This is a genomic window from Shinella sp. WSC3-e, assembly GCF_945994535.1.
GTDB lineage: Bacteria > Pseudomonadota > Alphaproteobacteria > Rhizobiales > Rhizobiaceae > Shinella > Shinella yambaruensis.
Map to the genome: position 1 here is coordinate 57,672 of NZ_OZ000532.1, position 57,061 is coordinate 114,732.

Below are 57,061 nucleotides of genomic sequence, written 5' to 3' on the forward strand. Positions count from 1 at the left end.
CGGATTCCTCAAGCTCCGGTGCGACCTGGATGAGCGTGCCCTGCAGGAGGCGCAGACCATAGGACAGGCCGACGACGACATAGGCGATGAAGAGGCTGACCAGCGTCGGGCGCAAGGGCGTCAGCAGCGGCACGAACAGGAAGACCCAGAAGAAGGCAAGGCCGATGACAAGTCCGGGCAGGGCGCGCGGCAGGAGCACGATGTAGTCGAGCACCGTGTTCGACAGGCCCCAGTTGCGATGCCCCGCAAGACCGACCATCAGGTAGATGCCGACCGCGACGGCGCCGCCGACCACGGAGAGGAGCACGGTATTGACGATGCCGCGCACCAGGCTCGGAACTTCCAGCATGCGGTCGAAATTCGCGAACGTGAGATGGTCGAGCAGATTGACGCCTTCGCCCCAGGCATCGACGAAGGCGCGCACGGCGATACCCCCGATCGGCAGGGCGACGGAGACGAAGAGCCAGAAGCCGATGATCGAAAGCGCGATGGCCTGACCGCTCCCGCCGAGTTTCAGCGTGGCGACGCGAGCGCCCTTGCCGCCCATCGCGGCATATTTGCGGGCATTGCGCAAAAGCGTGCGCTGCATCCAGACGAGCGGCAGCGTGATGAGGATGAGCACCACGGCGACGACGGCCATCAGCTGATAGGTCGGCGTGCCGAACAGCGTGGTGAGCTTGTAGATGTAGGTGGTGAGCACCATGATGCCGTTCGGATCGCCGAGGACCAGCGGGATGCCGAAGGTCTCGAAGCCGAGCAGGATGTTGAGCGCGGCGGCGAAGATCAGCGCCGGCAGCACCATGGGCAGCGTGACGTCGCGCGAGACCTGCCAGATGGACGCGCCGGTGGTGCGGGCGGCCTCCTCCAGGTCCGACGGCAGGTTGCGCATGGCCGAGGAGACATAGAGATAGACATGCGGCACATGGCTGAGGCCGGCAATCAGGATCATGCCCGGCAGGCTGTAGATGTTCCACGGCACGAAGCCGAGGATGCCGCGGACGAAGAGCGAGACGAAGCCCGTCGGGCCGACGGACACCGTATAGCCGAAGGCCAGCACGATGGACGAGATGAACATCGGCACGAGCACGAGGATTTCGAGCAGGCGCCTGCCCCTGATGTCCGTCCGCGTGATCAGGAAGGCCAGCAGGCCGCCGAGCGGCACGGCAATCGCGACCATGCCGAAGGAGAAGATGGCGGTGGTGCCGAGCGCCTTGTAGAAATTCCTGTCGGTGAAGACGTATTTGTAGGCGTCGAGACCGAATTGAGCGCGCGGGCTGAAGAAGGCCGCCGTCAGGAAGCTCTGGTAGACGATCAGGCCGACAGGCGCCAAAACGGCGATTGCCAGAAGGCCGATGACGACGCGCCGGTAAAGGCTGGCATTGCCGTGCCGCGGCATCCTGGCCGGATACTTCTTCTCGGCCGCGGCTTTCGCCAGGGCGAGCGCAGCCGGTGCTTGTGTATGGGTGGACATTCTATGCCTCTCGCAAACGGTGGCGGAGCCGCGGCGCTATCTGAGCGCCGCGGCCGGCTGAGCATCAGCGGCCGAGGGCGGCCTTCCAGTCGTTGAGGAACTGGACGCGCTTCGTCGGCTCCATGTATTCGAGCACGCCTTCATCGACCGCGATCGGCTTCAGGCCGCCGCCGACGCGCTCGTTCAGCGTCTGGATGTTGAGGCCGGCGGTCACGTCGTCACGCACGGACGGCAGGCCGCCTTCGGCGAGAAGCGACTGCCCCTCGGCCGAGAGCATGAAGTCGACGAAGAGCTTGGCGGCGTTCGGATGCGGGGCATCCTTGGTGATCAGGGCGAGGCGCGAAAAGGCCGGCGTGTAGTCGCTTGCGAAATGCACGCCGAGATTCGGGCTTTCCTTCACCCAGTCGAGCGCATAGGAGCCGATGATGTTGATGGCGATGACGTTTTCGCCCGATACCACCGTTTCCTTCATGCCACCGGAGCTGGAATAGATCTTCGCGCCGTCCTCGCCCATGGCCTTGGCGAGATCCCAGAAGTCCGATCGGTTGCGGGCATCGTTCGAGTGGTGCAGGAAGCCCGAACCGCTCTTTTCCGGGTCGAAGGTCGCGACCTTGCCCTGAAGCTCGGCCTTGTTGTCCTTGAGGAAGGCGATCATGTCGGCATAGGTCTTCGGAAGCTTGTCTTCCGACAGTGCCTTGGTGTTGTAGATCACGCCGACCGGCTCGACGGTCGTGCCGAACAGCATGTTCTTGTAATTGGCCCATGCCGGCAGGTGGCCGGTTTCCGGCGAGGCATATTCGGCCGCATAACCTTCCTGGACAAGCGTCATCTGCAGGTCCATGGCGGAACTCCAGACCACGTCGGCCGTCGTCTGGCCGGCGGCGGCTTCCGAGATCACCTGGTTGTAGGCACCGTTCGTTCCGAGGTCGTTATAGGCGATCTTGATGCCGTATTTCTTGGTGAAGGCATCCTGCAGCTTCTGCGACTGGGCGGCATCGGTCGAGGTGTAGACCGAGACGGTGCCTTCCTCCTTTGCCGCGGCGATGACGTCGGCATAGCCGGCCGGATAACCGGCGGGAACGTCCTGTGCGAATGCGGCGGCGGCGAAGGCGGTCATGAGCGCCGTGCCGACGGCGAAGACGGCCGAGCGGGCGGATATTGTGTAATTCATCTCTCATCTCCCAAAAGATTGGCCCGCGCTTCGGAGCGGCCGGGCACGTCATGCGAGGGCCACTCCCTGCCCCCGCCTCCTCATGCTTTGCATTTTGGATTTTAAAAAATCAAAATGCAAATGCTCTTCTCAGGCACTGGCACGTTTCCGCTCGCCGCCGCCCGCCCGAACCGCGCCCGCGACAAGCGAACCGAAGGTATCGGTGTTGGTGGTCCCGCCGAGATCGCGGGTGCGGGACGCCGGATCGGCGAGAACCTCGTCGACGGCCCGTTCGATTTCCGCGCCGGCCGCCTCGAAATGCGCCAGGCCGCGCTGCTCGCCGAGCCAGCTCAGCATCATCGCCGCGGAAAGGATGAGCGAGGTGGGGTTGGCGATGTTGCGGTTCTGGATGTCGGGTGCGGAGCCATGCTGGGCCTGGGCGCAGACGAGGCCGGTCTCGGCATTGGCATTGATCGAGCCGGCAAGGCCGAGGCTGCCCGAAAGCTCGCTGGCGAGATCCGACAGGATGTCGGAATAGAAGTTCGTCGCGACGATCACGTCGAAGCGCGAGGGGTCGCGCACCAGATGGGCGGCCATCGCGTCGATGATGAAATCGTCGAGCGTCACGTCGGGGAACTCGGCGGCGACCTTTCGCACCTGCTGCAGGAACAGGCCGTCCGTCAGGATGAAGTTGTTGGCCTTGTGGACCGCGGTTACCTTCCTGTTGCGCTTCATGGCGAGCAGGAAGGCCTGGCGGGCAATGCGTTCGCAGGCGGACGCCGTGATCTTGCGCACCGAGAGCGCCACATCCGGCGTCGGCATGAATTCACCCGTGCCGGCATACATGTTGCGGTCGGGATAGAACCCTTCCGTCGCCTCGCGCATGATCACGAGGTCCATCTTCTTGGCATCGTTGAGGAACGGGCGCGAACGCGCCGGGCGGACATTGGCATAGAGGTCGAGCTTGACACGGAAGCCGGCCGAAACGTTCACGCCGCCCTTGTCGCGGGCGGGATAATCCATGTGCGACTGCGGTCCCAGGATGATGCCGTCGAAGGTGCGCGCGCGCTCGATCGTCTCGTCGCGCAGCGTCGTGCCGAACTTTTCCAGGCTCGTGAAGCCGGTGTCCTCGAAGTGGTATTCGAGGCCCAGACCGAACGCCGCATCGGCGACCTTCAGGACCTCCATGGTTGCCGCTGTGATCTCCGGACCGATCCCATCACACGGCGTCACGAATATTTTCATCAGATATCTCCCATGAGGCGACGAGCGAAATCGCCGCTCTGCGTCACGGGGAGATTATTGGCTTTTTAAATCTAAAAATGCAATCACTATTTTTCGAGATTGTCTTTTTCATGCGCCTGGTGCGACCAGGACCAGGTAATGGGCGACTTCTTGGAGAGTGCACCGCCGAGGTGCCGGCGCATCGCGTAGGAAGCCTCCACGACCTCACCGCGCTCCAGAAGATCAAGGATTTCGAGGTGTTCCCGGCACTGGCGCACGGTGCGGCTGCGGTCGACGCGCGAGCGGTATTCCAGCAGGCGCCGCATGCGGTTCACGCGCACGAGCGAGATGTGGAAGAAGGGATTGTTGGCCATCTTGATCAACTCCTCATGGAAGAGCGCGCCATTGTGCAGGAGGCGCTCGGCCGGCAGCCGCTCGATGTCCGTGTCCAGCATGCGGCTCTGGATCCGGCGCTGCTCGTCGATGATCTTGCGGTCGAGCCGGAATTCGGGTTCCAGCATCGCGGCCGGTTCGATCAGCATGCGGAAGCGGTAGATCTGCTCGAAGGCCTCCGGCGTCTTGGCGACCGGCAGGAAGCGCCAGCCGTAGCCCTGCTTGCGCTCGGCCCAGCCCTCGCGGGTCGCACGCATCAGGATGTCGTTGAGTTGCGACTTGGTGAGCTCATAGCGCTCGCGCAGCATCTGTTCGGTGACTTCGGCGGGAATGCGGTCCGTCAGCCAATCCTCCGCCAGCCGCTGGTAGTCGTTGGCGACCTCGAAGGGTCCGGTATCGTCACGCACCTGCTCGACGACACCGCTCGCCGCCTCGCGGACGAAGAAGCCGCGGTTTTCCTTCTGCTCCAGCAGCCCCTGGCTTGCCAGCATGTCCATGGCCTCGCGCACCGGCGAGCGGGACACGCCGAAACGGTCCGCCAGCTGCTGCGTCTTCAGGTGATCGCCCACCGAAAGCTCGCCGGATGTGACGAGAAGCGTGATTTCGTTCGCGATGGTCTGGGCGAGCTGGCTGGAGCGCATGGATACCGTCCGGTCTTCTGAAGCAATCGGCTGGAGGTTATTCCATGCTGCGGGCAAAGGAAACAAGAGGCGGGATTCTTTGCATATATACCGCATTAAAAGCCAATGAATCGTCGGAAACTCGTTGACATTCTCTAATTATTGGCTTTTTACGTATTAAAAATCACTTTGGAGATGCGAAATGGCTCTATGGATCGAAACCGAGACGGGTCCGGTCGAAGCCATTGACCTGCGCGCGGCCTTCGACGAAGTCCGGCGCCTGCCCTTCGTCCTGCGCATCCTGCTTGAAAACGTCGCCCGCCGCGACCCCGCGCGCCTTGCCTCGTTCACCGACGCCCTGCGCGATTGGCTCGGCGAGGGCACGAGCGAGGCGGAGGTGGATTTCCACCCCTCCCGCGTCCTCATGCACGACACGACCTGCGTTCCCGCCCTGGTGGACATCGCCGCCATGCGTGACGCCATCGCGGAGGCAGGCGGCGATCCGTCGCGCCTGACACCCGTGCTGCCCGTCGACGTATCGGTCGATCACAGCGTCGCCGTCGACCGGTATGGCCGCGGCGACGCGCGGGAACACAACATGCGGCGCGAGATGGACCGCAACAGCGAGCGCTACCGCCTGATGAAATGGGCGACCACGGCACTGCCGGGCGTGCGGGTGCATCCGCCCGGCACCGGCATCATGCACACGCTGAACCTCGAACAGCTCGCCACGGTCATGGAGGTCGTCGAGCGGGACGGCACGCGCCGGGCCGCCCCGGATACGCTGATCGGCACGGACAGCCATACGCCGATGATCAACGGCATCGGCGTGCTCGCCTGGGGCGTCGGGGGCCTGGAGGCCGAGAGCGTCTTCTTCGGCCTGCCGGTGACGATCCGCCTGCCCGACGTCGTCGGGGTCCGTCTCACCGGCCGGCTCGGCCCGGGCGTGCTGTCCACGGACCTTGCACTCGAGGTCACCCATCTGCTCCGAAAGCACGGCATATCGGGAGAGTTCATCGAGTTTTTCGGCGAAGGCGTTCCGGCGCTGACCTGCGGCGACCGCGCCGTCGTCGCCAATATGGCGCCCGAATACGGCGCTTCCACCGGCTTTTTCCCGATTGACGGACAAACCGTCGCCTATCTGCGCCAGACCGGCCGCAGCGCGGACCATTGCGCCTTCGTCGAAAGGGCGGCAAAGGCCCTCCACCTCTGGTTCGACCCGGCGGCGGAGCCGCGCTACAGCCGCATAATCGATCTCGACCTATCGGCAATCGAACCGATCCTCGCCGGCCCCCGACGCCCGCAGGACAGGCTGCCCGTCGCAACGGCCGCCGAGGCACTGGAGGCAGCAAGCGGCAAGCCCTTCGAAACCGGAAAAACCATACCGGACGGCGCGATTGCCATTGCCGCCATCACGAGCTGCACCAACACCTCCGATCAGCGTCTCCTCGCCGCCGCCGGCCTCGTTGCCCGGAAAGCACGGCGCCTCGGCCTTCGCCCGCCCGCCTGGGTGAAGACATCGCTGGCGCCCGGCTCCCCCGCGGCCGAGCGTTTCCTGGCGCGCAGCGGCCTGCTTGCGGACCTGGAAGCGCTCGGCTTCGGCATCGTCGGCCACGGCTGCACGACCTGCATCGGCAATTCCGGCCCCCTGCAAGCGGACATGGCCGCGGCAATCACGGACGGAACCGTCGCCGCCGCGCTCCTCTCCGGCAACCGGAATTTCCCCGGGCGCGTCCATCCAAGCCTCCAGTTCGGCTTCCTCGCGTCCCCACCGCTCGTCGTCGCCCTCTCGCTCATCGGCAAATTCGTCTCCGATCCGATGAACCGCGACATCGGCCGCGGCCCGCACGGGGAAACCATCCGCCTTGGCGATCTCCTCCCCGCAAACGGGGAGATCGATGCCATTGTGCGAGGGGCCTCCGAGCCCGCCGATTTCGGACAGGCCTTCGCGCAGGCCGCAGCCAACGCGGCATGGCAGGCGCTCGATGCCCCCGCCTCCGCGCGGTTTCCTTGGGATCCCGCATCGACCTATATCCGCCGCCCGCCCTTCGCCTCCGCACGGACGGCAAGCCGGCTCGGCGCCTACGAAGCCCATCCGCTGCTCGTTCTCGGCGACGACATGACCACCGACCATATCTCGCCGGCCGGCCAGATCGGCGCGGCCAGCCATGCGGGACGGCATCTCGTCGCGCATGGCGACCCGCCGGACGACCTGAATGTCTACGCCGCCCGCCGCGGAAACTGGCAGGTTATGGTCCGCGGCCTCTTCGACAACCGCACCGCCGGCAACCTGCTGATCGACGGCCGGCCCGCCGCCCGCACCATCCATGCCCCGACGATGGAGGAAGGCCCCCTCTGGGCCATCGCCGAACGCTACCGGCAGGAAAACCGGCCGGTCGTCATCGTCGCGGGCGAACGATACGGCACCGGTTCCTCGCGCGACTGGGCGGCCAAAGGCGTCGCCCTCCTCGGCATACGCGCCGTCATCGCCCGCAGCTTCGAGCGCATCCACCGCAGCAACCTCATCGGCATGGGCGTGCTTCCCGTGGTGATCGATCGCGCCGTGCCGCTTTCGATAGGACCGCAGGACAGGATCACGATCGATGCCACGGCGGTGGAGCCGAGAAGCGAGCTGAAACTGCTCATCCGCCGCGCCGACGGCCAAAACCAGGCTTTGGTGGGAAGGGCGGCCGTGGAAACGGAACGGGAAATCCGGATCCTCAACGCCGGAGGAATGATCTCCACGATCTTGTCCGACACGCGAACGCGTTGAAGTATCGCGCCATACGCCAACAGGCCTGGTGGGACGCGCCGCCACGGTATCCCCCCATGGGATGGACGCTGCGCGGCCAGCAGGCATATCTCGCGCGCCATGGGCGTGATAATCACGGGAAGCCGCCGCACGGATAGAACCAGCCCTCGCGGACATCGAACAAGATATCGAGTAGGAGGAAAAAACATGATCGTCGTCACATCTGAGGAGATTGCAGGTACGCCGCGGGATGCGTCGGGTCCCGGCTGGCAGAGCCGCCGGATGATCGTGCGGGAACATGGAATGGGACATTCGGTTCACGAGACGCGGGTGGCAAAAGGTGCCGAACTGCACCTGCACTACAAGAACCATTTCGAAACGAACTATTGCATCTCCGGCGAGGGCGAAGTGGAGAATGTTTCCACGGGAGAGGTCTTTCCCATCGTCCCGGGAACGATCTATGCCTTGAACGAGCACGATCCCCATATCCTGCGCGCGAAGGAAGCGCTCCTGCTGGTTTGCGTGTTCACGCCGCCGCTCTCGGGCAGCGAGGTTCATCGCGAGGACGGCAGCTATGCCGAGGGCTGAGCACCCGTCTCCATTTCCACGGGATGCAAAACCAAAGGCACAAGCCGCGGGTGACACTTGGATCCTCGGCTCAAGGCCGAGGATGACGTCGATGGGTGGGGCGGCGCTCTTCACCAGGCTGGGGCCGGCGTTTCGCCGGCCTTTCGTCGTCTTCGGCTCAACCCATGCGCTCGGAGGCATAGGAACCGGGGCTGGGCGGGAAGACGATGGTCTTGTTGCCGTTCATGAAGACGCGGTGGTGGATATGGGCATGGACCGCGCGGGCCAGAACCTGGCTCTCCACGTCCCGGCCGATCGACACATAGTCGTCCGCCGACTGCGCATGCGTGATGCGCGCCACGTCCTGCTCGATGATCGGACCCTCGTCGAGGTCCTCCGTCACATAGTGCGCCGTCGCGCCGATCAGCTTCACGCCACGCTCGAAGGCCTGCTTGTACGGGTTCGCCCCCTTGAACGACGGCAGGAACGAGTGGTGGATGTTGATGATCCGGCCCGACATCTTCTTGCACACCGCATCCGACAGCACCTGCATGTAGCGGGCGAGAACGATCAGCTCGGCGCCGGACTGCTCGACGATCTCCACCAGCCGCGCCTCGGCCTGCGGCTTGTTCTCCTTCGTCACCTTGACGTGGTGGAAGGGGATGTCGTGGTTGACGATGACCTTCTGGTAATCGAAATGGTTCGAGACGACGCCGACGATGTCGATCGGCAGCGCGCCGATCTTCCAGCGGTAGAGCAGGTCGTTCAGGCAATGGCCGAAGCGCGAGACCATCAGCAGCACCTTCATGCGCTCGTCGCTGTTGTGGAACTCGTAGGCCATGGCGAAGGCCTTGGCGACCGGCGCAAAGCCCGCGTCGATATCGTCCTGGCTTGCGCCGCCTTCGCTCTTGAAGGTCAGGCGCATGAAGAACAGGCCCGTCTCCTGGTCGTCGAACTGCGAACTGTCGACGATGTTGCACTCCTTCTCGGCGAGGTAGCCGGTAATCGCGGCGACAATGCCGCGGGTCGATTGGCACGATACGGTCAGCACATAGGTCTTCATCGGTTCGTTTCCCCTGGAAGCCGGACGGGCGCGCTTCAGGCCGGCCGCGCGGCACGCGCGAGGGCCTTGAAGGCCATTTCGCGGGTCAGCATGCCGATTGCCGCCCCGCCCTCCGTGACAAGGATGGCATTTTGCGCGGCGAGCGGCGCAAAGCACTGGCCGAGGGCGGCATTGGCGTCGATGCTGGCCACGGGCACGGCCTCGCCGGAAGCACCGCGGGCAAGGAGGCGCAACGCGCCGTCCCGGGCGACGATGACGCCCGGATGCTCGCCGAGCAGCGCAGCGGACCGCTCCGGCGTCGCCTCCGCCTGCGTCAGGACCGGAATCCGCGCGAAGGCCTCGTGGGCATAGAGGGCACGCGACAGGTCGACCTTCCGCACGAACCGATCGACATAATCGTCGGCCGGCCGGAACAGGATCTCCTCGCCCGTGCCGACCTGACGCAATTCGCCGTCCTTGAGGATGGCGATGCGGTCGCCGAGATGCAGGGCCTCGTCGAGGTCGTGGGTGATGAAGATGATGGTCTTTTTCAGCCGTGCCTGGATATCCTTCAGCTGCTCCTGCATGTCGCTCTTGATCAGCGGGTCGAGCGCGCTGAAGGCCTCGTCCATCAAAAGCACCTCCGCTTGCGTCGCCAGTGCCCGGGCCAGGCCGACGCGCTGCTGCATGCCGCCGGAAAGCTGGCGTGGAAAGCGGTTCTCGAACCCCTTGAGCCCGACGAGCTCCAGCTGCTCCATGCCGAGGGCCACCGCCTCGCGGCGGTTGACGCCCTGCAGGATCGGCCCGCAGATGGTATTTTCCAGCACCGTCTGGTGCGGCAGCAGGCCGAAACGCTGGAACACCATGGAAATGCCGGTGCGGCGGAAGGCGATGAGCTCCTTCGCATTCATCTCCATGATGTTGCGGCCGTCGACGAGGATGCGGCCGGCGGTGGGCTCGATCAGCCGGTTGAAATGACGGATCAGGGTGGATTTCCCCGAACCCGACAGGCCCATGATGACGAAGGTCTCGCCGCGATGGATCGAGAAGTCGATGTCCTTGAGGCCGACGACACAGCCGGTCCTCTGCAGAACCTCGGCCTTCTGCGCGCCGGCGCGCAGCTCGGCGAGCGCATCGTCCGGGCGGTTGCCGAAGATCTTGTAGACCTTGTCGACCTGGATTTTCACGTCGGAAGTACTCACGCCTCATTCCCCGCTGGCAAGATGTTTCTGGGCACGCCGGCCATAGGACTGGGCGATGCGGTCGAAGATCACGGCGAGGAAGACGATGGCGATGCCGGCGATGAGGCCGCGGCTGACCTCCAGCCGCTGAATACCCTGCAGGACCTGATAGCCGAGGCCGCCGGCACCGATCATCGAGGCGATGACCACCATGGAAAGCGCCATCATCGTCGTCTGGTTGACGCCGGCCATGATGGTCGGCAGGGCAAGCGGGATCTGCACCTTGAGGAGTTTTTGCCGCGGCGTCGCGCCGAAGGCAACGATCGCCTCGACCACTTCGCCGTCGACCTGGCGGATGCCGAGATCGGTCAGCCGGATCACCGGCGGAATGGCGAAGAACACGGTGGCAAGGATCGCCGGGATCTTTCCCGGGCCGAACAGCATGACGAAGGGAATGAGATAAACGAAGATCGGCAGCGTCTGCATGATGTCGAGCAGCGGCAGCGCGATCGAGCGCAGCCAGTCCGAGCGCGCCATGACGATGCCGAGTGGAATGCCGATTACGACGGCCACCACCGTCGCGGCGAGCATGAGCGCAATCGTCGCCATCGCGTCGTTCCAAAGGCCGAGGGCCCCGATGAAGACGAGCATGGCGACGGCCCCGCCGGTTGCCTTGAGGCTCCGTGCGGCCGAATAGGTCAGCGCGGCGATGACGGCGATGGTGACGTACCACGGCAGCCATTGCAGGAAGCTTTCAAGGGCGCTCAGGAGCTTGAGCAGCGGCAGCAGCATTCGTTCGAACGTATCGCCGTAATGCGCCACGACCCAGCTGAAGCCGTCGTCGATGGCAAAGCGGAGACCGCGGGTGTCGATGAATTCGGGGAAATTGTCTGCCACGGCACAAGCCTTTCACGATGCATCTCTTGCCGGCCGCCACGCGACGCGGACCGCCGGCAAAGGAAGGTCGCAAGAGCGGCGCAACCGCGCGGTCGCGCCGCCTCGCCAGAGGACCCTCAGAGCGAGGCCTTGACCTTTTCGGCGACGTCGGCCGGGACCCACTTGGTCCAGATGCTCTCATAGTTCTTGAAGAAATAGGCCGCGACTTCCTCCGGCGAGGCCTTGTTGTCGTCGCCCCAGGCCAGCACGTCGCTGATCTCGGCGTTCGGAACCTGCATCTTCGACAGGAACTCTGCGACATCCGGCGCCTTTTCCTTCAGGCTCGTGGTCGCGGCGACGGCAACCTCGCCCACGGCCCAGCCGGTCAGTTCCGGCTTCTCGCACTTGGCATCGGTGAGGCATGTGAACTTGGCCGCATCATAGGCAGGCATGTCCAGCACCTTGAGCCTGTACTTGCCGATCACCTCGGTCGGCCCCCAGTACCAGCCGACAAATGGCTTCTGGCGCGAGACTTGGCGGGCGATGGTGGCCTTGAGGTTTGCGCCGGATCCGGTCGGATAGACTTCATAGGTCTCTTCGAGGCCGAGCGCCTTGATGAGGTTGTTGGTGATGATCTCGCAGCCCCAGCCGGGCGGGCAGGCGAAGAAGCGCCCCTTGCCGGGGGCCGATGCGTCCTCGAACACCTTCCAATTGTCCTTGAGGTCGCTGACGGAGCGGATTTCCGGATGCGCCTCTGCAACATAGTCCGGGATCCACCAGCCTTCCTGGCCGCCGCTGGCGAAGATATCACCGGCCTTGTACACCGTGCCTTTCGCCAGCATCTGGTCCCAGGTCGACTTGACGGTCGAGACCCAGAGTTCCGGCGCGATGTCCGGCTCGCCCTTGGCCAGCATGGAGGAGGCCGTCGGCACCGTGTCGCCGGGCACGATCTGCACGGTGCAGCCGTAGCCTTCGGCAAGGATCGCCTTGGTCACATAGGCGAGCGTGCCGGCGGAAAGCCACGTCATTTCCGCCACGGTGATCGGATCCGTCGTGCCGCATTCCGCCGCCTGGGCAGCGTTGCCGCCGAGCAGCATGCAGGAGAGGCAAGCGCCCGCGAGAATCGATGTCCTGATCTTCATGTCCGTTCCCTTTGTTGTGGTTGTCGTGCTCGTGACGGTTACGATGTCGAATGCGGTCACTTTTATCAAACCGAAATAACTGATCCGCATTTCAGAAAAACTTTAGCGAATGAACGCCTCGATCCGCTCGATCAGCGCGGCGTCGACGGCCACGCCATCCCGCTCGGTGCGCCGGCGCGCGGCCCGCCGGCGGCCGCCCGGCAGACGTGCGCCCTCCTGCCCGGCGATGGCGCCGAGAAGGTTTGCGACCTGCGGCGAAAAGGTTGGTGAAAAGGCCGACGGATCGAAGGCGATGAAGCACTGGCCGGTCCGCGGCGGCCCGCCCGCCGTGCCGGAGAACGGGCTCGCATCCTTGCTGAGGGCCGCTCCCGATAGGCAGGATGCAAGGATTTCGACGAGAAGGCCGGCGCCGAACCCCTTGTAGCCGCCGGCTGGCAGCATCGAGCCCTTGAGGGCGGCGACGGGATCGAGCGTCGGCGCGCCATCGGCATCGAGCGCCCAGCCAGGTTCGATGGGCCTGCCCTCGCGCGAGCGCAGGAGGATCTCCGATTTCGCCACCACGCTTGCCGACTGGTCGAGCACGAGCGCGACCCCGCCTGCCTCGTCCGGCACGCCGAGCGCGAAGGGATTGGTGCCGATGACGGGCGTGCGCCCGCCGGGCGGCGCGATGGACGCCGGGGCATGGGTGGTGCAGAGGCCAAGCAGGCCCGCTTCGGCGATGCGCTCGGCATGATGGCCGAGCACGCCGCAATTGTAGGAGTTGAACACCGTCAGCGCGGCTACCCCGTTCCGCCCGGCGGCGGCGACGAAGCGATCCCAGCCGGCATCGATCGCCGGATGGGCGAAGCCGGTCGCCGCATCGACGACGATGGCGCCGGGACGCGGCTCCGACACGACGGGCGACGCCCTGCCGTCGACCTTGCCGCAGCGCAGGTGCTCCGCGTAGATCGGCACATAGAGCAGGCCATGGCTGCGAATGCCGTCGCGCTCGGCCAGCATCGTCGACCGGGCGACGGCGGCGGCGTTGTCCGTGCTGGCCCCTGATGCCGTCAGTGCGCGCAGGCACAGATGCTCGACCGCAGCGAGCGTCATCACCCGTTCCGTCATGGAAATATCCTCAATCGTTGTCCGTGGTTCCCGCGCCCGCACCCTGCGCGCGCGAAAAATCCGAGGCCGGGACGCAGGTTCGCGCCGCAAGCGCAAGTGCCGCCGCATAGGCCGCCAGATCGCTTGCCGCCGGTCGCGGCGTTGCCGGCCGCGCAAGGCGGTCGTCCCCGGGCAGGAGACGAAGCACTGCCGCGGACGGCATGAGGCCACCGGCATCCTCCACCAGCGCAAGCGGGACGACAGCGCCCTCGCCGCGCTCCACCGCAAGGCAGAGCCCCATGTCCCCTGCCGTCGCACCGGCAAGACCGATCAGCAGCAGGCCGCAATCCCGGCCGTGCAGCGCGACCTCGTCCCGGCCGCCGCAGCAGAGCGCATCGATATCCGCAAGGCCTTCGAGAATGTCATCCGGCCCCCGCCCGGCAAGCGCGTCGACGACGGCAGCGACGGCATCGACGCCGCGCGCCGCCAACCAGACGGCGGCCTCGCCGATATCCTCCGCAACACCGTAAGGCAGTCCCGCGCCGGCAGCCGCCTTGCGGGCGAGTGTCTGCACTTCATTGTAGGAAAGCAGGATCGTCGTCATGGCAGCACCGGAAGCCAGCAGTCGTCGGTTTCGCCGGCCGTGATCTCGCCGGCCGTCGGGGCGCCCTGGAAGAGCGTGATGCGCGTCCAGCGATCCGAGCGCGGATCGAATTTCGACGCGCCGAAGAAGGCGAGCTTGCAGCGCAGCATGTCGATCGGCAGGCAGCGGTCCGAGAGCAGGTTGTCGCGGATTTCCGCATAGGGCGCGCCGGCCGTCGCCTGGATGCGGCGAACCATGTGGCGATGCTTCGGGAAACGGGCGAGGAAGGCGGCGACGGTCCCGGTCTCCGGCACTTCGGCAAGGTCGGCGGCGAGCCGCTGCGCCTGCCGGGCGATGTCGAGCGGCAGCTCCAGTTCCGCCCCGGGCTCGGCTCCGCGGCGGCCGAGGCGCGGCTCCAGCTTCTCCTGCGAGACATACCAGAACTGGGCGGTTTCGGCCGGCTCCCCGAAGGCGATGGCGAGCGCCCATCCATAGTGCTCGCGCAGGAGCGCGCGGAGGGCCGCCAGGTCCATGCCCGGTCGGAGCACCCCTTCGCGCACCGCCGCCATGCCGCCTGCAAGGTCATCGTTTTCAGGTCCCGCCATCTCGATGAGCAGCGCGGCAAGCAGTTCCTGGAAATCCACGGAGAGGAGCTGCCCGCGGTCGAGCAGGGCCGCGACCGGAAAGGCCGTGGCCAGCAGCCGCGCAGGATCGATCCAGGCTTCGGCCTCGGCCCACTCCGCGCGCAGGCGAACGATGCGTGCCGCAAGCCCGTCATCCTCCACCGACCATTGGTCGAGGTGCCGGGCCGCCTGTCGCCAGAGATCGGCCAGCCTGTTCACCGCCGCCGCATCAAGATGCGGTTTCGACCGCACACGCGCCAGGGCGGTCTCGCGGGCGAGGACCCAGTTGTTCAGCAGCACCGGATGGTTTACCAGGAACGGCGCCATGCCGAGGCCGGTGGAATTGCCGACCCCGATGTGACGGCGCAAGTCCGGCGCCAGCAGCACGGCGGTTTCGGGCGCGCGGCACCGGGCGATGTGCTCGACGAGGTCGTGCGAGAATTCGCGGATCAGCCAGACGGTGAGCATCTCCGCCTGGAAGGGACCATCCAGCCCCCTGCGCCCGGCAAGGACGCAACGGTCGGCGATGCCGAATTTTCCATTGCCGTAGACGGCGGTGGTGCGCAGCAGGTAACCGACCTCGCCGAGACGCGCCCGATCCGGCTGCCGGCCTTGGGCCAGGCTGTCGGCGACATGCTCGAAGAAGCGCACGGACTTGTTGGCGCGGCTCAGCACCAGGTCGCGCGGGCCGAAGCGCCCCGCCTCCTGCCGCGACGCGTTCGCCCGCAGCCGGCCGATCTCGGCGGCATCGGGAATGCCGTCATAGAGCACGTAGCTCGTATCCCAGGCCTCGGCGATCACGCGGTCGGAGCGCTGGTCGTCGGAGAGCGGGCAGGAGAAGGCGACAAGGCTGTAGTCATGGCCGCCGAGCCGCAGCGTATAGACCGCCTCGCCAAACCCCTCGTCGTCCATGCGCCAGACACCGCGATGCACCGCCGCGCCGCTTGCCGCAAGATGCCGGATCAGGCTGCGCAGGAAGCTGAGCCGCGTCGGAAAAGAGGCCCCCATTCGCCGCAGGCGCATGACGACATCCGGCGAGCGCAGTGCCAGCGCAGGCTCCGTCGTTACGTCGAGCGCGCGGCCGGTCATGGCATCGGCCCGAACGAAGCGTTGTAGAAGCGCAGCCAGTTGCCGCCCATGATGCCGCCCATCTCGGCCTCCGAGAAACCGGCCCTGTGCAGCCCGTCCCGCAGGTTGCCGAGATCGGTATTGCTGGTGAACCAGGCCGGCTGGCGGGGAAAGCCGGCCGCGGCGGCCGACCCTTCACCGAAATCCATCACCTTCGACCAGCGGCCATTGCGCATCCATGTCACCACCGAATCCGGCTGGTCCTGGCAAAGGTCGCTGCCGATGCCGACATGCTCGACGCCGTAGCGCGCGGCCGTCTCCGCGACCATGGCGCAAAAACCCTCCAGCGTGCAGTTGGACCCGTCCTTCAGGTGATGTGGATAGAGCGACAGGCCGAGCATACCGCCGGATCGTGCCAGCGCCTTCAGGACCGTGTCGGACTTGTTGCGCAGGGCAGGATGCCACCAGTGCGGATTGGCATGGGTAATGGCGATCGGACGGGTCGAGATCTCTATCGCCTCCAGGGTCGAGCGTTCGGCGGAATGGCTCATGTCGATGACCATGCCGACGCGGTTCATCTCGGCGATGGCCTGGCGACCGAAGCGGGTGATGCCGGGATCTTCCCCCTCGTAGCAGCCGGTGGCAAGCAAGGACTGGTTGTTGTAGGAAAGCTGCATGAAGCGAACGCCGAGCGTATGGCAGACCTCGATGAGCCCGATATCGTCCTCGATGGGCGACGGGTTCTGCAGGCCGAAGAAGATGGCAGTGCGCCCCTCCCGCATCGCCCGCTCGATATCGCTGCCGGATCGGCCCGGGAAGATGAGGTCCGGGTGGCGCTCGAAGTGGCGGTTCCAGGCGATGATGTTGGCGACCGTCTCGCGGAAGCTCTCGTGATAGGCGATGGTGGCATGGACGGCATGCACGCCGCCGGCCCGCATCTGGGAGAAAACGCGCGGGCTCCAGTTGGCATATTGCAGGCAATCGACGAGGGGGCTGGCGATCTTTGCATCCATGGCCTTACTCCGGCTCCCCCGCCCGGATATAGGCGGTCTTGACCTGGGTGTAGAATTCGGCGGCCGAGCGGCCGTGCTCGCGCGAGCCGAAACTCGAATCCTTCCGCCCGCCGAAGGGCACATGATAGTCCGTGCCCGCCGTGGGCAGGTTGACGGTCATGCAGCCGGTTTCGACATGGCGCCGGAAGTGGGTGGCGCGAGCGAGCGAGCTGGTGAAGATGCCGGCAACCAGCCCGAAGCGCGTGTCGTTGACGACGGAAAGTCCCTCCTCGTAGGAGCTGACCTTCTGCACCGCGGCGATGGGCGCGAACATCTCCTCGCGGTTGAATTCCATGGCATTGGTCGTGCCGGTCAGGAGCGCGGGGGCCATGTAGAAGCCGTCATGGGCAAGCTGCAGGCGCTCGCCCCCGACGGCGACCGCGGCGCCAGCGGCGCGGGCACGCTCCATCCAGGCGAGGTTGGCGGCAAGCTGGCGTTCGCTGACCACCGGGCCGACCTGGGTTCCGTCCGCCAGCGCATGGCCGACCTTCAGCGCCGCGACGGCGGCAGCCAGTTTCTCGACGAAGACGTCGTGGACCTTCGCATGCACCAGGAGACGGGAGGAGGCGGTGCATTTCTGCCCCGTGCCCGAATAGCCGCCGCCGATCGAGGCCGCGACGGCAAGGTCGATATCGGCGTCGTCCATGACAAGCAGGGCGTTCTTGGAGCCGAGTTCCAGCTGGAACTTGGTGAGGTTCGCGGCCGCGGCGACAGCCACCTGACAACCGACCTCGTAGGACCCGGTAAACGTGATGGCATCGACCCCGCGATGGCCGGCAAGTCCGTTGCCGACGACCGAACCCGGCCCCATCAGCAACTGGAACGCTCCGTCCGGCAAGCCGGCGCGGTGGATGATGTCGGCAAGCGCGAAGGCTGAGGCCGGCGTCTCGTTGGCCGGCTTCCAGATGACGGCATTGCCATAGGCGAGCGCCGGGGCGATCTTCCAGCTGGCGGTGGCGGTCGGGAAATTCCAGGGGGAAACGACGGCCACCAGCCCCATCGGCTCGCGGCGCATGTCGATCTCGATGCCGGGGCGGACCGAATCCGCGTTCTCGCCGAGCTGACGCAGCACTTCGGCCGCATAATAGGTGAAGAACTGGCCGGCGCGAAACACCTCGCCGCGGCCTTCCGCCAGCGGCTTGCCCTCCTCCCGTGAAAGCAGTTCGCCGAGTTCGGCGGCACGCTCCATCAGTTCCATGCCGATCGTGTTGAGGATCGCCTGGCGCTGTTCGAGCCCGATCTTCCGCCAGGCCGGCAGTGCTGCGCGGCCGGCCGCCACCGCCTCGTCGACATCGGCTGCATCCGCCTGCGCGTAAAGGCCGATCAGGTCGGTGACATCCGACGGGTTGCGGTTCTCGTGGAAACGTTCGCCCTGCCTCCATCGGCCGCCGATCAGGTTGGCGTAGCGTTCTGCCATTTGCATCTCCATTCCGTTCGACCGAAAATCCGCCAGCGCCACGCTTCAATCAAGCAGATATTTCTGTTATCAATTTCAGAAGAATTGAAGTGAGTGCCATGATCAAGCTGGAAGCATTGCGGGTCTTCGTCACGGTGGCGGAGAGCGGGAACATCAAGGATGCGGCCGACGCCGTCGGCCGCACCGCGTCGGCCGTGTCGATGACCCTGAAGCAGCTGGAAGACGAGATCGGCGGACCGCTGTTCCAGACGGACCGCAAGAACAGCCTGACGGCGCTCGGCAACCTGATGCTCGATCTCGGCCGCGAGCAGATCAGGAGTTTCGACAAGTCCGTCAGCATCATGCGCGCTTTCGCGCACAGCCGCATCGGCAGCCTGTCGATCGCCTCGGTGCCGTCCGTGGCGACGAACGTGCTGCCGCCGATCCTGCAACGGTTTCTTCAAACCCGGCCGCAGGTGCAGGTCGAGCTGTTCGACATCGACAGCGCGCAGGTGCGCCGCATGGTGGAAAGCGGCGTCGCCGATATCGGCATTGCCGGCGAAAGCCGCACGGGCGGCGCGGTGGAGTTCACGCCGCTTTTCAGCGACCGGTTCAAGCTGCTTTGCAAGGACGATCACGACCTCTGCCGCCTCGAACGACCCGTCAAATGGAGCGATCTCAATGGGGCGACGCTGATCCGCAATGGCGCGTCCGACCGGATCGAGGCGGCGGATTACAAGCAGCTTTCGGCACTGTCGCTGATCACCGTCTACAACGTCACCTCACTGGTCGCGATGGTGAAGGCGGGCCTCGGCCTGACCATCCTGCCCTCGCTGACCATGCATGGCGCGCATGAGGGCGTGGCGGCGCTGGACCTTGCCGATGCGGCGGCGAGCCGCCGGGTGGGGCTGGTCGAGCGGCGCGACGTTCCCCCCTCGCCCGTCGCCGCGGCCTTCCGCGCCTTCGCCCTGAAGGAAATTCCGGCCATAGTGGCCGAGCGGCTTGGAACCTGACCACCGGGCGCCTTGCACCTCACGAATGAGGCGTGGCGCCGGCGCGCCGGGCTTTTGCCGGCGTATGACCATAAGCGGCCCTGAAGGCGCGGGAAAAATGCCCGGCGCTGGAAAAACCGGTGGCATAGGCGATTTCGGCGATGGAAAGCGGGCTCTGCTCCAGGAGGCGCCGGCCATGCGCCAGGCGGATCGCGCGATAGGTATCGAGGAAGCTCTGCCCGCGATGGGTAAGGAACAGCCGGTCGAGATGGCGCGGGCTGATGCCGGCAAGCCGCGCCATCTCGCTGCGGTTCAGCGGATTTTCGATGGCTGTCTCCATCTTTTCGAGGACGGCCAGCAAAGCCGGATGGTTGGTGCCGAACCGCTCCGCCACCGCGCCGCGCTGCGGGTCGGCCGGTTCGGCAACGGCGGTGTGCAGATACCAGTCGCTGACGCGGCGGGCGAAATCCGCGCCCATGCGCGCGGCGATCACCGCATGCATCATGTCGAGCGGCGCCACGCCGCCGCCGCAGGTGACGCGTCCGCCATCGACCACGAAGCGCGCCTGACGCGGCACAAGATGCGGGAACGTCTCGCGCAGCAGCGGCGCATGTTCCCAATGGATGGTGAAGGCGCAGGCATCGAGCAGCCCGGCGGCCGCGAGCACATAGGCGCCACTCGAAATCCCGCCGATGCGCACGCCATCCCGGGCGAATTTGCGTAAGGGCGCATGCAGGGCGGAACTGCCCTGCCAGTCGGCGGGATTGCCGCCGGCACAGACATACAGCGTGTGGCAGCTGCCGCCGAGATCGGAAAGCCGGCCGCAGGCGATCTCCAGGCCGGCCGAGCTTCTGACCGGAAGGCCATCCGCCGAGAGCGGCACGACCTCATAGAGCGGGCTGCCGGCGATGAGGTTGGCCGCGCGCAGCGGCTCGCTCGCCGAGGCATAGGACATCAATGCGAAATTCGGCAGCAGGATGAAGCCGATGCGTTGCAGGTTTCGGATATCAGGAGGCTGCATGTCCTGATTCTACCTCAAAAAGTCCCTTCAATGCAATGAAGCATGCCCGTTCGCTGCTACTCAAGGACCAACGGCCTCTCTCACGAAAAGCGACGGCGATGCGCTACTCAGCCCTCTCCCTCCTCTGGAACGGACTTCGCGGCAACCGCGACTGGCGACCGGCCTGGCGCCAGCCGCAGCCGAAACCGCATTATGACGTGATCATCGTCGGTGGCGGCGGGCATGGGCTGGCGGCGGCCTACTACCTCGCCAAGGAATTCGGCATCGCCAATGTGGCGGTGCTGGAGAAAAGCTACATCGGCTCCGGCAATGTCGGCCGCAACACGACGATCATCCGCTCCAACTACCTGCTGCCGGGCAACAACCCGTTCTATGAACTGTCGATGAAGCTCTGGGAGGGGCTGGAGCGGGACTTCAACTTCAACGCCATGGTCTCGCAGCGCGGCGTGCTGAACCTCTACCACTCCGACGCGCAGCGCGACGCCTATATGCGGCGCGGCAATGCCATGCGCCTGCACAGCGTCGATGCCGAACTGCTTGACCGCGACGACGTGCGCCGCATGGTGGCCTTCCTCGATTTCGACAATGCCCGCTTTCCCATCAAGGGCGGGCTGCTGCAGCGGCGCGGCGGCACGGTGCGCCACGACGCGGTCGCCTGGGGCTATGCCCGCGGCGCCGACAGGCACGGCGTCGACATCATCCAGGGCTGCGAGGTCACCGGCATCCGCCGCGAGAACGACCGCGTCGCCGGCGTCGAGACGAGCCGCGGCTTCATCGGCTGCGGCAAGCTGGCGCTGGCGGCGGCCGGCAATTCGTCCGAGGTCGCCCGCATGGCGGATCTCAAGCTGCCGCTCGAAAGCCATGTGCTGCAGGCCTTCGTCTCGGAGGGGCTGAAGCCCTTCATCGACGGCGTCGTCACCTTCGGCGCGGGACATTTCTACGTCTCGCAGTCCGACAAGGGCGGCCTCGTCTTCGGCGGCGATATCGACGGCTACAATTCCTACGCCCAGCGCGGCAACCTGGCGACCGTCGAACATGTCGCCGAAGCCGGCAAGGCGATGATCCCGGCGCTCTCGCGCGTCAGGGTGCTGCGCGCCTGGGGCGGCATCATGGACATGTCGATGGACGGTTCGCCGATCATCGACCGCACGCCGATCGACAATCTCTACCTCAATGCCGGCTGGTGCTACGGCGGCTTCAAGGCAACGCCCGCCTCCGGCTTCTGCTTCGCCCATCTCCTGGCGCGCGGCGTGCCGCACGAAACGGCGGCGGCCTTCCGCCTCGACCGTTTCCGACGGGGTCACCTCATCGACGAAAAGGGCCAGGGCGCCCAGCCGAACCTTCACTGACGGAGATTTGACATGGCAAGCCTCGTGCCCTGCCCGCATTGCGGGCCAAGACCGAAAGAGGAATTCACCATCAAGGGTGCGGCGCTGCCACGCCCCGCGCCAACCGCCGATCCGGCCGAGTGGTTCGACTATGTCTATCTGCGCGACAATCCGCGCGGGTCCCATGAGGAATACTGGCACCACACCGCCGGCTGCCGCCGATGGCTGGTCGTCAGCCGCGACACCATCACCCACCAGGTCGCCGCCTGCCGCGATGCCGCAGTGCAAGGACACGCCGCATGAGCTCCCATCGCCTGCCGCAGGGCGGCCTGATCGATCGCAGCAAGCCGCTCGCCTTCACCTTCGACGGCAAGCAGATGCAGGGGTTCCAGGGCGACAGCCTCGCCTCCGCCCTGCTGGCCAACGGCCGCCGGCTCGTCGGCCGCAGCTTCAAATACCACCGTCCGCGCGGCATCCTGACGGCCGGCGCCGCCGAGCCGAACGCGCTCGTGACCATCGGCAGCGGCGGGCGCACGGAGCCCAATACGCGCGCCACCATGCAGGAGCTTTATGCCGGCCTTGCGGCCCGCAGCCAGAACCGCTGGCCCTCGCTCGACTTCGATATCGGCGCGCTGAACGGCCTCCTCTCGCCCTTCCTCGGCGCCGGCTTCTACTACAAGACCTTCATGTGGCCCGCCGCCTTCTGGGAGAAGGTCTACGAGCCCTTCATCCGCAAGGCCGCCGGTCTCGGGAGGGCGACGCATCAGGCCGACCCGGATCGCTATGAAAAGCGCTGGGCGCATTGCGACCTTCTCGTCATCGGCGCCGGGCCGACGGGGCTTGCCGCGGCACTTTCGGCCGCCCGGTCCGGCGCGCGCGTCATCGTCGCCGACGAGCAGGCGATGGCCGGCGGCGCACTGCTGTCCGAAACCGCCACGATCGCCGGCAGGCCGGCGCCGGCCTTCGCGCAGGACTGTGCCGCGGAGCTGGAGGCGCTGCCGAACGTCACGCTGCTGACGCGCACCACCGTCTTCGGCTGGTATGACGGCAATGTCTTCGGCGCGGTCGAGCGGGTGCAGAAACATCTCGCCGAACCGGCGCCGTCCGTGCCGGTCGAACGCCTCTGGCGCATCGTCGCCAAGGGCGCGATCCTCGCCAGCGGCGCGGAAGAAAGACCGCTGGTCTTCGGCGGCAACGACATTCCCGGCGTGATGATGGCCGGCGCCATGCGCAGCTACCTCAATCGCCATGCCGTCGCGCCCGGAAGGGCGACGGCGATCTTCACCACCAATGACAGCGGCTATGCACTCGCCCGCGATCTCGAGGCGAAGGGCCTCGATGTCGCGGCCATCATCGATCCGCGTGAAAGCGGCGGCGCGGACTATGCCGGAAAGGCGCGCCTCATCCGCAACGCGGTCGTCACCGACGCTCATGGCGGCAGGAGCCTGTCCGCCATCGACATTCGCACGGGCGGCCGTACGGAACGGCTGGCGGTGGACGCGCTCGCCCTGTCGGGCGGCTTCAGCCCGGTCATCCACCTGGCCTGCCATCGGGGCGGCAGACCCGTCTGGTCCGACGAGAAGGCGGCATTCCTGTCCCCGGCAAGCCTCGATGGCCTCGTTCCCGCCGGCGCCGCATCCGGCATCGCCGGCCTTGCAGCCTGCCTTGCGGACGGCGCGCGCCAGGGCGCCAGCCTCGCCGCCGCGCTCGGCTTTGCCGCAAGCCCCATCCCCTTCGGTCCGGTCGAGGGCGATGCGCCGGCTGCGCCCGCCAAGGTGCTCTGGTCGATCCCCGGCGTCCGGGGCAAGGCCTTCGTCGATTTCCAGAACGACGTGCACCACAGGGATCTCGATCTTGCGGTGAAGGAAGGCTACGGCCATGTGGAACTCGCCAAGCGCTATACGACCAGCGGCATGGCGACCGACCAGGGAAAACTCTCCAACATCAATGCCATCGGCCTGCTGGCCGAAGCGCGCGGCGTTTCGCCGGGCGAGGTCGGCACGACCACCTTCCGTCCATTCTACACCCCCGTCTCCTTCGGCGCCCTTGCGGGCGCCTATCACGGAGAGCACTTCCAGCCGGTGCGCCGCTCGCCGCTGCATGGCTGGGCGGAGCGCCATGGCGCGGTCTTCGTCGAAACGGGCCTCTGGTACCGTTCCGCCTGGTTCCCGCGCACCGGCGAGAAAGGCTGGCGGGAGAGCGTCGACCGCGAGGTTCTCAACGTGCGCAACAATGCCGGGCTTTGCGATGTCTCCATGCTCGGCAAGATCGAGATCTGCGGGCCGGACGCCGCCGAATTCCTCAACCGGGTCTATTGCAACGCCTTCCTGAAGCTGCCGGTCGGCAAGGCCCGCTACGGGCTGATGCTGCGCGAGGACGGCATGGTCTACGACGACGGCACGACAAGCCGGATCGAGGAAAACCGCTTCTTCATGACGACGACCACGGCCTATGCGGCGGGGGTCATGAACCACTTGGAGTTCTGCGCGCAGGCGCTCTGGCCGGAGCTCGACGTGCGCCTCGCCTCCGTCACCGACCAGTGGGCACAGATGGCGATCGCCGGGCCGAAATCGCGAAAGATCCTGCAAGTCATCGTCGACGAGGATCTCGGCAACGACGCCTTTCCTTACCTGGCGGCCCGGGAGGTCTCGCTGTTCGGCGGCAGGCTGCACGGCCGGCTCTTCCGCATCTCCTTCTCCGGCGAGCGCGCCTACGAGCTTGCCGTGCCCGCGGCCTATGGCGACCGCGTCGCCGAGGCGCTGATGGAGGCCGGGCAGGCCGATGGCCTGATGCCCTACGGCGTGGAAGCCTTGAGCGTTCTGCGCATCGAGAAAGGTCATGTCACCCACAACGAGATCAATGGAACCGTGACCCCGGGCGACCTCGGCTTCGGCAAGATGGTGTCGGCAAGCAAGCCGGACTTCATCGGCAAGGCCATGCTGCAACGCGAAGGTCTCAACGCCCCCGACCGGCCGCGCCTCGTCGGCGTCGTGCCGCTCGATCCCGGTCAGTCTTTCCGCAGCGGCGCGCATATCCTGGCGAAGGGCGCGGCTCCAACCCTGGAGAACGACCAAGGCTACGTTACCTCCAGCGCCTTCTCGCCGCATATCGGCTCGACCATCGGGCTGGCGCTGGTCAGACGCGGCGACGAGCGCCATGGCGAGGACGTCACCGTGTGGAACGGGCTGCGCGGTGAATTCACCGCCGCACACCTCTGCGCTCCCGTGTTCTTCGATCCGGCCAACGAGAAGCTTCATGCCTGACCTTCGCCCCTTCCCGGCGCTTGCCGCCCGCAAGCCTCTCGCCTCGTCGCGCATCCGCCTGTCGGCGCTTCCCGAAGGCACGATCCTGCAAATGATCGCGGGACTGCAAACGCCTGGTCCGGTGGATGGCCTCGAACGGCTTGCCGCCGAGACCGGGCTTGCGCTGCGGGCGATCTCGCCCGGCCAGTGGCTGCTCGTCGGTGACCGGCCGACCCCCTATTCGCAGGCATGCCGCCTGCTCGCGGCACTGGAGCCGCATGCCAGCGGCATCGATCAGAGCCATGGCCGGGTGCGCCTGCATCTGGAAGGGCCGATGGCCGCGGCGGTGCTGTCCAAGGGCACGGCCGTCGACCTTCATCCGTCCGCCTTTGCGCCGGGGCACACGGCCGCGACCCTTGTCGGCCATGTCTCGGTCCACCTCACGCGCCTCGATGCGGAGGCCTTCGAGATCACTGTCCTGCGTGGATTCGCCGAAACCCTGTGGGACGACCTCGCGCTTATGTGCGCGGAATTCCTCTAGCCTGAGGATCCGGCGGCGAGCCTCGTCGTTTCGCGGACGATCCCGTCGAAAGCGCGCCTGGCCCGCAGGGAAAGACCGCGGGCACGCACATAGCCGTGCGGAAGGGCTGCGCCAGCCAGCAGCAATGCCGTACCGCCAGCCGCGCCGATCGCCCGGCAATAGGCTTCTCCCTCGCAGGCCAGCGGATCGTATTCCGCGATGAATACGACCGTCGGGGGCAGGCCGGAAAAATCACCGGCTGCGAGCGGGCTGAAGCGCGGGTCGTCATAGGGCGGCGCGCCGCCCGCCCGCGCCGCGTCATAGGCCCTGACATCGTCCTGGGAGAGCAAGGGGGCATGCGCATGCCGCTCATGGCTCTCGCCGATCCAGGCTGCGGACATCGCCGGATAGATCAGAAGCTGGCCGATCGCCGGCCGCCTTGCCCCCTTCATGGCGTGGCAGAGGCAGGCCGCGATATTGCCCCCGGCGGATTCCCCCATGACGAGAAGGGGCGCGGCGAAGTGCCGGCCGGCCCACCGGAAGGCGCACACGGCGTCCTCGAACGGCGCCGGATGACGATGTTCGGGCGCCAGCCGATAGTCGACCGAGACGACGGACAGGCCGGTCCTTGCGCAGAGTTCGGCGCAAACATCGTCGTGGCTTTCGAGGCCGCCCAGAATGAACCCGCCGCCATGGAAGTAGAGAACGACCGGCCGATCCGGCCGATAATCCGCACCGGTCCGGTATTCCCGGACAGCAACGCTGTGCCCGCAATCCTCGGCTCGACGATCCGTGCGGCTCACGCCGTCGGGATGCGGCTGGCGCAGGGCTTGGCACATGCGGTCATAGATCCTGCGGTTTTCGCCGACCGGCAAGGCGAGCGCATCCGGCGGATAGAACGTGTTGACCGTGTCAACATAGGCCTGCAGGTCGGGATCGAGTCGATAATCCATCTCGGGTCTCTGCATAGACGGGAAAGAGCCGCGCTGACCTTGGAACGCCAGCGCGGCAAGCGGGCCGGACAGGGGTCCGACAGGGGAGCTAGAGGCCGTTCGACGCCAGGAATGCGGCTGCCACCTCTTCGATCGACTTCTTCCGCACGTCGATCTCGCCGTTCAACTGCTGCATGGTCGCGTCGTCCAGTTTGGCGGAAAGCTGATCGAGGAGCTCGCCAAGCCTGGGATTGGCTTCCAGGACATCGCTCCGGATCGTCGGCACCAGCGCATAGTCCGGGAAGAAATGCCGGTCGTCGTCGAGCAGGACGAGGTCCATGGCGGCGATCCGGCCATCCGTCGCGGCGACGACCGCAAGATCGACGTCCCCGTTCTGAAGGGCGGGAAAGACCAGCCCGATTTCCATCGGCCGGATATTCCTCCGGCCCGCCTCGAAGCCGTAGGTTTCCTGGAGGCCGAGCAACCCGTCCTGCCGCTTGGGAAACTCCGCGGTCGTTGCCATCACCGGGTCCTTGCCGGCATTGTAGGCGGCAGCCAGGTCCGACAGGCTCGCCATTCCGTCGGTCTTCGGATTGTCCTTGCGGATCGCAAGCGCATAGGTGTTGTTGGCGCGCGACGGCGAAAGCCAGGTGATGCCGCGCTCGGCATCCTTTTCCTTGACGATCCTGTAGGTTTCATCCGGTGTCAGGCGATCGGTGATCTTGTTGAAGTTGACGAGCGCCGTGCCGGTATATTCCCAGTAGACGTCGATCTCGCCGTTCTCCAAGGCGGCGCGGACGATGTTGGTGCCCATTCCGTCCCGCTTGCTCACCGTGAAGCCGTTCTTCTGCAGGAGCTGCGTCGTCATTTCGGCAAGCAGGAACTGCTCCGTGAAATCCTTGCCGCCGACCTTGATGTCCTGTGCCGCGGCCGCGCCGGCGGCGGTCATGGCAAGACCGGCGACCAGTGCGGCCTGAATGGCAGTCTTCAGGTTATCGATGATGCGCATCATGTCGTTCCCTTCGTTCTGTCGTTGTTCAACTCACTTGAGGGTCTGCCGCGTCGTTCGATGCCGAAAGCCGCACCGCCGTCTCCCAGAGTTCGGCGTCGACGCGGACAGGCTGGTTTCTCCCGGATCGCCCGGGAAACCTCGCGCCTGCGGCCTCGTGAGCCGTGGCCAGCCGGCCGATGGCCTCGGGGAAGTGACCGGCGGAGAAATGGCCGGGATCGATCGCGATCAGGAACTGCCCGACGCACGGCGGGCCGCCCTCATCGTTGCCGAAGGCGCTCGCCTCCGTGCTGAGGACCGAACCGGTCAGCGCGGCGGCCAGGATTTCGACAAGGAGGGCGATATTGGCGCCCTTGCGGCCGCCGGCCGGCAGGAGCGAGCCTTCCAGGCCGGTGGCCGCATCGGTCGTCGGCCGTCCATGCCTGTCCTGTGCCCAGCCCGCCGGGATCGCCTCGCCGCGATTGCGGCGGAGGATCATCTCCGTCTTGGTGACGGCGCTCATGCTCTGGTCGACGACAATAGGGGGAGCTTCCGCCGAAGGCACGGCGAAGGCGAGCGGGTTCGTTCCGAAGAGTGCCTGTGTCGCACCGGGCGGCGCGACGGAGGCCGGCGCATTCGACAGGCAAAGACCGATCAGGCCGTTTTCCGCGAGCGGGAGGACGTGATGAGCAAGCGCGAGACAATTATAGGAGTTGCGCACCGCCATCGCCCCGATGCCGGACCGGCGGGCCGCATCGACCAGGGCCGGCGTACCGGCCGCGATGGCGGGATGCGCGAAGCCGCATCGCGCATCGACCGTCACCGTGGCGCCGCGTGGCGCCACATCGGGAACGGCCTTTCCATCCACCTTGCCGATCGTCAGATGCCGGCAGAAGATCGGCAGGTAGTAGAGGCCGCAGACACGGTTTCCGCCGGCCTCCGCCCTGGCGATCGCCTGCGCCACGGGGCGCGCGTTGTCGACGGTCGCGCCATGCTTCTCCAGCGCGGCGAGGCAAACCGCCTCGATCGTTTCACGGGTCGTCTCGACCGTGCTCATCGGCTGGCCGCGTAGCGTCTTTCGCCCGCGGCGACGAGGTCGTCGGCGAGGGTGAAACCCAGCCCCGACATCTTGAAGGCATCGAGCCAGCCGTTCCTCGGGGCAAGGCCCGGGGAGGACACGATATCCTTCTCGACGAGCTGCCACATGATCTGGTTGCCGTCGTCGAGATTGGGGATGGCAAGCCCGATGTGATGTTCGGCGCAGGTGGTGATGCCCGTAGTGAAGGACGAATGGATGCAGATCTTCAGCCCGGCGGATTCCGCCACGGCCGCCGCCTTCATCATCGGCTGTATGCCGCCGATCTCGCGCGGGCCGATGCAGATCATGTCGGCGGCCCGCTGGCGGCAGATCTCGTAGACGTCGTAGAGCGTGAAAGCGGCCTGGTCCGCCACGATCGGAATGCCGACCTTCTCGCGCACATGCGCCATTGCGGGAATGCTCCAGCTCACCGTCGGCTGCTCGATGAACTCGATGTCGTATTTCTCCAGCTTGCGGCACATGTTGATCGCGTCATGCACGCTCCAGCCCTCGTTCGCGTCGAGGCGCAGGCGCGCATCGCCGATCTCGCGGCGGACCGCGGCGGTGATTTCGAGGTCCAGCTTCTCGCCGCGGCCGACCTTGAGATAGAAGACCCGCTCGCCATTGGCGTGGCCGGCAGCGGCGTCGCGCGCAAGCTCCTCGGCCGTCTCGCCCTGGAGGAAATAGAAGTAGCCGACCGCCTTGCGGTGCGCGCCGCCGAGCAGCTGGTGGACGGGAAGGCCGGCAAGCTTGCCCTGGAGGTCCCACATGGCCATGTCGATGCCGGAGAACATCTGGTTGGCGGCCCGCATGATGTTCGCGCCGTGCCCGAGATATTCCCGGTGGAAGATGCGCGCGATGAGCGGGGCCACATCATGCGGCGAATGGCCGACGAGATGGCCGGCGAGGCGCTGGAGGATGGCCGCCGTGCCGGTCTGGTCCGGTGCGACCGTGCACTCGCCGATACCGACGGTGCCGTCATCCGCCTCGATCTCGATGAGATTGACGGCAAAGGATTCCCGAATGCCGTAGGACCAGTGATAGGGCTGCTTCAAAGGCAGGACCAGCGGACGGATGCGGATGCTTGATATCTTGACCATTCCCGGGATTCCTCGAAACGACGGCCGGCATTGCCCGGCTTCCTGCATGCGGCGGCCGGCTTCCGGCACGCCTCTTCCCCTCCCGCCTGCAGGACCCGCAGGCGGGCGAGACTGGTAATGAGACGCGAAAAGCGCCGGCTTACATGCCGAGCGGCTTCAGGTAGTCGGCGGCAACGGTCTCGATGGTCTTCTTCTCGACGTCGACCTCGCTGTTCAAACGCTGCATCGTGGCGTCGTCGAGCTTCGTCGAGATCGCTTCGAGCGCGTCCTTGAGATCGGGATGCTCGTCGAGCACCTCCTTGCGCACGACGGGGGTCAGTGCATAGTTCGGGAAGAAGCCCTTGTCGTCCTTCAGCACCTTCAGGCCGAGGGCGGCGATCTGGCCATCGGTCGCCTGTGCGGCGATCGTGTCGAGATCGCCGTTGGCGAGCGCGTTGTAGGCGAGGCCGAGATCCATCGGCCGGACATTGGCGCGGCCCGCCTCGAACCCGTAGACTTCCTGCAGGCCGATCAGGCCGTCCGGACGCTTCGGAAACTCGGCGGTCGTGCCCATGAGGATCGGCTTGCCGTCGTTATAGGCCTTGGCAAGGTCGGAGATCGTCTCCAGGCCTTCCGTCTTGGCATTGCCCGGCTTGACGACATAGGCATAGGTGTTGTTCGCCGTGGACGGCGCCAGCCAGACGAGGCCCTTTTCGCCATCCAGCTGCTTGACGCGGTTGTAGGTCTCCTCCGGCGAAAGCCGCTCCGTCACCTTGTTGAAGGTGATGAGCGACGTGCCCGTATATTCCCAGTAGAGGTCCACCTCGCCGTTCTCCAGCGCGGCGCGGACGATCTTGGTCCCCATGCCGTCCTTCTTGTCGACGGTGTAGCCCTTGCTCCCGAGGAGCTGCTTGGTGATTTCGGCGATGATCAGCTGTTCGGTGAAGTTCTTCCCGCCGACGGTGATCGTCGCAGCGAAGGCGGACGTCGCGGCAAGAGCGATGGCCGCCGCCGACAAAAGGGTCTTGGCAAGTTTCGGTACGAAGGTCATTTCAGTTCCTCTCTCTTTTCTTGTTATCGCAACGGATTTATCCCTCGTGGAACGAGGTGGTACTGGATCTGGCCGAAAACGAAGTCGACCAGGACCGCAATCAATGCCGTGGGAATGGCCCCGGCCATCATCATCGGGAGTTCGTCCAGCGCGATCCCGGTGAAGATCAGTTCGCCAAGCCCGCCCGCGCCGATCAGAAAGACCAGCGGCGCCGAGCCGACGCAGATCGCGAGCGCCGTGCGGATGCCGCCGAAGATGACGAAGAGGGCGTTTGGAAGCTCGACACGCCACAGGACCTGCCGCGGCGTCATGCCCATGCCGGTTGCCGCCTCCACGAGGTGGGGCGGCACCGCGCGCAGGCCGGCATAGGTGTTGCGCACGATCGGAAGAAGGGTGGCGGCCCACAGGCCGAACACCGCGGGCACCGTGCCGATGCCGAGCAGCGTCATGGAAAGCGCAAGGATCGCCAGCGTCGGCACGGTGCTGCCGATGTTGAAGACCTGCATCGCCGCCTCGGAAATGGCGCGGAAGGCAGGCCGGGAAAGCACGATGCCTACAGGCACGGCCGTGAGGATGGCAAGTCCACCGGCCCAGGCGACGAGCTCCAGGTGCTGTACGGCAAGGTAGGAGATATCGTCGGAATAGGTGAGGATCTCCTCCGCCATGCCGCTCGACCACAGCCAGGCGACCGCGCCCGCCAGCACGACCAGCACGAGCACCGGGGCGAGCGCGGGGCGGCGGCGTTCCTGTGGCGGCGTGGTCAGGATGGCGGGAGCGCTCATGCGGTCTCCCCGTGGCCGAGATTGTGCACGATGGAACGATAGCTCATCACGCCGGCCAGCCTGCCGGCCTCGTCGACGCAGGGCAGCAGGGGCATGTCGTGGGCGAACATCAGCGACACCGCGTGCCGCAGATCGCCGCTGACCGGCACGGCGCCCTTTACGGGTTCCGCATGATCGGCGACCGCACCGGAGCGCGCGCCCGCGACCTGTGCGCTCAGAAGGGATTGCGGCACGCCCTCCGCGTCGAGCACAAAGGCGGCGGCGCTGCCCGACGACCGCATGCGTTCCAGGGCGCTCTCGACCGAATCCGAGCTCTGGACCGTTATGAAATCGGTCTGCATGGCATTCCGCACCGGGATCAGCCTGAGGCGCTTGAGCGCCCGGTCGGAGCCGAGGAAATCCTCGATGAAGCTGTTGGCGGGGCGGGCGAGCAGGTCGTCGGGCGTTGCATACTGTTCGAGTTTTCCGCCGCGGAAGATCGCGATCCTGTCCGCCATCTTCACCGCCTCGTCGAGATCGTGCGAGACGAAGATGATCGTCTTGCGGATCGTCTTCTGCATCTTCAGGAATTCTTCCTGGATGACCTCGCGGTTTATGGGATCGATCGCGCCGAACGGCTCGTCCATCAGCATGACCGGCGGGTCCGCCGCGAGCGCGCGCAGGACGCCGACGCGCTGCTGCTGGCCGCCCGAAAGCTCCTTCGGATAGCGCTTGAGAAAGAGGTCGGGCTGAAGGCCCACGAGCTCCAGGAGCTCCTTGGCGCGCATGCGCGACTTCCGGCGGTCCCAGCCGAGAAGATCGGGCACGACACAGATATTCTCCTCGATCGTCTTGTTCGGAAACAGGCCGATCTGCTGGATCACATAGCCGATGGAGCGCCGAAGCTCGATCGCATCGACGGTGCCGGTGTCCTTGCCGTCGATGAAGACCTTGCCGCTGGTCGGCTGGATAAGCCGGTTGATCATCTTCATCGTCGTCGTCTTGCCGCAACCCGACGGACCGAGCAGCACGCAGATCTCGCCGGTGGGAAGGTCGAGGTTGACATTGTCGACCGCCACGAAGGGATTGTGCGCGGGGCCGAAGTGCTTCGTCAGGTTCTCGAGCCGGATCATTGCGTGACGTCCCCCTGGATGCCGCGTGACGTGAGGAGGCGCTGCACGAGCGCCAGGAAAAGGTCGGCGGCGATTGCCAGCAGCGAGACCGCAAGCGCGCCCGTCACCAGCTGGCGGGGATCGGACTGGCTGATGCCCCGCGAGATGAAGGTGCCGAGTCCGCCCGCTCCGATATAGGCCGCGATCGCCGTCACGCCGATGTTCATGACGACGGCGGTGCGCACGCCCGCCATGATGACCGGAATGGCGAGCGGGATCTCGACCTGCCGCAGACGTTGCCAAGTGCTCATTCCCATGCCCTTGGCCGCCTCGCGCAGCGCCGGATCGACATTGGTGATGGCGGTGTAGGTGTTGCGGATGATGGGAAGCTGGGAATAGAGCACGACGGCCACGACGGCGGGCACATAGCCGATGCCGTGCCCGATCGGCGACAGGAGCGGGATCATCAGGCCGAACAGGGCGATCGAGGGAACAGTGATCATCATCGACGCAAGATAGAGAACGGTATCGGCCGTGCTCTTCGACTGCGTGATGGCAATGCCGATCGGCACCGCCGTGGCGACCGCGATGCCGACGGCCAGGAAGACGATCGAGATGTGCTCGATCGCGCGCGCGCCGATGATGTCCAGATTGTCGATGATGAACCGGACGATCTCCATTCGCTGCGGCCTGCCTTTCCTTGACTAGAGTTGCCCGTAGATTTCGGCGGCATTCTCAAACGTGAAGCGCAGGGGCACGGATCCCTCGATCTGCCATGCCTCGACCGTATCGCCGTCCATGAGGGCGCAGGCGGCCTGCGTATCGACGACCGCGCCGCCATAGAGGCGGTTCGCAAGGTTGAGGATGCCCGTCTGGTGCATCGCAAGGCCGCCGCTGCCGCAGGCGTCCTTGACGAGCAGGACATGCAGGCCGAGATTGATCGCGTCCTTGACCGTCGCGTCGACGCAGGCCTCGGTCCATACGCCGGCGACCATCAGCCATTCCACGCCGCGCTCGCGCAGTTCCGCGATGAGCGGACTTTTGCCGAAGGCGCTCGCCTCGTTCTTGACGAGCAGCCGCTCCGACGCCCGCGGAGCGACCTCGGGACAGATCGCCGTCAGCGGATCGTCCTTGTCGCTGAATGCGGAACGCCCGTCCGGTCCCGCGGGATGGAACGGGCGGGCGTGGTCGGCGAGATCGACGATGTAGGCGCAGTGGAAGACGGGAATGCCGTTGCGCCGCGCCGCCGCCTGGAGGCAGGCGGCATTGCGAAGGACGGTGTCGTATCCTTCCACGAGATAGCGCTCGTCATGGCGATGCTCCTCCTGGAGGTCGATGAAGAGACCCGCAGCCTTCGCATGTTCGATCCGCAACGGCTTCCTCATCAAATCTCCCCGCTCAGGAATTCATCCTCATAGGGAAAGCGCGACAGCAGCTCCGTGCCGGTTTCCGTGATCAGGATCTCGTCTTCGAGCTTCACGCCCTCGCGGCCGCCCTTTTCGCCGATATAGCTCTCGACGGAGACGACCATGCCGGGCACGAGATGGCCGTCGCGGCCATAGGTCTCGTAGTCGATCGCATGGGCGATGAACGGCGTCTCGCCGTGCATGCCGACGCCGTGCATCACCGACGTGTAACGCTGGTCGACGAAGCGGTCGGGTATCTTCCATGCCTTTTCGGCGATCTCGCGGAAGGCCATGCCCGGCTTGACGATAGCGATATTGTGCTGAACCTGTTCGTAGGCCATCCGGTAGAGCGATTTCTGGTAGGGCGTCGGCTTGCCGGGGCCGCAGCGGAAGGTGCGCGAGAAATCGGAATAGTAGCCGTAGCAGCCGATCGTATCGGTATCGAGGGCGACCAGCTCGCCGGGTCGGATCTTGCGCCCGCTCGCCTCGTTGAACCAGGGATTGGTGCGCTGTCCGGAACTGAGAAGGCGCGTCTCGATGAACTCGCCGCCCTGCCGGATGACCTCCTGATACATGATCGCGAAAAGCTCGTTCTCCGAAACGCCCGGCTTGATCGCTTCGCGAACGGCCGCAACCGCCGCTTCGGCACCGGCCATCGAGACCTGAAGGCACTTGACCTCCTCCGGCGTCTTGACGGCCCTGACGGCAAGGATCTCGCCCTGACAGTCCCTGACCTCGCAGCCGCGCTTTTCGAGCGCGAGCGCCTGAAGGTGGCTGCAGCGGTCCATGCCGAGCTTCATCGAGCCGCCGCCGTGCTGCTTGAGCAGCTCCGTGATTTCGTCGGCGAACGGCCCGGCGGTCTCGTCGTCCTTGCCGGAAACCGAGGACCAGACGAGCTTGGACGGGCGTGCCTCGTCGATCGTGTCGAGCACCATCGAGACATGATAGCTCTGCGGGTATTCGAAAAGGACGATCGGACCTTCCGTGGGAATGAAGAAATAACGCGTCGAGTTGCGCAGGAAATATCCGAACATGTTGCGCGATCCCGTCGCATAGCGCTGGTTGTAGGGATCGAAAAGCACCACGGCGCCGTAACCGGCCGCGCGCATCCAGTCGCGAAGCTTCCTCAGCCGCCCCTTGCGCAGCGCATCCGCGTCGATGAACGACGGCTCCGTGTCGGAAAGCCACATGCCGCCGGCCGGATCGGCTGCCGCCGGATGGCGCATGCGGTCCTTGAAATCCACGTCTTCCACGCTGTCGGGATCGAATACAACAATGCTCATGGGGTTCTCCTTTTCCAAGAGAATGGAGAAGGACCGGAGCACGCAATTGCGCGGATTCCGCAGATTCTATGCCGAAATCCGCACCCGCCCATTATTTCAGTCCCGCGATTGCACGCGGCGCCTCGCCTGCCCGCGAGACGCGGCGGCGCACGCTGTGCGGCACATAGCCAAACCGCTGCTTGAAGGCCCGGGAGAAGGCGGCCGCATTGCCGAAACCGCAGGCGACGGCGACCTCATTCACCGGCAGGCTGGAATGCGTCAGCATGTCTGCGGCCCTGCCGAGCCTCAGATTGCGGTAATAGGCATTGGGCGCCGTCCCGAGCTCGGCCTTGAAGGAGCGCTCAAGCTTGTCGGACGAGACATTGAGGCGGCGCGCCAGATCCTCGATCCGCAGCACGTCCTCGATGGCGTCCTCCATCATCGCCACGGCGGAGAGCACGAGGTCGTCGCGAATGCCGCTGCGGATGCGCAATGTCAGCAGCCGCCGGTCGGCGTCGGGCCGCAACGGACTGTGCATGTACCAGCCGGCGACGCCGTCGGCGAGGTCTTCGCCATAGTCGCGCCGGATCATCTCCAGCATCATGTCGAGACTGCCGATCCCGCCGACGGACGTGAAGCGGCGGCGGTCGATGACGAAGAGGTCGGAGCGCATGTCGAGATGCGGGAAAGCCTCCTGGAACGCGGGCTGGCTGGTCCAGTGCAGCGTGCAGGCATGACCGTCGAGCAGCCCCTTGCGCGCGAGGAAGAAGGCTGCATCGGCGATCGCGCCAAGCTCGGCCCCGGCGCGGAGGTTCTTACGGATCCACGCCATCTCCTCGTCGGCGACGAGATGTTCGGCATCGCCCCCGGAACACACGACGATCCGGTCGACCTCCGGCGCGCGGCGGACATGGAAGTCCGGCTCGATGCCGATCCCGTTCGACGCCTTGATCCTTTCACCGGCCGCAACGGTGATCCAGGAATAGCACTGCCTGCCGGAGAGCGTGTTCGCCGCACGCAGGGGCTCGATGATGGAGCTGAAGGCCATCAGCGGGAAGTTCGGAAATATCAGAACCGCAAAGCGGATCGGTTCGGACCCTTTCACCGGCTGTTCTCCAAGCTTATGGCTCCCCTGCCCCGATCTCCTCGCGGCGCCGGACGATATAGGCGTCGAGCTCCTCGCGGATGGCCGGATCGAGCGCCGGCTCCTCGTATTCCCGCAAGGCCTGCTGCCAGACGTCGGTCGCGCGTTCCAGCGCATCGCGTCCGCCGGCCTCCTGCCAGCTGCCGTAGTTCTGCCAGTTGGAGAGGATTGGCTGGTAGAAGGCCGTCTCGTATCGCGCCATCGTGTGTTCGGAGCCGAAGAAATGTCCGCCGGCCGGCACCGCCTTGATGGCTTCGAAGCCGAGATCGTCCTCGGAGAAGGGCATGGGCGCGAGGAAGCCCATCATGTTCTGCAGGATCTCGACGTCGAGCACGAGTTTCTCGTAGGAGGCCGTCAGCCCGCCTTCGAGCCAGCCCGCCGCGTGATAGATGAGGTTCGCGCCGCCGAGCACCGCTCCCCAGGTCGCCATCCCCGTCTCGTAGGCCGCCTGAAGATCGACGGTATTGGAGGCATTGGCATTCGACGTGCGATAGGGCAGCCCGTATCGCCGCGCGAGCTGGCCCGCGATGATGTTCGCCTTGGTGTTCTCCGGCGTGCCGAAGGCCGGCGCACCGGAGCGCATGTCCACATTGGACGTGAACGCGCCGTACATGACCGGCGTGCCGGGATTGACCAGCTGGGCAAGCGTGACGCCGAACAGCGCTTCGGCATTCTGCTGGCAGAGCGCCGCCGCCAGCGTCACCGGCGTCATGGCGCCCATGAGGGTGAACGGCGTGATGGTTACCGGCTGCCCATGCTCGGCCATGGCGATGAGCCCGTCCGCCATCGCATCGTCGAAGAGCCGGGGCGAGTTGACGGAGATGATCGTGATGACGCCCGGCGACCGGCGCATCTCCTCGATGTCGATGCCCCGCGCGATCGCCATCATGTTGATGCCGTCGACAGCGCGCCCCCGGCCGATGGCGGTGCAGTGGAAGCTGAGATCGCTGAGCGTGATATTCGCGTTGTAGGTATCGAGGTGGCGCGAATTGGCCGGCAGCTCGATCGGCGCGCAGACCTGGTTCCCGAGGATATGGATCGCGTTGAAGTAATGGGCCAGCCGCGTGAAGTTCCGGTAGTCGGCCAGATTGCCCTGCCGCCGGCCGTTGACCCGATCGTGCACGTTCGGCGGGCCGGCGACGAGGCCGAAGGCCATGGTGTTGCCGCCGATCGTCAGGCGTTTTTCCGGATTGCGGCTTGTGAGCGTGAAGGCGGACGGCGTGGTGGCCAGCGCCGCCGCGACGATGGTCTCGTCGATGCGGATCGTCAGGTTCTCGCGGTCGACGATGGCGCCCGCCCTCTCGAACAGCGCCATCGCCTTTTCGCTCATCACGCGGATGCCGATCTCGGAGAGAATGCGCATCGAATTGCGGTGAAGCGCCTCGAGACGCTCCTCGTCGAGAAGCTGCATCGGAGGATAGGTGTTGACGACCTCCTGCCACGGCAGCTGCGAAATCCCGCCGCCACCCCGGCCTGCCCGCGATCGCCGGCCGCCGCCGCGTCTGTCACTCATCGAGAACTGCCTTTCACACGCTTGCATCCGCCGCAAGGGGGCAATGACGAGCCCTCGGCATCGGACATGCGTTTATGTTCCGCCTCCCTGGAACTATGGCCAATCCCGACCCGGTCTTCACACGATAAGTTCGGCGGCAATGACCAAGAAAAACGATGTCATGGCGCATCCCGCACTTGCGCAGCGCGAAGGGACCGGATTAGCCTCTGGCAAAAAGGGGAATCCGCAATGAAGCCGCCGCCGCCACTGAACTATATCCGTTCCTTCGAATGCTCCGCCCGGCACCTGAGCTTCACGGACGCGGCCAACGAGCTGGGCTATACGCAGGCGGCGATCAGCAATCATGTGCGCGCGCTCGAACAGTATCTCGGCCGCCAGCTCTTCATCCGCTATCCGCGCAGCCTCAAGCTGACGGAAATGGGGGAGGCCTTTCTTCCCACGCTGCGCCAGGCGCTGAACCAGATCGATTTCGCGACGGAAGCCGTGCTCGCCTCAGCCCGCAACAAGACGGTCGTCATCTCCTGCCCTACCAGCCTTGCCGAAAACTGGCTGGCGAAGTGCGTCGCCGGCTTCAGCCGGAAACATCCCGAGGTGGAGATCCTCCTGCACGGCACGATCTGGGAGGATTCGACGGAACAGATCGCCGATATCCTCATTTCCATCCGCCGCTTCGACAATATGCCGGCAAACGGCAGGCAGCTCTGGAACGACCGGCTCGTGCTTCTCTGCGCGCCCCAGCTCGTGCACGGGCAGAATGCGATCAGGACGCCGCAAGACGTCCTGACATCCAACTGGATTGCCGTGCATGGACGACAGGAATTCTGGCAGGACATGGCCGATGCGCTCGGCATCGACGCCTCCGCGAACGACAAGCGGCTTTCCACCAACTCCACCAATATCGCGCTCGAGATGGCGGCAAGCGGCGCCGGTTGCATCGTGACCACCTGGTCGCTCGCCCGCATCTATGTCGACCGCGGCCTGCTCGTCGAGCCCTTCCAGACCCGCGCCAGGAGCGCATGGAACTACTATCTCGCAGAAGGGCAGGCATCGAAAGGAACGACCGTCGCCAAGGTGCGCGACTGGATCGTCGCCGAAGCGCAGACGGTGATCGGCTGATAGGCCCGGTGCCGCAAAAGGCCGACTTCAGACTAGCCGAGCCCCATCCGGCAACAAACGAAAATTGCGGGATCAATGACCTCGTTTTATTTGTCCATCCGAGGTCAAAAGCGGCTGATTTCCCGCTCCCGCCGCCTTTTGGAAGCAACCGCCCGCCCCTAGACTGGGCCTGCCGGCACAGGTTCGCCGGTGCAAAGGTCATCAGTTCAAGGCTGGAATTCTATGCGCTCCCACGCTCAAGCGGTCGTCATCGGCGGCGGTCTCATCGGTTGTTCCATTCTCTACCATCTCACCAAGCTCGGCTGGTCCGACGTCGTGCTTCTGGAGCGCAGCGAACTGACGTCAGGCTCGACCTGGCATGCGGCGGCCAATATCCATGGCCTGCACGACTCCACCAATATCAGCCTGCTCCAGCACTATACGATGGCGCTCTACAAGGAGCTGGAGGTGGAGACGGGGCAAGGCTGCGGGATCTTCCAGCCGGGTTCCCTCTACCTCGCGCAGACCGAGGCGCGCGAGCACCAGCTGAGGCTGCAGGAGGCCAAGGCGCGCCGCTACAAGATGAACTTCTACGAGATCGGCCGCGACGAGGCGGAGCGCCTGCACCCGCTCGTCGACTTCGACGGCATCCGCTGCATCATGTACGAGCCGGAAGGCGGAAACGTCGATCCGTCCGGGGTGACGATGGCCTATGCGGCGGGCGCGCGGCAGCGGGGTGCGGAAATCCACCGCTTCACGCCTGTCACGGGCACCGAGGCGCAGCCGGACGGCAGCTGGATCGTGCGCACGCCAAAGGGCGACATCCGCACCCGATGGGTCGTCAACGCCGCCGGGCTGTGGGGCCGCGAAGTGGCCGCCATGGCCGGGCTGGAACTTCCGCTGATGCCGACCGAACACCAGTATTTCGTGACCGAGACCATCCCGGAGATCGCCGCGCTCGACCGGCGGCTTCCCTCCGTCGCCGACCGCGACGGCGAATATTACCTCCGGCAGGAGGGACTCGGCCTGCTGATCGGCGCCTACGAGCGCGACATGCGGTTCTGGGCGGAGGACGGCACGCCGCCCGGCTTCGGCCACGAGCTCTTCCCCGACGACCTCGAACGCATCGAGGAGAACATGCTGCGTGCCATCGACCGTGTGCCGGTCGTCGGAACGGCGGGTGTCAAGCGCGTGATCAACGGGCCGATGATCTGGTCGCCGGACAGCGCAGTCCTCTTCGGCCCCGTGCCGGAGCTGGCGAACTACTTCTGCTGCAACGGCATCATCCCCGGTTTCTCGCAGTCCGGCGGCATGGGCAGGCTCGCGGCGGAATGGATGATCGAGGGCGAGCCGTCGCTCGACATGTTCGGCTGGGACATGGCCCGCTTCGGCCATTGGGCGGGCAAGGCCTTCACGAAGGCGCGCGTGCAGGACCAGTACAGCCATCGCTTCAAGATCCATTTCCCGAACGAGGAGCGCGCGGCCGGGCGTCCCGTCCGCACTCGTCCGGCCTACGAGAAGCAGAAGGCGATGGGCGCCGTCTTCGGCCTCAACTTCGGCTGGGAGCATCCCCTCTGGTTTTCCGCCGAGGGCGAGCCGAAGGAAGAGACGGCCGGCTTCACCCGCCAGAACTGGTGGGCACCGGTCGGCCGCGAGGCGCGCATGCTGCGCGAGAATGCCGGCATCATCGACATCTCCAACTTCGCCAAATATGCGGTGAAGGGGCCTGGCGCCGCGGACTGGCTGAATGCGCTCTTCGCCAATCGCATGCCGACGGAGGTCGGCCGCTCCTGCCTGACGCCGCTCATCGGCAGGCGCGGCGGCATCGCGGGCGATTTCACCGTGACGAAGCTCGCCGGGGACGAATTCATGGTCTTCGGCTCCGGCATGGCGGAACGCTATCACCAGCGCTTCTTCAAAGCGGTTCCGCTTCCCGAGGACACCAGCTTCACATCGATGACGGAACGCCTCTGCGCCTTCAACGTCGCCGGGCCGAAATCGCGCGAGCTGCTGATGCGCCTGACGAACGAGGATCTTTCCAACGGCAGCTTCCCCTTCATGCGCTCCCGCAGGATGAGCGTCGCCGGCATCGATGTCGTCGCGTTGCGCGTCTCCTTCACCGGCGATCTCGGCTGGGAGCTCTACTGCGACGCCGATGAGCAGGTGGCGCTTTACGACGCGCTGCTGGAGGCCGGCAGGGACCTGGGTGCAGGCCCCGTCGGCGCACGCGCGCTCACCTCGCTGCGCATCGAAAAGGGCTACGGCAGCTGGAGCCGCGAATATTCACCCGAATACAGGCCGCAGGAAAGCGGCCTCGACCGTCTGATAAAGATCGACAAGGGCGCCTTTCTCAACAAGGACGCCTACGTGAAAATCGCGGCAGAACCCGCAAGGCAAAGGCTCTCGATCGTCTCGATCGAAGCGGAAGAGGCGGACGCCACCGGCGGCGAGCCGATCTTCCTTCCCGATGGAACCCCGGCCGGCCAGGTTTCTTCGGGCGCTTACGGCTACACCGTCGGCATGTCGCTCGCCCTTTGCTACATCAATGCCGACCTGGCGAAGCCGGGCGACAAGGTAAGCGTCGCCATCCTCGGCCGCCCGCACGACGCCGTCATTCTGCAGCAACCGCCGTTCGATGCGGAAGGAACGAGGCTTCGCATGTAGCCGACCTTGCCGCCGCAAGGCGGTCAGGCCTCCTCCAGTCCGCGCAGCATCTCGATGATCGCCGAGAAGTCGCGGCCACCCTGGCCCTGCTTCTCGAAAAGCCCGTAGAGCTGCGCCGCCAGACCGCCGAGCGGTGTCGCCGCGCCGGTCGAAAGGGCGGCCTCCTGCGCGAGCATTAGGTCCTTCAGCATCAGCGCCGCCGCAAAGCCCGGCTTGTAGCCGTTGTTGGCGGGCGAGCCGGGAACGGGTCCCGGCACGGGGCAATAGCTCGTGAGCGACCAGCACTGCCCGGAGGAGGTGGAGGCCACGTCGAAAAGGGCCTGGTGCGAGAGCCCGAGCCTCTCGCCCAGGGCAAAGGCCTCGCAGACGCCGATCATCGAGATGCCGAGGATCATGTTGTTGCAGATCTTCGCGGCCTGTCCGGCACCGGCACCGCCGCAATGCACGATCCTGCGGCCCATGGCGGCGAGGATAGGCTCGGCCTGCCCGAAGGCAGCGCCCTCTCCGCCGGCCATGAAGGTGAGCGTGGCCGCCGCCGCACCGCCCGTGCCGCCGGAGACCGGGGCGTCGAGAGACGGGCAGCCACGTCCGGCGGCGAGCGCATGCGCCTTGCGCGCGCTCTCCACGTCGATGGTCGAACTGTCGATCATCAGCGTGCGATCCTTCACGAGCCCGCAAAGCTCGCCCCAGACGGACAGGACATGCGCGCCCTTCGGCAGCATGGTGACAACGCATTCGGCATCGGCAACGGCATCGGCAAGCGTCGCGGCCACCGAAATGCCGGCCGCGGCCGCCGACGCCCGGGATGCCTCGGAAAGGTCGAAGCCGGCGACGGCATGGCCGGCCTTCACCAGATTGGCCGCCATGGGGCCACCCATATTGCCGAGGCCAACAAATGCGATCTTCGTCATGTCTTCCTCACTTCATCCGCAAAAGCGGTTCGTTGCCCGCAAGATAAGCCTCGACCGTGCTCCCCTACCGGTTGTCGGCAAGGATCATGTCCGCCGCCTTTTCGGCGATCATGATGGTTGGCGAATTGGTGTTGCCGGAGGTGATCCGCGGCATGATCGAGGCATCGGCGACACGCAGGCGGCCGAGCGCGCGCAGCCGCAGCCGCGGATCGACGACGCTCTCGGCGTCGCTGCCCATCCGCAGCGTGCCGACGGGATGGAAGATGGTGGTGCCGATGTCGCCGGCAGCCCGTTTCAGCTCCGCGTCGGTCTCGTAGGACGGGCCGGGCTTGTATTCCTCGGGCCGGAAGCGCGCGAAGGCCGGCTTGGCGACGATCTCGCGCGTCAGGCGGATCGCGCGGACGGCAACGTCCCGGTCGCCCTCCGTCGAGAGATAGTTCGGGCGGATCTGCGGCTGCATGGAAAAATCAGGGCCGTTGAGATGGACCGAGCCACGGCTTTCCGGCCGCAGGTTGCATACGCTTGCCGTCATGGCCGGGAAACGGTGCACGGGATCGCCGAACCTGTCGAGCGAGACGGGCTGCACATGATATTGCAGGTCCGGCGTCTCCCTGTCCGGGCCGGAACGGGTGAAGATGCCGAGCTGGCTCGGCGCCATGGACATCGGGCCGGACCGGCGCAGTGCATATTCCAGGCCGATCGACGCCTTGCCGACCAGGCTGCTCGCCTTCTCGTTCAGCGTCGGCACGCCCGTCACCTTGTAAACCAGGCGAAGCTGCAGATGATCCTGCAGGTTTTCACCGACCCCTCGCACCTCAGCAACCACCGGCACGCCCGCCTGCTGCAGTACCTCGCCCCGCCCGACGCCGGAAAGCTCGAGGATGTGCGGCGAGCCGATCGCCCCGGCACTGAGGATGGTTTCCCGCCGCGCCCTGACGTTTCGGGCGACGCCGTCGCGCTGGAACTCAACGCCCGTGACCTCCCCGTTCTCGATCACCAGCCGGCTTGCCTGCGCCTTGGTGAGGATCGTCAGGTTGCTGCGGCCTCTGGCAGGTTTCAGGAACGCCTTCGCCGTGTTCCAGCGAATGCCCGACCGCTGGTTGACGTCGAAATAGGCGGAGCCCTCGTTGTCGCCGCGGTTGAAATCCGCCGTCGGCGGGATGCCGGCTTCTTCCGCGGCCTTGCGGAAGGCGTCGAGCACCGCCCAGCGCACGCGCGACGTCTCGACCCGCCATTCGCCGCCGACCCCGTGCATCTCGTCAGCACCGCCATAGTGGTCTTCCGATTTGCGGAAATAGGGCAGCACGTCCTCCCAGCCCCAGCCGTCGCAGCCCGCCTGGCGCCAGAGGTCGTAGTCGCGCGCCTGGCCGCGCATGTAGATCATGCCGTTGATCGAGGAGCAGCCGCCGAGCACCTTCCCGCGCGGATAGTTGAGGGCGCGCCCGTTCAGCCCCTCTTCCGGCTCGGTGCGGAAACACCAGTCGGTGCGCGGATTGTTGATGCAATAGAGATAGCCGACCGGGATATGGATCCAGTGATAGTTGTCGCTGCCGCCGGCTTCCAGCAGCAGGACGCGATTGGCGCCGTCCGCCGAAAGGCGGTTCGCCAGCACGCTTCCCGCGCTTCCCGCGCCGACGATGATATAGTCGTATTCCTCCATTCCAGCCTCCGTCGTCCATCGTTCCCGCGCTCGATGGGGAGCAGCAGGTCGCCATGATCCTGATTGTCGCAAGCGGGGCCGGCGGCCGGCCCCGGTTCCCTACCGCCTGTGCTCGAAGCCCAGCCGCCGCCCGAGGCGGGAGGCATAGAACTCGCCGACCACGCCGCGGCGGAAGAGCAGCACGCACGCCATGAAGACCACGCCCGTCACGATCGTCACGGGGAAGTCGGACGTGGCGAGGTAGTTCTGCAAGGTCACGACCAGCCCGGCGCCGAAGACGGGGCCGATGAGCGTGCCGATGCCGCCGAGCAGCGTCATCAGGATCACCTCGCCGGACATCTGCCAGGTGACGTCGGTCAGCGTCGCGAACTGGAAGACCAGCGCCTTGACCCCGCCGGCAAGCCCGGCAAGCGCCGCCGACATGACGAAGGCGCCGAGCTTGTAGTACTGCACCGAGTAGCCGAGCGAGACGGCGCGTTGCTCGTTCTCGCGGATCGATTTCAGGATCATGCCGAAGGGCGAGTTGACGAAGCGCCAGATGATAAGCAGCCCGATCACGAAGACGGCGAGCGTGAAATAGTACATGTTGGTGGAGACCGAGAGGTCGACCAGGCCGAAGAGATGGCCGCGCGGCACGCCCTGGATGCCGTCCTCGCCCTTGGTGAACTCCGCCTGCAGGCAGAAGAAATAGAACATCTGCGAGAGCGCCAGCGTGATCATCGCGAAATAGATGCCCTGCCGGCGGATGGCGAAGAAGCCGATGACGAGGCCGAGCACGGCCGCGCCGAAAACGCCGAGCAGCACGCCCAGTTCCGGCGTCCAGTGCCACTCCTTGACCGCATGCGCGGTGAAATAGGCCGCGCCGCCGAAGAAGGCCGCATGCCCGAAGGAGAGCAGGCCCGTATAACCGATCAGCAGGTTGAAGGCGCAGGCAAAGAGGGCGAAGCACAGGAGCTTCATCAGGAACACGGGGTAGAGGAAGGCGGGCGCGACGGCGAGCGCGGCAAGCCCCACCAGGAGGAAACCAAGCCGGATCGAAGACGCCATGGCGCTGTGCGCCTCCGTCCGCCCGCCGGTTTCGGTCGTTTCAGCCATGTCCGCCATGTCACGCATCCTTCCCGAAGAGACCAGCCGGCCGAAGCAGGAGCACGATGGCCATGATGACGAAGATCACGATGTTCGAGGCCTCGGGATAGAAGACCTTGGTGAGGCCTTCGGCGATCCCGAGCATGTAGCCCGTGACGATCGCACCGAGGATCGAGCCCATGCCGCCCACGACGACCACCGCGAAGACCACGATGATGAGGTTCGTGCCCATCAGCGGCGAGACCTGGTAGATCGGCGCGGCGAGCACGCCGGCGAAGGCGGCGAGCGCGGCGCCGAGGCCGTAGGTGAGGGTCAGGAGCAGCGGCACGTTGATGCCGAAGGCCTGCACGAGCACAGTGTTCTCGGTCGCCGCACGAAGGTAGGAGCCGAGCTTGGTCTTCTCGATCAGGAGCCAGGTTCCGAGGCAGGTGACGAGCGAGACCACGACGACCCAGCCGCGATAGTTGGGCAGGAACATGAAGCCGAGATTGGTGCCGCCGGCAAGCGACGGCGGCACCGAATAGGGCTGGCCGGCCGCGCCGTAGAGATAGCGGAACGTGCCTTCGATCGTCAGCGCCAGGCCGAAGGTGAAGAGCAGGCCGTAGAGCGGGTCGAGGTCGTAGAGGCGGCTCAGCATCGTGCGCTCGATCAGCGCCCCGAACAGGCCGACGACGAGCGGCGCGATCAGCAGCGCCAGCCAATAGTTGACCCCGAGATATTGCAGGAGCAGCAGGGCGACGAAAGCGCCCAGCATGTATTGTGCGCCATGCGCGAAGTTGATCACCCGCAGGAGGCCGAAGATGACGGCGAGGCCGAGGCTCAGGAGGGCATAGAACGAGCCGTTGATCAGCCCGATCAGCAACTGGCCGAGGAATGCCTGCAGGGGAATACCGAAGATCGTCGTCATGGCGTCAGACTCCGAGGACTTTGTGGAGCATGGTCATGCGGTCCGGCAGTTCCGAAACCGGGAAATCCGCCACCATCCGGCCATGGTCCATCAGATAGAAGCGGTCGGCGATCTTGCTCGCGAAGCGGAAGTTCTGCTCGACGAGCAGGATGGTCATGCCCCGCGCCTTGAGCTTCCTCAGCACCTCGCCGATGCGCTGCACGATCACCGGCGCGAGGCCCTCCGTCGGTTCGTCGAGGATCAGGAGACGGACGCCGGTGCGCAGGATGCGCGCCATGGCCAGCATCTGCTGCTCGCCGCCGGACAGTTTCGTTCCGGGGCTCGTCCGGCGTTCCAGGAGGTTCGGGAAGAGCTCGTAGATCTCGTCGAGCGCCATGCCGCCATCCGCCACGACCGGCGGCAGCAGCAGGTTTTCCTCGACGGTGAGGCTCGCGAAGATGCCGCGCTCCTCCGGCACGAAACCGATACCGGCATGGGCGGTGCGGTGAAGCGGCACCGACAGCATGTCGCGGCCGGCGAAGCGGATCTCACCGCGGCGCTGGCGGATGATGCCCATGATCGTTCTCAGCGTCGTCGTCTTGCCGACGCCGTTGCGGCCGAGGATGGTGATCATCTCGCCCTCGCCGACCGACATGTCGACGCCGTGCAGGACGTGGCTTTCGCCATACCAGGCATGCAGGTTGCCAACCTGAAGAAGCGCTCCCATGTCAGGCCTCCTCCGTGCCCATATAGGCGACGCGCACCCGCGGGTCCTCGCTCACCGTCCGATAGTCGCCCTCCGCGAGGATCTCCCCGCGCTGGAGGACGGTCACATGGTCGCAGATGTCGGCGACGACCTTCAGGTTATGCTCCACCATCAGCACGGCGCGATCGCGCGCGACATTGCGGATGATGCCCGCCACGACGGCGACGTCCTCCCCGCCCATGCCGGCCATCGGCTCGTCGAGCAGCAGGACCTTCGGATCGAGCGCCAGCGTGGTCGCGATCTCCAGCACGCGCTTGCGCCCATAGGAAAGGTCCGCTGCCATGACATTGCGTGCCTCCGAGAGGCCGACGGCGGAAATGAGCTGGTCGGCGCGTTCGTTCAGCCGGTCGAGCGCCGACAGCGGCCGCCAGAACTGCGTGGCGAGCCCGTTCGGCCGCTGCAGGGCGACGCGCACATTGTCGAGCACGGAAAGGTGCGGGAAGACCGCGGAGATCTGGAACGACCGCACCAGGCCCATGCGGGCGACGCGGTCCGGCGCCATGCCCGTTATGTCGGTCCCGAGCAGGGTGATCGTGCCGCTGGTCGGGGTCAGGAACTTGGTCAGGAGGTTGAAGACCGTCGTCTTGCCCGCGCCGTTCGGCCCGATGAGGGCATGGACGCGCGCGTGGTGCACGTCGAGGTCCACGTTGCTGACAGCGTTGAAGTCGCCGAAGCGCATGCCGAGGCCGCGGGCGGACAGCACCACCCGCGGCTCCTCCTTGCTTTGTGGTACGGCGAGCGTCATCACCAAACCGGCCGCCGCTTACTGCGAGACCAGCGGGCAGCCGCTCTTGGCCGGATCGATGAAGGCCTCGTCGCCCGGAATGGTCGCGAGCACCTTGTAGTAGTCCCACGCCACGTCGCTCTCGCCGGGCTTCTTCACTTCCATGAGGTACATGTCGTGGATCATGCGGCCATTGGCGCCGACCTTGCCGTTTTCGGCGAAGACGTCGTTGACCGGCATTTCGTGCAGCGCCTTGGCGACGGCTTCCGTCTCGTCGGTCCCGGCCTTCTCGATCGCTTTCAGATATTGCAGGACGGCGGAATAGGTGCCGGCATGCACCATGTTCGGCATCGCGCCGGTGCGGTCGAAGAAGCGCTTGCCGAACTCGGCCGCCTCGGGCGTGCGGTTCCAGTAGAAGCCTTCCGTCAGCGTCAGGCCCTGGGCCGCTTCGAGGCCGAGGCCGTGCACCTCGGCCAGCGTGAAGAGCAGCGCGGCGAGCCGCTGGCCGCCGGCGACGATGCCGAATTCCGCTGCCTGCTTGATCGAGTTGGAGGTGTCGAGGCCGGCATTGGCAAGGCCGATCACCTTGGCGCCCGACGATTGCGCCTGCAGCAGGAAGGACGAATAGTCCGTGGTCGCCAGCGGATGGCGCACCGCCCCCGAGACTGTGCCGCCGTTCGCCTTGACGAAGTTGGCGGTGTTTTCCTCGAGCGAATAGCCGAAGGCATAGTCCGCGGTCAGGAAGAACCAGGTGTCGCCGCCTTCCTTCACGAGCGCGCCGCCCGTGCCGACGGCGAGCGAATAGGTGTCGTAGGCCCAATGGAAGCCGTAGGGGCTGCACTGGGCGCCCGTCAGTTCGGTCGTGGCCGCGCCGGTGACGATGTCGATCTTCTTCTTTTCCTTGGAGATCGCCTGGACGGCGAGCGCGACGGAGGACGTCGTCAGCTCCATGATCGCGTCCACCTGCTCGGTGTCGTACCATTGGCGCGCGATGTTCGAAGCGATGTCCGGCTTGTTCTGGTGGTCGGCGGTGATGACCTCGACGGATGCGCCCAGCACCTTGCCACCGTAGTCCTCGACCGCCATCTTGGCCGCCTCGTAGGAATACTTGCCGCCGAAATTGGCATAGACGCCGGACTGGTCGTTCAGGATGCCGATCTTCACCACGCCGTCGGACGCGTCGGCATAGGCCGCCGTGGAGCTTGCGAGCAGTACGGCCATGGATGCAATCAATCTGGTGCGCATGATTTCTCCTCCCAGAGAATACGAAAGTGCAATCTGTTCAAAAATGTCCGGACACTCTCCTCAAAGCGTCTGGCTCGCCTTGCAGTTTCCGGAATTTCGGCGTTGACACAAGGGCGGATGGCTGGCTATTTGCGAACAAAGCCTGTTCATTTTTGAACAGATGGAGCCACGCGCGTGCATCCGCAGTTTACCTGGGACGACCTGCAGTTCTTCCTCGCGGTGGCACGGACCGGACACCTTTCCGCGGCGGCACGCCAACTCCGCACGAGCCATGCCACGGTCTCGCGCCGCATCGACCGGCTGGAATTCACCCTCAAGGTCAAGCTCTTCGAGCGCAATGCGCGCGGCTACATCCTCACGCAGATGGGGCAGCGCTTCGTCGAGACGGCCGAGCGCATCGAGGGCGAGACGGAGCGGCTCCAGGCCGACATCTCTTCCGGCGCGACGTCGCAGCGCGGCGTCGTCCGGCTGAGCGCGCCCGAAGGCTTTTCCAACTTCTTCTTCGCCGAGCACCTGCCGGCCTTCGTGCGGCAATGTCCGGCGGTCTCGCTGGAACTGGTGACGATCCAGCAGATCATGTCGCTCTCGCGCAAGGAGGCCGACGTCGCCGTCACGCTCGATCCGCCGAAGGCCGGTCCCTATTTCGCCGAGAAGATCCTGGACTACAGCCTGCATGTCTACGGGGCACGATCCTATCTGGCCGCGAAGCCGCCCATCTCGACGCGGGACGACCTGCTGGCCCATCCCTTCATCGGCTATATCGAGGACATGATCTTCGCTCCGGGACTGGACTATCTCGGAGACGTTCATCGCGGGATCAAGGCGGCTTTCCAAAGCTCGAGCATCTTCGCCCAGCTGACGGCGACGCGCAACGGCCTCGGCCTCTGCGTGCTGCCGCATTTTATCGCGGCGCGTTATCCCGAACTCGAAATCGTGCTGCCGCAGACCGTGGACCTGCGGCGCAGCTACTGGCTGCTCTGCCACCGCGACATGCGCGACGTGCCGCGCATCCGCAGTGTCATCGGGTATCTCGGCGGCATGGTGCGCACCAATGCCCCCCTCTTCGTCCGCGACCGGCGGGCCGAGGCCTCGACGGACGTTCCGAACGCAAGCCCCGCCGACGAACCCTACCGCCCGCCCCTTTTGAGCCACAGATAGGCAGCTGCGGTCCAGGAAAAGCCGAGGCCGCCGCAGCCCTCGCCGGTTTCCGGATCGAAGTACTCGGCAAAGCCTTCGCGTTCGATTGCCGAAAGCGTCGAGCCCCGCAGCTCCTCGGCGAAGGCGCCTTCGCCATTGCGGCGCAGCCCCTCCATCAGCAGCCAGTTGATGATGCCCCAGGCGGGGCCACGCCAGTAGCGCTTCGGCTCATAGGCGGCAAGGCCGGGCTTCGTCGTCGGGAACGCAACCTTCAGACCGGCCGACCAGCGCCGCATCTCCGCAACGGCCGCCGACGCCATCGCGGCTTCCAGGTCGAGCGCGAGAAGCGGGAGGAAGCCCGCCTGCGTCGCCGCCTCGATGTCCGCGCCGGATACGAGGTCGCGCGAGACGAAGCGGGACAGCGCCGGGCGCCACTGGCCGAGGATGGCCTTGCGGCTGAGGGCGTTGAAGGCCGCGATCTCTTCCGCCTCTTCCGTCCTGCCGAACAGGCGTGCGAGATGCTCCAGATCCTCGCCCGCCTTCAGGAGGATGGCCGTCGTCTGGATTTCGGCGACCTTGAACGGCGCCCTCGCCCATTGATCCGCCGGGTTCCAGCCGCAGTCGGCATAGGTATCCAACAGATGGATGAAGCGGCGATAGTCCTCGTCGCGCGGCCGCATGTCCGCATGCACATGGCCGATGTCCTTGCGCACCACGGGCGTCGTGGTGGTGGTCGGCACGCGCGCCATCGCCGCGTCCCAGGCCGGCGAGTTGTCGCTGCCGCTTTCCCAGGGATGCAGCAGCGCGACGAGGCCGGTCCCCTCCGGGTCGCGGGCGGCATACCACCAGCGATGCCATTTGAGTGCGGCAAGATAGAGCGCAAGCGTGCGCTCCCTTGCCCCCTCGTCCGCGGCGTCGTGCACCTGGCGAAGGGCAATGGCGAAGACCGGCGGCTGTGTTATCCCCGACGTCGGAATGCCGTGCTTCGTGCGCCAGACGGAGGGACCGGGAAAATAGGTGTCGCTCGGCTGGTGGAAGACGATGTGCGGGATCATGCCGTCGGCCCACTGGCCTTCGGCAAGGCGCTCCAGCTCGCGATAGGCCCGGTCGACGTCGTAGAGGGCAAAGCCCATCGCGACGAAGGCCGAATCCCAGTTCCACTGGAAAGGATAGAGACGGTCGGTGGGGACCGTATAACCGCCGCGGTCGTTCACGGCCAGGATGCGTCTGGCTTCTTGGATATGGTCTGTCATGGTCTGCTCTGATGTTTCTGTGTTCATGCCGCCGACGGCGGGTAGGACTTGCCGCTTTCCGGGGAAAGCCAGGTGATGCGGTTCCGGTCGGGCCTGAGGCCGATCACGTCACCGCTCCGGACCGCTTCGGACGGCGGCAGGACGACGCGGGCGGGCTGTCCCTGGATCGAGCCTGTCAGGAGGAGATGCGAGCCCATCGGCTCCGCCACCCTGACCTGCATCTCCAATCCGGCCTCGCGCGGCACAAGCGCCACGGCCTCGCCGCGAAGGCCGAGCACCACGCTGTCGCCGGCGCCCTGCGGCACGGACAATTGTTCCGTCCCCGCGGCCACATGGCCGCGCTCCACCGGCACGGTGATGAAGTTCATCGGCGGATTGCCGATGAAGCCGCCGACGAAGCGCGTGGCGGGATGGTTGTAGATCTCCACTGGATCACCCACCTGCTCGACCACGCCGCCGTGCATCACCGCGATGCGGTCGGAAAGGCCCATGGCCTCCGTCTGGTCGTGCGTCACGTAGATCGTCGTGGTGCCGGCCGCCTGCAGCACCGTCTTGAGCTCGGTGCGCATCTCCAGGCGCAGCAGCGCGTCGAGGTTGGAGAGCGGCTCGTCCATCAGCAGCACCTTCGGCTCGACGGCAAGCGCCCGGGCGACGGCCACGCGCTGGCGCTGGCCGCCCGAAAGCTTGTTCGGATAGCGGTCGAGATAGGGCTCGATGTGGAGAAGGCCGGCCGCCTTCTCGACCTGCTTCTTCACGCGTGCCTCGTCGGCCTTCTGCATGCGCAGGCCGAAGGCGACGTTCTCGTAGACGGTCATGTGCGGGAAGACGGCGTAGTTCTGGAAGACCATCGCAAGGCCGCGCTCCTTCGGCGGCAGGCCGATGATCGAGCGGTCGCCGATGCGGATATCGCCGGCGGTCGCGCTTTCGAGCCCGGCGATGATACGCAGGAGCGTGGTCTTGCCGCAGCCCGAAGGGCCGAGCAGGGAGACGAACTCGCCGTCGTTGATCGTCAGCGAGACCTCTTTCAGGGCCTCGAAGGCGCCGAAGGCCTTGCGGATGCGGTCTATGACAATATTGGCCATGGCTTGGTCCCGTTATTTCGAGGAAATGCCCCAGATCGCGAACAGGTAGCGCCTGACCGCGAAGATGAAGATGACCGAGGGGAGGATGAGAAGGAGGCCGCCCGCGAAGCGGTAGTGCATCGGGCTTTCCGACAGGACCGTCAGCAGGTAGGCCGTCAGCGTGCGGTTGCGTACCGTCAGGACGGAGGCCGCGAAGACCTCGTTCCATGAGATGACGAAGGCGAAGACGGCCGTGGCGACGATGCCCGGCAGCGCCAGCGGCGCCACCACCTTGAAGAAGGCCTGGAGGCGCGTGCAGCCGAACACCCAGGCGGCCTCCTCCAGTTCCCGCGGCACGCCGAGGAAGATGCCCTGCGTGACGAGCGCGGCGAAGGGCAGCGCCAGCACCGTGTGGATGAGGCCGACGCCGACGATCGTGTCGTAGAGCCCGAGCCGGATGAAGGAGACGGTGAGCGGCAGGGCCAGGATCGCGAGCGGAAAGGCGCGGGTGAGGAGAACGAGCAGCCTGTAGCCGTCCTTGCCGGGGAAGGTGTAGCGGGCGAGCGCATAGCCGGCGGGCGCACCGAGCAGGATCGACAGCGCCACGGTGATGCCGGCCGCGCCGAGCGAGTTGAGGAAGCTCTGGACGACGCCCTCGGTCTTCAAGAACAGGAGGAAAGGCTCGATCGACAGGCCGGTGGGCAGGCCGGTCTTCGGCCATTGGTAGACGCCCGTGCGCCCGCCGAGCGCGCCGATCGCCACCAGATAGATGGGAACGATGACCCAGGAGCAGAGCGCGGCGATGCCGCTCCAAAGAAGGAGTCGGCGCGAGGAGGAAAATCCCGCAGTCTTCGTGGCTGTGCTCATGGCAGGCGCTCCGGATCGACCTTGACGATCTTGAGATAGACGAGGGTGGCGGCAAGCGAGATGACCATGATGAGCACCGCATAGGCAGCGGCCACGCCATAGTTCTGGTTCTGGTTCTGCCAGGCATAGGCCTCGCCGACGAGGACCGGGAAATTGCGCCCGCCGAGCGCGTAGACGACGGCGAAGACCTCGAAGGCGAGAACCGTGCGCAGGATGAGCGCCGATTGCAGCGCCGGGCGGATGAGCGGCAGGGTGATGCGCCAGAAGCGCGTCCACGGGCCGGCGCCGAAGACCTCGGCCGCCTCGCGGAATTCCTTCGGCACCTGGTTGAGGCCGGCGACGATGATGACCATGACGATCGCCGTGCCGCGCCAGATCTCGGCGATCGCGATGCCGATGAAGAGCGCCACCGGCGTCTGGTAGGTGAGCCAGGCGGTCTGCCGCTCGATCAGCCCGAGGCCGAAGAGCAGCGAGTTGAGATAGCCGGTGTTCTGCAGGATCGCGAGCCAGACCATGCCGGCCGCAAGATCGGAGATGCCGAGCGGAATGGTCCAGATCCACAGGATCGTCTCGCGCCCCGCGCCGATCTTCGAGACCAGCGTGCCCATGGCAAGGGCGATGGCGATCTGCACGGGGATGACGGCGAGCGCCAGCAGGAACGTGTTCTGCACGGACCGGGCGAAATTGATGTCGCCCGCCATCGTGCGGATATTGGCAAGCGACGGCGCGCCGTTTTCCGACAGCGCGAGCCACACGGTCTGCACCAGCGGCACCACGAAGAGCAGGGCGAGAAAGGCGACGGATGGCAGTATCAGGGCATAGGGTAGCCAGGGGCGATCATTGGTCATGGGCTCTTGCCTCGCAGGACATGCAGCGCACCGCGAGCGGAGGCGGCCTCTGGCCCTCCGCCCCGGCAGGACGTCTGGGATGCGGCCGGGCACGAAGGCCCGGCCGCGGTTGCCTTGGGAGGCTTATTCCACCGGGCAGGCCCCATCGCTTGCGGCATCCGGCGCCCAGCAGGCCGCACCGGTGTCAGCCATCAGCTTGGCAAGCACGTCGCCCTGGGATTTCAGGACATCGGCGACCGGCTCGTTCTGCAGGACGATGCGCTGGAAGCTGTCCATGTAGACCTTGTTGAACTCGCCGCCCTTGTCGCCGAGGCCGACGGGAAGCAGCGAGATGACCGCATCCTCGGCCGACTGCGTCGCCTTGACCGCGCCGGCCAGAAGCGCGACGCCCGGATCGAGATCCGTCGGCAGGTCGATGTTGAGGGTCGGGAAGAAGCCGACATGCGTGGCGGTCAGGAGCTGCGTATCCGGTTTCGTCAGATGCTCGATGACGGCGGTCGCCCCGACCACATCCGGTGCGCCCTTGGGGATCGCAAGGCCGGCGATGACCGGCATGTATCCCCGCCCCTTCGAGCCGGCCGGCGCCGGGAAGACGACATAGTCGTCGGGCGCGGCGGAGATCGCGTTCTTGAGGCGCGCGACGTGGTCCCATGCGACCATCACTTCGCCCGCGGCGAGCGGCTCCTGCATGAAGTCGTAATTGGTGGAGTTCGGCGTCACGACCGACCAGAGCTCCTTGAACGTCTCCCAGCCGGCGACCGCATCGGCATTGCGGAAGGTCCGCACCACCCCTCCCGTGAAGGACGGATAGAAATAGCCCTCGAAATACCGCGCCATCAGCCCCTTCGGACCGGCCGGGAAACCGATCTGCGGCTGGCCCGTCGCCTCCTGCATCGCCTTGCCCCAGGCGATGAGCTGGTCGTAGGTCAGCGCCTTCACATCGGCGCCTTCCGGCAGGTATTGCAACGCATCCTTGTGGGCGGCCATCACATAGGTCGCCTGCAGCCAGGGAATGTACTGCTGGCTGGACTTGCCGAGCTTGCCGAGGTCGAGGAAGGACTGCGGCATGCCGGCTTCGGCCAGTTTAGCGGCCAGCGTGTCGAGCGGCTCCAGCGCGTCCTTGTCGGCGATGGGCGACAGCTCGCCGTGAAGCGCGCCGACGAGGCTGATCGTGTGCTTGCCGGCCTGGCGCTCGGCTTCCATGCGCACGGCAAATTGCGGCGGCTCCTCAACGATGTAATCGACCGGGGCGTCAAGCCCCTTGAGAATCTCCTCGCGGACGACCGTCGCCTCCTCGATCGGGCGGAGCTGCGTGGAGAGAAAGACCGTCTGGGCGAGCGACGGCGAAGCGAGCGCCGCAACGATCGTGGCCAGGATTCCAAATGACAGCAATCGTTTCATGTTCTCCTCCTTATCAACGATGTGAATGTGCTCAGCGCGTCAGCGCGCTGCGGCGATGGCTCTCGCGATCGACGAATTCGATGCCATGCAGCTCCTGCAGGGTTTCTGCCGGCTCGCCGGCAATGGCGCGCAGCAGGAGCGAGGCGAAGTTCGCGCCGAGATTCTCCCCCGTCATGCGCATGGTCGACAGCGGCGGACTGGTGAACGCGCCCATCGGCAGGTCGTCGTGCGCGACGACGTCGACCGCCGCGCCGCCCTCCACTTCGCGCAGCGCCCGGAGCGCGCCGATCGCCATTTCGTCCGTCGCGCAGACGAGCGCGGTCGGCCGATCGGGCCGGCCGAGCAATTCGAGCGCCGCCCGGTAGCCGCCCTGCTCTATCGGCACGCCCTCGGCGCAAAGATCGGCGTCAAGGCCGAGCTCCTCCATGGCCGCCTGCCAGCCGCAGCGCCGGACATGGGCGAAATAGTATTCCTGCGGCCCGGCGATATGGCCGATGCGGCGATGGCCGACGGCGTGAAAGCGCATCGTTGCCCGGTGAAAGCCGGCAAAGCCGTCGCCATCGATGAAGGGATGGGGCACGGGCGATTCCGTCCGACCGTTGGTCACGAAGGGAATGCCTCGCGACTGCAGGAATTCGACGCGCTCGTCCTGTCGCCTGGTTCGCACGAGAAGCATGGCGTCGACGCGGCGGCCATCGACGAAGCGCTGGCAGAGTTCCAGTTCGCTTTCGCCACGCGGGACCGGGGCGATCACCAGGTTGAGGCCCGCATTGGCCAGGTGCTCGGCGCAGCCCGTCAGCATGTCCAGGAAGTGCGGCGGGCCGATATGGCCAGGATCGCTCGGCAGCGGAACGGCGACCAGCTCGGCCCGCTGCTTGCGCAGCCGGCGCGCCCAGGCATTCGGGTGGTATCCGGCTTTCTCGGCGGCCAGGCGCACGCGCTCCCGCGTGGCGGCAGACACATCGGGATAGCCGTCCAGGGCCCGCGAAACCGTTGTGATCGACAGGCCGAGAGCCTTCGCAAGTTGCTTGATGTTGGACATGCCATTCCTCCCGATGGCCTATTTGATTCCCCAAAACGTTTTGGACGTCAAGCCCAAAACGTTTTGGGGAATTGGCGATGCGCTTCGCCGCGGTCTTCCATATCGAAGGAGGCGGTCGGCGCCGTCCTCCTCTACCTTCTGCACGATGCGGGGCTGATGCGGCATGTCGATCGACTACATCGTCGAGCGCATCGGGATCGACCCTGTGGCGCTGGGCTCGGACTTCGACGGCACGGTCATTTCGGACGACATGAAGGACGCCGCCGACCTGCGACCACGATGACGTTCTCGCGCATGCCGCGCAGAGCCGGATCAAGGTGCCCTATCTGGACTACGGCCAGGTCTCGTTCTTCGGTACCGCCCTGCGGCTTTCGCCGACAGGCCGTTCCAACGCCGCACGGTGCACGAAAACTCGATCAGCGTCGGCCTGCGCGAGGTTGCCACACACGGCCGGGGCCTGTGCTGGCTGCCCCGAGATGCTCGTGAAGGAAAATCTTGCCGAACAGCGCCACGACGCCTCAGGCTTGAGCCTTGATGGTCATGCGACCATAGGCAACGAGGCCGAAGCCGGTCGCATACATCAAAAGGCCGAACAATGCCGGCGGTACGGCCACTTCCGGCGAGTGCATCATGGTGATTGCGAGAACCATGCCGATCGCCGCGTTTCGAATGCTGATCGAAAGGGTCACCGTGACGGCCTCGGCAGCAGACAGGCCAAGCACCCGTGAACCCAGCAAACCGAGGGCGATCGCGCAGAAAA

Annotated in this window: 50 protein-coding genes and 1 pseudogene (2 of these 51 only partly in view); 11 read left to right on the forward strand and 40 right to left on the reverse strand. The window is 65.9% G+C overall.

Annotated elements, in window-relative coordinates:
• The 4 genes from AABF56_RS27005 to AABF56_RS27020 form a co-directional block, all read right to left on the reverse strand.
• Positions 1-1,471 carry the 5' portion of an ABC transporter permease gene (locus AABF56_RS27005; RefSeq protein ID WP_272808184.1) on the reverse strand. 290 nt of this gene lie to the left of the window's left edge, so 1,471 of the gene's 1,761 nt are visible here — the first part of the coding sequence; its start codon is at positions 1,469-1,471; the stop codon falls past the left edge of the window.
• A gap of 64 nt (positions 1,472-1,535) precedes the next feature.
• Positions 1,536-2,642, reverse strand: coding sequence for an ABC transporter substrate-binding protein (locus tag AABF56_RS27010; protein WP_272808185.1), 1,107 nt, complete (start codon positions 2,640-2,642; stop codon positions 1,536-1,538).
• Positions 2,643-2,771: 129 nt separating this feature from the next.
• A complete protein-coding gene (locus AABF56_RS27015; protein ID WP_272808186.1) occupies positions 2,772-3,866 on the reverse strand; it encodes an isocitrate/isopropylmalate dehydrogenase family protein in 1,095 nt (364 codons plus the stop codon).
• A gap of 86 nt (positions 3,867-3,952) precedes the next feature.
• On the reverse strand, positions 3,953-4,879 hold the full coding sequence (locus AABF56_RS27020) for a GntR family transcriptional regulator (RefSeq protein WP_272808187.1): 927 nt from the start codon (positions 4,877-4,879) through the stop codon (positions 3,953-3,955).
• A 181-nt stretch (positions 4,880-5,060) separates the two neighbouring features.
• Between AABF56_RS27020 and acnA the strand changes: the two genes are divergently transcribed.
• Both acnA and AABF56_RS27030 read left to right on the forward strand, forming a co-directional pair.
• Complete coding sequence (gene acnA / locus AABF56_RS27025; RefSeq protein ID WP_272808188.1) at positions 5,061-7,631, forward strand: aconitate hydratase AcnA; 2,571 nt, start codon at positions 5,061-5,063, stop codon at positions 7,629-7,631.
• A gap of 186 nt (positions 7,632-7,817) precedes the next feature.
• Positions 7,818-8,198 (forward strand): ectoine synthase, encoded by a 381-nt coding sequence (locus AABF56_RS27030; protein WP_245082022.1) that lies wholly within the window; start codon positions 7,818-7,820, stop codon positions 8,196-8,198.
• A gap of 157 nt (positions 8,199-8,355) precedes the next feature.
• Here AABF56_RS27030 and purU read toward each other — a convergent pair whose 3' ends face one another.
• The 9 genes from purU to AABF56_RS27075 form a co-directional block, all read right to left on the reverse strand.
• Positions 8,356-9,240 (reverse strand): formyltetrahydrofolate deformylase, encoded by an 885-nt coding sequence (purU, locus tag AABF56_RS27035; protein ID WP_272808189.1) that lies wholly within the window; start codon positions 9,238-9,240, stop codon positions 8,356-8,358.
• Positions 9,241-9,275: 35 nt separating this feature from the next.
• Complete coding sequence (locus tag AABF56_RS27040) at positions 9,276-10,421, reverse strand: quaternary amine ABC transporter ATP-binding protein (RefSeq protein ID WP_272808190.1); 1,146 nt, start codon at positions 10,419-10,421, stop codon at positions 9,276-9,278.
• A 3-nt stretch (positions 10,422-10,424) separates the two neighbouring features.
• A complete protein-coding gene (locus tag AABF56_RS27045; protein WP_338341924.1) occupies positions 10,425-11,297 on the reverse strand; it encodes an ABC transporter permease in 873 nt (290 codons plus the stop codon).
• A gap of 116 nt (positions 11,298-11,413) precedes the next feature.
• Positions 11,414-12,418: a glycine betaine ABC transporter substrate-binding protein gene (locus AABF56_RS27050; protein WP_272808191.1), complete on the reverse strand. Its 1,005-nt coding sequence runs from the start codon at positions 12,416-12,418 to the stop codon at positions 11,414-11,416.
• A gap of 102 nt (positions 12,419-12,520) precedes the next feature.
• Positions 12,521-13,525: an Ldh family oxidoreductase gene (locus AABF56_RS27055; RefSeq protein ID WP_272808192.1), complete on the reverse strand. Its 1,005-nt coding sequence runs from the start codon at positions 13,523-13,525 to the stop codon at positions 12,521-12,523.
• Positions 13,526-13,535: 10 nt separating this feature from the next.
• Positions 13,536-14,108, reverse strand: coding sequence for a DUF3726 domain-containing protein (locus AABF56_RS27060; RefSeq protein ID WP_272808193.1), 573 nt, complete (start codon positions 14,106-14,108; stop codon positions 13,536-13,538).
• Complete coding sequence (locus tag AABF56_RS27065; protein ID WP_272808194.1) at positions 14,105-15,799, reverse strand: hypothetical protein; 1,695 nt, start codon at positions 15,797-15,799, stop codon at positions 14,105-14,107. Before AABF56_RS27065 ends, AABF56_RS27060 begins: the two co-directional genes overlap by 4 nt.
• Entirely contained in the window at positions 15,796-16,791 is a 996-nt protein-coding gene (locus AABF56_RS27070; protein ID WP_272808195.1) for a membrane dipeptidase, read from the reverse strand. The genes AABF56_RS27065 and AABF56_RS27070 overlap by 4 nt, the downstream gene beginning before the upstream one ends.
• Positions 16,792-16,795: 4 nt before the next feature.
• Positions 16,796-18,247 (reverse strand): aldehyde dehydrogenase family protein, encoded by a 1,452-nt coding sequence (locus AABF56_RS27075; protein ID WP_272808196.1) that lies wholly within the window; start codon positions 18,245-18,247, stop codon positions 16,796-16,798.
• Between the two features lie 98 nt (positions 18,248-18,345).
• Between AABF56_RS27075 and AABF56_RS27080 the strand changes: the two genes are divergently transcribed.
• Positions 18,346-19,239 (forward strand): LysR family transcriptional regulator, encoded by an 894-nt coding sequence (locus tag AABF56_RS27080; protein ID WP_272808448.1) that lies wholly within the window; start codon positions 18,346-18,348, stop codon positions 19,237-19,239.
• Positions 19,240-19,258: 19 nt separating this feature from the next.
• Here AABF56_RS27080 and AABF56_RS27085 read toward each other — a convergent pair whose 3' ends face one another.
• Entirely contained in the window at positions 19,259-20,239 is a 981-nt protein-coding gene (locus AABF56_RS27085) for a GlxA family transcriptional regulator (RefSeq protein WP_272808197.1), read from the reverse strand.
• Between the two features lie 98 nt (positions 20,240-20,337).
• On the opposite strand from AABF56_RS27085, the gene AABF56_RS27090 reads away from it, so the two are divergent.
• Genes AABF56_RS27090 through AABF56_RS27105 form a run of 4 tightly spaced genes read left to right on the forward strand, consistent with a single transcriptional unit; the run spans position 20,338 to position 25,350 of the window.
• Positions 20,338-21,588: a sarcosine oxidase subunit beta family protein gene (locus AABF56_RS27090; RefSeq protein ID WP_272808198.1), complete on the forward strand. Its 1,251-nt coding sequence runs from the start codon at positions 20,338-20,340 to the stop codon at positions 21,586-21,588.
• A 12-nt stretch (positions 21,589-21,600) separates the two neighbouring features.
• On the forward strand, positions 21,601-21,870 hold the full coding sequence (locus AABF56_RS27095; protein ID WP_272808199.1) for a sarcosine oxidase subunit delta: 270 nt from the start codon (positions 21,601-21,603) through the stop codon (positions 21,868-21,870).
• Positions 21,867-24,830: a sarcosine oxidase subunit alpha gene (locus tag AABF56_RS27100; RefSeq protein ID WP_272808200.1), complete on the forward strand. Its 2,964-nt coding sequence runs from the start codon at positions 21,867-21,869 to the stop codon at positions 24,828-24,830. The genes AABF56_RS27095 and AABF56_RS27100 overlap by 4 nt, the downstream gene beginning before the upstream one ends.
• On the forward strand, positions 24,823-25,350 hold the full coding sequence (locus tag AABF56_RS27105; RefSeq protein ID WP_272808201.1) for a sarcosine oxidase subunit gamma family protein: 528 nt from the start codon (positions 24,823-24,825) through the stop codon (positions 25,348-25,350). Before AABF56_RS27100 ends, AABF56_RS27105 begins: the two co-directional genes overlap by 8 nt.
• Here AABF56_RS27105 and AABF56_RS27110 read toward each other — a convergent pair.
• The 12 genes from AABF56_RS27110 to AABF56_RS27165 all read right to left on the reverse strand — a co-directional run bounded on the left by AABF56_RS27110 (position 25,347) and on the right by AABF56_RS27165 (position 37,655).
• Positions 25,347-26,282, reverse strand: a complete 936-nt coding sequence (locus tag AABF56_RS27110; RefSeq protein WP_272808202.1) for an alpha/beta hydrolase — start codon at positions 26,280-26,282, stop codon at positions 25,347-25,349. The two genes, AABF56_RS27105 and AABF56_RS27110, sit on opposite strands and share 4 nt — an antisense overlap.
• A gap of 88 nt (positions 26,283-26,370) precedes the next feature.
• On the reverse strand, positions 26,371-27,270 hold the full coding sequence (locus AABF56_RS27115; RefSeq protein WP_288085347.1) for a glycine betaine ABC transporter substrate-binding protein: 900 nt from the start codon (positions 27,268-27,270) through the stop codon (positions 26,371-26,373).
• A gap of 28 nt (positions 27,271-27,298) precedes the next feature.
• A complete protein-coding gene (locus AABF56_RS27120; RefSeq protein ID WP_272808204.1) occupies positions 27,299-28,306 on the reverse strand; it encodes an Ldh family oxidoreductase in 1,008 nt (335 codons plus the stop codon).
• Positions 28,303-29,427 carry a mandelate racemase/muconate lactonizing enzyme family protein gene (locus AABF56_RS27125; protein ID WP_272808205.1) on the reverse strand — a complete coding sequence of 375 codons (1,125 nt, stop codon included), beginning with the start codon at positions 29,425-29,427 and terminating at the stop codon, positions 28,303-28,305. The genes AABF56_RS27120 and AABF56_RS27125 overlap by 4 nt, the downstream gene beginning before the upstream one ends.
• A 139-nt stretch (positions 29,428-29,566) precedes the next feature.
• Positions 29,567-30,457, reverse strand: coding sequence for a glycine betaine ABC transporter substrate-binding protein (locus AABF56_RS27130; protein ID WP_272808206.1), 891 nt, complete (start codon positions 30,455-30,457; stop codon positions 29,567-29,569).
• 23 nt (positions 30,458-30,480) lie between these two features.
• The gene (locus tag AABF56_RS27135; RefSeq protein WP_244770604.1) at positions 30,481-31,239 is read right to left on the reverse strand and encodes an ABC transporter permease; all 759 of its coding nucleotides are present in this window, start codon (positions 31,237-31,239) and stop codon (positions 30,481-30,483) included.
• Entirely contained in the window at positions 31,236-32,351 is a 1,116-nt protein-coding gene (locus AABF56_RS27140; protein ID WP_272808207.1) for an ABC transporter ATP-binding protein, read from the reverse strand. The genes AABF56_RS27135 and AABF56_RS27140 overlap by 4 nt, the downstream gene beginning before the upstream one ends.
• Positions 32,348-33,010, reverse strand: a complete 663-nt coding sequence (locus tag AABF56_RS27145; protein WP_244770606.1) for an ABC transporter permease — start codon at positions 33,008-33,010, stop codon at positions 32,348-32,350. Before AABF56_RS27145 ends, AABF56_RS27140 begins: the two co-directional genes overlap by 4 nt.
• A gap of 24 nt (positions 33,011-33,034) precedes the next feature.
• Positions 33,035-33,715 (reverse strand): isochorismatase family protein, encoded by a 681-nt coding sequence (locus tag AABF56_RS27150; RefSeq protein ID WP_272808208.1) that lies wholly within the window; start codon positions 33,713-33,715, stop codon positions 33,035-33,037.
• The gene (locus AABF56_RS27155) at positions 33,715-35,019 is read right to left on the reverse strand and encodes a M24 family metallopeptidase (protein WP_272808209.1); all 1,305 of its coding nucleotides are present in this window, start codon (positions 35,017-35,019) and stop codon (positions 33,715-33,717) included. The genes AABF56_RS27150 and AABF56_RS27155 overlap by 1 nt, the downstream gene beginning before the upstream one ends.
• A gap of 91 nt (positions 35,020-35,110) precedes the next feature.
• Positions 35,111-36,046 (reverse strand): GlxA family transcriptional regulator, encoded by a 936-nt coding sequence (locus AABF56_RS27160; protein ID WP_432349633.1) that lies wholly within the window; start codon positions 36,044-36,046, stop codon positions 35,111-35,113.
• Between the two features lie 73 nt (positions 36,047-36,119).
• Positions 36,120-37,655, reverse strand: a complete 1,536-nt coding sequence (locus AABF56_RS27165) for a trimethylamine methyltransferase family protein (protein ID WP_272808211.1) — start codon at positions 37,653-37,655, stop codon at positions 36,120-36,122.
• 228 nt (positions 37,656-37,883) lie between these two features.
• Here AABF56_RS27165 and AABF56_RS27170 point away from each other — a divergent pair, with 228 nt between their 5' ends.
• Both AABF56_RS27170 and AABF56_RS27175 read left to right on the forward strand, forming a co-directional pair.
• Complete coding sequence (locus tag AABF56_RS27170) at positions 37,884-38,771, forward strand: LysR substrate-binding domain-containing protein (protein ID WP_244770611.1); 888 nt, start codon at positions 37,884-37,886, stop codon at positions 38,769-38,771.
• A 222-nt stretch (positions 38,772-38,993) separates the two neighbouring features.
• Positions 38,994-41,414: a GcvT family protein gene (locus tag AABF56_RS27175; protein ID WP_272808212.1), complete on the forward strand. Its 2,421-nt coding sequence runs from the start codon at positions 38,994-38,996 to the stop codon at positions 41,412-41,414.
• Positions 41,415-41,437: 23 nt separating this feature from the next.
• Here the strand turns inward: AABF56_RS27175 and mmsB are convergent, their stop codons facing one another.
• The 7 genes from mmsB to AABF56_RS27210 all read right to left on the reverse strand — a co-directional run bounded on the left by mmsB (position 41,438) and on the right by AABF56_RS27210 (position 48,692).
• Positions 41,438-42,325 (reverse strand): 3-hydroxyisobutyrate dehydrogenase, encoded by an 888-nt coding sequence (gene mmsB, locus AABF56_RS27180; protein WP_272808213.1) that lies wholly within the window; start codon positions 42,323-42,325, stop codon positions 41,438-41,440.
• Positions 42,326-42,389: 64 nt separating this feature from the next.
• Positions 42,390-43,985, reverse strand: coding sequence for a GMC family oxidoreductase (locus AABF56_RS27185; protein WP_272808214.1), 1,596 nt, complete (start codon positions 43,983-43,985; stop codon positions 42,390-42,392).
• A 99-nt stretch (positions 43,986-44,084) separates the two neighbouring features.
• Complete coding sequence (locus AABF56_RS27190; RefSeq protein WP_272808215.1) at positions 44,085-45,089, reverse strand: branched-chain amino acid ABC transporter permease; 1,005 nt, start codon at positions 45,087-45,089, stop codon at positions 44,085-44,087.
• Position 45,090: 1 nt separating this feature from the next.
• Entirely contained in the window at positions 45,091-45,978 is an 888-nt protein-coding gene (locus AABF56_RS27195; RefSeq protein ID WP_272808216.1) for a branched-chain amino acid ABC transporter permease, read from the reverse strand.
• Between the two features lie 4 nt (positions 45,979-45,982).
• Complete coding sequence (locus AABF56_RS27200; RefSeq protein ID WP_244770617.1) at positions 45,983-46,684, reverse strand: ABC transporter ATP-binding protein; 702 nt, start codon at positions 46,682-46,684, stop codon at positions 45,983-45,985.
• 1 nt (position 46,685) lies between these two features.
• Positions 46,686-47,468, reverse strand: coding sequence for an ABC transporter ATP-binding protein (locus AABF56_RS27205; RefSeq protein WP_244770618.1), 783 nt, complete (start codon positions 47,466-47,468; stop codon positions 46,686-46,688).
• An 18-nt stretch (positions 47,469-47,486) separates the two neighbouring features.
• Complete coding sequence (locus AABF56_RS27210) at positions 47,487-48,692, reverse strand: ABC transporter substrate-binding protein (protein ID WP_272808217.1); 1,206 nt, start codon at positions 48,690-48,692, stop codon at positions 47,487-47,489.
• Positions 48,693-48,866: 174 nt separating this feature from the next.
• Between AABF56_RS27210 and AABF56_RS27215 the strand changes: the two genes are divergently transcribed.
• Positions 48,867-49,850, forward strand: coding sequence for a LysR family transcriptional regulator (locus AABF56_RS27215; RefSeq protein WP_244770620.1), 984 nt, complete (start codon positions 48,867-48,869; stop codon positions 49,848-49,850).
• Here the strand turns inward: AABF56_RS27215 and AABF56_RS27220 are convergent.
• The 6 genes from AABF56_RS27220 to AABF56_RS27245 form a co-directional block, all read right to left on the reverse strand.
• Positions 49,820-51,082 (reverse strand): MGH1-like glycoside hydrolase domain-containing protein, encoded by a 1,263-nt coding sequence (locus tag AABF56_RS27220; RefSeq protein WP_272808218.1) that lies wholly within the window; start codon positions 51,080-51,082, stop codon positions 49,820-49,822. The two genes, AABF56_RS27215 and AABF56_RS27220, sit on opposite strands and share 31 nt — an antisense overlap.
• Positions 51,083-51,105: 23 nt before the next feature.
• Complete coding sequence (locus tag AABF56_RS27225; RefSeq protein ID WP_272808219.1) at positions 51,106-52,164, reverse strand: ABC transporter ATP-binding protein; 1,059 nt, start codon at positions 52,162-52,164, stop codon at positions 51,106-51,108.
• 12 nt (positions 52,165-52,176) lie between these two features.
• Positions 52,177-53,010: a carbohydrate ABC transporter permease gene (locus AABF56_RS27230; protein WP_272808220.1), complete on the reverse strand. Its 834-nt coding sequence runs from the start codon at positions 53,008-53,010 to the stop codon at positions 52,177-52,179.
• On the reverse strand, positions 53,007-53,858 hold the full coding sequence (locus AABF56_RS27235) for a carbohydrate ABC transporter permease (RefSeq protein ID WP_244770624.1): 852 nt from the start codon (positions 53,856-53,858) through the stop codon (positions 53,007-53,009). The genes AABF56_RS27230 and AABF56_RS27235 overlap by 4 nt, the downstream gene beginning before the upstream one ends.
• Positions 53,859-53,981: 123 nt before the next feature.
• Positions 53,982-55,259 carry an ABC transporter substrate-binding protein gene (locus AABF56_RS27240; protein WP_272808221.1) on the reverse strand — a complete coding sequence of 426 codons (1,278 nt, stop codon included), beginning with the start codon at positions 55,257-55,259 and terminating at the stop codon, positions 53,982-53,984.
• A 31-nt stretch (positions 55,260-55,290) separates the two neighbouring features.
• The gene (locus tag AABF56_RS27245) at positions 55,291-56,301 is read right to left on the reverse strand and encodes a substrate-binding domain-containing protein (protein WP_272808222.1); all 1,011 of its coding nucleotides are present in this window, start codon (positions 56,299-56,301) and stop codon (positions 55,291-55,293) included.
• 169 nt (positions 56,302-56,470) lie between these two features.
• Between AABF56_RS27245 and AABF56_RS27250 the strand changes: the two are divergent.
• Positions 56,471-56,575 (forward strand): annotated as a pseudogene (locus AABF56_RS27250) (membrane dipeptidase); the annotation flags it as partial.
• 244 nt (positions 56,576-56,819) lie between these two features.
• On the opposite strand, the gene AABF56_RS27255 reads toward AABF56_RS27250, so the two are convergent.
• Positions 56,820-57,061, reverse strand: the end of a protein-coding gene (locus AABF56_RS27255) for a bile acid:sodium symporter family protein (protein WP_244770627.1). Its footprint extends 628 nt past the window's final position; the window shows 242 of its 870 coding nt (coding positions 629-870); the start codon falls outside the window, past its right edge; it ends in the stop codon at positions 56,820-56,822.

Coding starts and splice junctions, on each gene's coding strand:
- AABF56_RS27010 (WP_272808185.1), bottom strand. CDS start 2,642: ATGAATTACACAATATCCGCCCGCTCGGCCGTCTTCGCCGTCGGCACG.
- AABF56_RS27015 (WP_272808186.1), bottom strand. CDS start 3,866: ATGAAAATATTCGTGACGCCGTGTGATGGGATCGGTCCGGAGATCACA.
- AABF56_RS27020 (WP_272808187.1), bottom strand. CDS start 4,879: ATGCGCTCCAGCCAGCTCGCCCAGACCATCGCGAACGAAATCACGCTT.
- acnA (WP_272808188.1), top strand. CDS start 5,061: ATGGCTCTATGGATCGAAACCGAGACGGGTCCGGTCGAAGCCATTGAC.
- AABF56_RS27030 (WP_245082022.1), top strand. CDS start 7,818: ATGATCGTCGTCACATCTGAGGAGATTGCAGGTACGCCGCGGGATGCG.
- purU (WP_272808189.1), bottom strand. CDS start 9,240: ATGAAGACCTATGTGCTGACCGTATCGTGCCAATCGACCCGCGGCATT.
- AABF56_RS27050 (WP_272808191.1), bottom strand. CDS start 12,418: ATGAAGATCAGGACATCGATTCTCGCGGGCGCTTGCCTCTCCTGCATG.
- AABF56_RS27055 (WP_272808192.1), bottom strand. CDS start 13,525: ATGACGGAACGGGTGATGACGCTCGCTGCGGTCGAGCATCTGTGCCTG.
- AABF56_RS27060 (WP_272808193.1), bottom strand. CDS start 14,108: ATGACGACGATCCTGCTTTCCTACAATGAAGTGCAGACACTCGCCCGC.
- AABF56_RS27065 (WP_272808194.1), bottom strand. CDS start 15,799: ATGACCGGCCGCGCGCTCGACGTAACGACGGAGCCTGCGCTGGCACTG.
- AABF56_RS27070 (WP_272808195.1), bottom strand. CDS start 16,791: ATGGATGCAAAGATCGCCAGCCCCCTCGTCGATTGCCTGCAATATGCC.
- AABF56_RS27075 (WP_272808196.1), bottom strand. CDS start 18,247: ATGGCAGAACGCTACGCCAACCTGATCGGCGGCCGATGGAGGCAGGGC.
- AABF56_RS27080 (WP_272808448.1), top strand. CDS start 18,346: ATGATCAAGCTGGAAGCATTGCGGGTCTTCGTCACGGTGGCGGAGAGC.
- AABF56_RS27085 (WP_272808197.1), bottom strand. CDS start 20,239: ATGCAGCCTCCTGATATCCGAAACCTGCAACGCATCGGCTTCATCCTG.
- AABF56_RS27090 (WP_272808198.1), top strand. CDS start 20,338: ATGCGCTACTCAGCCCTCTCCCTCCTCTGGAACGGACTTCGCGGCAAC.
- AABF56_RS27095 (WP_272808199.1), top strand. CDS start 21,601: ATGGCAAGCCTCGTGCCCTGCCCGCATTGCGGGCCAAGACCGAAAGAG.
- AABF56_RS27100 (WP_272808200.1), top strand. CDS start 21,867: ATGAGCTCCCATCGCCTGCCGCAGGGCGGCCTGATCGATCGCAGCAAG.
- AABF56_RS27105 (WP_272808201.1), top strand. CDS start 24,823: ATGCCTGACCTTCGCCCCTTCCCGGCGCTTGCCGCCCGCAAGCCTCTC.
- AABF56_RS27110 (WP_272808202.1), bottom strand. CDS start 26,282: ATGGATTATCGACTCGATCCCGACCTGCAGGCCTATGTTGACACGGTC.
- AABF56_RS27115 (WP_288085347.1), bottom strand. CDS start 27,270: ATGCGCATCATCGATAACCTGAAGACTGCCATTCAGGCCGCACTGGTC.
- AABF56_RS27120 (WP_272808204.1), bottom strand. CDS start 28,306: ATGAGCACGGTCGAGACGACCCGTGAAACGATCGAGGCGGTTTGCCTC.
- AABF56_RS27125 (WP_272808205.1), bottom strand. CDS start 29,427: ATGGTCAAGATATCAAGCATCCGCATCCGTCCGCTGGTCCTGCCTTTG.
- AABF56_RS27130 (WP_272808206.1), bottom strand. CDS start 30,457: ATGACCTTCGTACCGAAACTTGCCAAGACCCTTTTGTCGGCGGCGGCC.
- AABF56_RS27135 (WP_244770604.1), bottom strand. CDS start 31,239: ATGAGCGCTCCCGCCATCCTGACCACGCCGCCACAGGAACGCCGCCGC.
- AABF56_RS27140 (WP_272808207.1), bottom strand. CDS start 32,351: ATGATCCGGCTCGAGAACCTGACGAAGCACTTCGGCCCCGCGCACAAT.
- AABF56_RS27145 (WP_244770606.1), bottom strand. CDS start 33,010: ATGGAGATCGTCCGGTTCATCATCGACAATCTGGACATCATCGGCGCG.
- AABF56_RS27150 (WP_272808208.1), bottom strand. CDS start 33,715: ATGAGGAAGCCGTTGCGGATCGAACATGCGAAGGCTGCGGGTCTCTTC.
- AABF56_RS27155 (WP_272808209.1), bottom strand. CDS start 35,019: ATGAGCATTGTTGTATTCGATCCCGACAGCGTGGAAGACGTGGATTTC.
- AABF56_RS27160 (WP_432349633.1), bottom strand. CDS start 36,046: ATGGCCTTCAGCTCCATCATCGAGCCCCTGCGTGCGGCGAACACGCTC.
- AABF56_RS27165 (WP_272808211.1), bottom strand. CDS start 37,655: ATGAGTGACAGACGCGGCGGCGGCCGGCGATCGCGGGCAGGCCGGGGT.
- AABF56_RS27170 (WP_244770611.1), top strand. CDS start 37,884: ATGAAGCCGCCGCCGCCACTGAACTATATCCGTTCCTTCGAATGCTCC.
- AABF56_RS27175 (WP_272808212.1), top strand. CDS start 38,994: ATGCGCTCCCACGCTCAAGCGGTCGTCATCGGCGGCGGTCTCATCGGT.
- mmsB (WP_272808213.1), bottom strand. CDS start 42,325: ATGACGAAGATCGCATTTGTTGGCCTCGGCAATATGGGTGGCCCCATG.
- AABF56_RS27185 (WP_272808214.1), bottom strand. CDS start 43,985: ATGGAGGAATACGACTATATCATCGTCGGCGCGGGAAGCGCGGGAAGC.
- AABF56_RS27190 (WP_272808215.1), bottom strand. CDS start 45,089: ATGGCGGACATGGCTGAAACGACCGAAACCGGCGGGCGGACGGAGGCG.
- AABF56_RS27195 (WP_272808216.1), bottom strand. CDS start 45,978: ATGACGACGATCTTCGGTATTCCCCTGCAGGCATTCCTCGGCCAGTTG.
- AABF56_RS27200 (WP_244770617.1), bottom strand. CDS start 46,684: ATGGGAGCGCTTCTTCAGGTTGGCAACCTGCATGCCTGGTATGGCGAA.
- AABF56_RS27205 (WP_244770618.1), bottom strand. CDS start 47,468: ATGACGCTCGCCGTACCACAAAGCAAGGAGGAGCCGCGGGTGGTGCTG.
- AABF56_RS27210 (WP_272808217.1), bottom strand. CDS start 48,692: ATGCGCACCAGATTGATTGCATCCATGGCCGTACTGCTCGCAAGCTCC.
- AABF56_RS27220 (WP_272808218.1), bottom strand. CDS start 51,082: ATGACAGACCATATCCAAGAAGCCAGACGCATCCTGGCCGTGAACGAC.
- AABF56_RS27225 (WP_272808219.1), bottom strand. CDS start 52,164: ATGGCCAATATTGTCATAGACCGCATCCGCAAGGCCTTCGGCGCCTTC.
- AABF56_RS27230 (WP_272808220.1), bottom strand. CDS start 53,010: ATGAGCACAGCCACGAAGACTGCGGGATTTTCCTCCTCGCGCCGACTC.
- AABF56_RS27235 (WP_244770624.1), bottom strand. CDS start 53,858: ATGACCAATGATCGCCCCTGGCTACCCTATGCCCTGATACTGCCATCC.
- AABF56_RS27240 (WP_272808221.1), bottom strand. CDS start 55,259: ATGAAACGATTGCTGTCATTTGGAATCCTGGCCACGATCGTTGCGGCG.
- AABF56_RS27245 (WP_272808222.1), bottom strand. CDS start 56,301: ATGTCCAACATCAAGCAACTTGCGAAGGCTCTCGGCCTGTCGATCACA.